At 39.7% G+C, this 57,671-nt stretch carries 61 protein-coding genes (2 of these 61 running past the window's edge); 44 read left to right on the plus strand and 17 right to left on the minus strand.

Features of this window, described 5'->3' with window-relative positions; all coding sequences use genetic code 11:
• The 7 genes from V7108_RS15115 to V7108_RS15145 form a co-directional block, all read left to right on the plus strand.
• Window positions 1-173, plus strand: partial view of an ATP-binding cassette domain-containing protein gene (locus V7108_RS15115; protein ID WP_335568686.1) — the end only. The gene continues 667 nt to the left of window position 1, outside the view; the window shows 173 of its 840 coding nt (coding positions 668-840); the start codon falls outside the window, past its left edge; the stop codon is at window positions 171-173.
• Window positions 174-396: 223 nt separating this feature from the next.
• Window positions 397-1,575, plus strand: coding sequence for a phosphonate metabolism protein PhnM (phnM, locus tag V7108_RS15120; RefSeq protein ID WP_335568687.1), 1,179 nt, complete (start codon window positions 397-399; stop codon window positions 1,573-1,575).
• Between the two features lie 59 nt (window positions 1,576-1,634).
• Complete coding sequence (locus V7108_RS15125; protein WP_335509191.1) at window positions 1,635-2,354, plus strand: phosphonate C-P lyase system protein PhnL; 720 nt, start codon at window positions 1,635-1,637, stop codon at window positions 2,352-2,354.
• A gap of 90 nt (window positions 2,355-2,444) precedes the next feature.
• Window positions 2,445-3,476: a phosphate/phosphite/phosphonate ABC transporter substrate-binding protein gene (phnD, locus tag V7108_RS15130; RefSeq protein ID WP_335509189.1), complete on the plus strand. Its 1,032-nt coding sequence runs from the start codon at window positions 2,445-2,447 to the stop codon at window positions 3,474-3,476.
• Window positions 3,477-3,504: 28 nt separating this feature from the next.
• Entirely contained in the window at window positions 3,505-4,293 is a 789-nt protein-coding gene (gene phnC / locus V7108_RS15135; RefSeq protein ID WP_335568688.1) for a phosphonate ABC transporter ATP-binding protein, read from the plus strand.
• Window positions 4,283-5,068, plus strand: a complete 786-nt coding sequence (locus V7108_RS15140) for a PhnE/PtxC family ABC transporter permease (protein WP_335509185.1) — start codon at window positions 4,283-4,285, stop codon at window positions 5,066-5,068. The genes phnC and V7108_RS15140 overlap by 11 nt, the downstream gene beginning before the upstream one ends.
• On the plus strand, window positions 5,068-5,934 hold the full coding sequence (locus V7108_RS15145) for a PhnE/PtxC family ABC transporter permease (protein ID WP_335509183.1): 867 nt from the start codon (window positions 5,068-5,070) through the stop codon (window positions 5,932-5,934). Before V7108_RS15140 ends, V7108_RS15145 begins: the two co-directional genes overlap by 1 nt.
• Before the next feature lie 296 nt (window positions 5,935-6,230).
• Here V7108_RS15145 and V7108_RS15150 read toward each other — a convergent pair whose 3' ends face one another.
• Window positions 6,231-6,653 (minus strand): HIT family protein, encoded by a 423-nt coding sequence (locus tag V7108_RS15150; RefSeq protein WP_335509180.1) that lies wholly within the window; start codon window positions 6,651-6,653, stop codon window positions 6,231-6,233.
• A gap of 311 nt (window positions 6,654-6,964) precedes the next feature.
• Here V7108_RS15150 and V7108_RS15155 point away from each other — a divergent pair, with 311 nt between their 5' ends.
• The 9 genes from V7108_RS15155 to V7108_RS15195 all read left to right on the plus strand — a co-directional run bounded on the left by V7108_RS15155 (window position 6,965) and on the right by V7108_RS15195 (window position 12,954).
• A complete protein-coding gene (locus V7108_RS15155) occupies window positions 6,965-7,267 on the plus strand; it encodes an urease subunit gamma (protein ID WP_034675444.1) in 303 nt (100 codons plus the stop codon).
• A 22-nt stretch (window positions 7,268-7,289) separates the two neighbouring features.
• The gene (locus V7108_RS15160; protein ID WP_335517274.1) at window positions 7,290-7,619 is read left to right on the plus strand and encodes an urease subunit beta; all 330 of its coding nucleotides are present in this window, start codon (window positions 7,290-7,292) and stop codon (window positions 7,617-7,619) included.
• Window positions 7,616-9,328, plus strand: a complete 1,713-nt coding sequence (gene ureC / locus V7108_RS15165) for an urease subunit alpha (RefSeq protein WP_335517272.1) — start codon at window positions 7,616-7,618, stop codon at window positions 9,326-9,328. The genes V7108_RS15160 and ureC overlap by 4 nt, the downstream gene beginning before the upstream one ends.
• Window positions 9,329-9,339: 11 nt before the next feature.
• Window positions 9,340-9,795 carry an urease accessory protein UreE gene (gene ureE, locus V7108_RS15170; RefSeq protein WP_335517270.1) on the plus strand — a complete coding sequence of 152 codons (456 nt, stop codon included), beginning with the start codon at window positions 9,340-9,342 and terminating at the stop codon, window positions 9,793-9,795.
• Window positions 9,788-10,474 (plus strand): urease accessory protein UreF, encoded by a 687-nt coding sequence (locus tag V7108_RS15175; protein ID WP_335517267.1) that lies wholly within the window; start codon window positions 9,788-9,790, stop codon window positions 10,472-10,474. Before ureE ends, V7108_RS15175 begins: the two co-directional genes overlap by 8 nt.
• Window positions 10,475-10,489: 15 nt before the next feature.
• Window positions 10,490-11,101, plus strand: a complete 612-nt coding sequence (gene ureG, locus V7108_RS15180; RefSeq protein WP_034675468.1) for an urease accessory protein UreG — start codon at window positions 10,490-10,492, stop codon at window positions 11,099-11,101.
• Between the two features lies 1 nt (window position 11,102).
• Window positions 11,103-11,927 carry an urease accessory protein UreD gene (locus V7108_RS15185; protein WP_335568689.1) on the plus strand — a complete coding sequence of 275 codons (825 nt, stop codon included), beginning with the start codon at window positions 11,103-11,105 and terminating at the stop codon, window positions 11,925-11,927.
• Between the two features lie 70 nt (window positions 11,928-11,997).
• Window positions 11,998-12,672, plus strand: coding sequence for an urease accessory protein UreH domain-containing protein (locus V7108_RS15190; protein ID WP_335568690.1), 675 nt, complete (start codon window positions 11,998-12,000; stop codon window positions 12,670-12,672).
• Between the two features lie 63 nt (window positions 12,673-12,735).
• Complete coding sequence (locus tag V7108_RS15195) at window positions 12,736-12,954, plus strand: hypothetical protein (RefSeq protein ID WP_335519424.1); 219 nt, start codon at window positions 12,736-12,738, stop codon at window positions 12,952-12,954.
• A gap of 194 nt (window positions 12,955-13,148) precedes the next feature.
• Here V7108_RS15195 and V7108_RS15200 read toward each other — a convergent pair whose 3' ends face one another.
• From V7108_RS15200 to V7108_RS15220, 5 genes are all read right to left on the minus strand, one after another.
• Window positions 13,149-14,075, minus strand: coding sequence for an urea transporter (locus V7108_RS15200; protein ID WP_335519426.1), 927 nt, complete (start codon window positions 14,073-14,075; stop codon window positions 13,149-13,151).
• Window positions 14,076-14,273: 198 nt separating this feature from the next.
• On the minus strand, window positions 14,274-15,584 hold the full coding sequence (locus V7108_RS15205) for an alpha/beta hydrolase family protein (RefSeq protein WP_335568691.1): 1,311 nt from the start codon (window positions 15,582-15,584) through the stop codon (window positions 14,274-14,276).
• Between the two features lie 176 nt (window positions 15,585-15,760).
• Complete coding sequence (locus tag V7108_RS15210; protein ID WP_335511775.1) at window positions 15,761-16,189, minus strand: DUF3021 family protein; 429 nt, start codon at window positions 16,187-16,189, stop codon at window positions 15,761-15,763.
• 13 nt (window positions 16,190-16,202) lie between these two features.
• On the minus strand, window positions 16,203-16,640 hold the full coding sequence (locus V7108_RS15215) for a LytTR family DNA-binding domain-containing protein (RefSeq protein WP_335511773.1): 438 nt from the start codon (window positions 16,638-16,640) through the stop codon (window positions 16,203-16,205).
• Window positions 16,641-16,799: 159 nt separating this feature from the next.
• Window positions 16,800-17,171 carry a VOC family protein gene (locus tag V7108_RS15220; RefSeq protein WP_335568692.1) on the minus strand — a complete coding sequence of 124 codons (372 nt, stop codon included), beginning with the start codon at window positions 17,169-17,171 and terminating at the stop codon, window positions 16,800-16,802.
• A 313-nt stretch (window positions 17,172-17,484) separates the two neighbouring features.
• Here V7108_RS15220 and V7108_RS15225 point away from each other — a divergent pair, with 313 nt between their 5' ends.
• The 8 genes from V7108_RS15225 (at window position 17,485) to V7108_RS15260 (ending at window position 25,710) form a co-directional block, all read left to right on the plus strand.
• The gene (locus tag V7108_RS15225; RefSeq protein ID WP_335568693.1) at window positions 17,485-18,669 is read left to right on the plus strand and encodes a glycosyltransferase family 4 protein; all 1,185 of its coding nucleotides are present in this window, start codon (window positions 17,485-17,487) and stop codon (window positions 18,667-18,669) included.
• 316 nt (window positions 18,670-18,985) lie between these two features.
• Entirely contained in the window at window positions 18,986-20,053 is a 1,068-nt protein-coding gene (gene rfbG, locus V7108_RS15230) for a CDP-glucose 4,6-dehydratase (protein WP_335568694.1), read from the plus strand.
• Window positions 20,054-20,073: 20 nt separating this feature from the next.
• A complete protein-coding gene (locus V7108_RS15235; RefSeq protein WP_335568695.1) occupies window positions 20,074-20,844 on the plus strand; it encodes a sugar phosphate nucleotidyltransferase in 771 nt (256 codons plus the stop codon).
• Window positions 20,823-21,776, plus strand: coding sequence for a glycosyltransferase (locus V7108_RS15240; protein WP_335568696.1), 954 nt, complete (start codon window positions 20,823-20,825; stop codon window positions 21,774-21,776). The genes V7108_RS15235 and V7108_RS15240 overlap by 22 nt, the downstream gene beginning before the upstream one ends.
• Window positions 21,773-22,873 (plus strand): glycosyltransferase family 61 protein, encoded by a 1,101-nt coding sequence (locus V7108_RS15245; RefSeq protein ID WP_335511763.1) that lies wholly within the window; start codon window positions 21,773-21,775, stop codon window positions 22,871-22,873. Before V7108_RS15240 ends, V7108_RS15245 begins: the two co-directional genes overlap by 4 nt.
• 33 nt (window positions 22,874-22,906) lie before the next feature.
• Complete coding sequence (locus tag V7108_RS15250) at window positions 22,907-23,824, plus strand: putative nucleotide-diphospho-sugar transferase (protein WP_335568697.1); 918 nt, start codon at window positions 22,907-22,909, stop codon at window positions 23,822-23,824.
• Window positions 23,825-23,845: 21 nt separating this feature from the next.
• Window positions 23,846-24,769 carry a phosphotransferase enzyme family protein gene (locus tag V7108_RS15255; protein ID WP_335568698.1) on the plus strand — a complete coding sequence of 308 codons (924 nt, stop codon included), beginning with the start codon at window positions 23,846-23,848 and terminating at the stop codon, window positions 24,767-24,769.
• 5 nt (window positions 24,770-24,774) lie between these two features.
• A complete protein-coding gene (locus tag V7108_RS15260) occupies window positions 24,775-25,710 on the plus strand; it encodes an NAD-dependent epimerase/dehydratase family protein (protein ID WP_335568886.1) in 936 nt (311 codons plus the stop codon).
• Between the two features lie 206 nt (window positions 25,711-25,916).
• On the opposite strand, the gene V7108_RS15265 is transcribed toward V7108_RS15260, so the two are convergent.
• Window positions 25,917-27,104: a M20 family metallopeptidase gene (locus V7108_RS15265; protein ID WP_335568699.1), complete on the minus strand. Its 1,188-nt coding sequence runs from the start codon at window positions 27,102-27,104 to the stop codon at window positions 25,917-25,919.
• A gap of 20 nt (window positions 27,105-27,124) precedes the next feature.
• Complete coding sequence (locus V7108_RS15270; RefSeq protein WP_335568700.1) at window positions 27,125-28,528, minus strand: MFS transporter; 1,404 nt, start codon at window positions 28,526-28,528, stop codon at window positions 27,125-27,127.
• Between the two features lie 247 nt (window positions 28,529-28,775).
• Between V7108_RS15270 and V7108_RS15275 the strand changes: the two genes are divergently transcribed.
• On the plus strand, window positions 28,776-29,282 hold the full coding sequence (locus V7108_RS15275) for a DoxX family protein (RefSeq protein WP_335511753.1): 507 nt from the start codon (window positions 28,776-28,778) through the stop codon (window positions 29,280-29,282).
• A gap of 300 nt (window positions 29,283-29,582) precedes the next feature.
• Here the strand turns inward: V7108_RS15275 and V7108_RS15280 are convergent, their stop codons facing one another.
• From V7108_RS15280 to V7108_RS15290, 3 genes are all read right to left on the minus strand, one after another.
• Complete coding sequence (locus V7108_RS15280; RefSeq protein ID WP_335568701.1) at window positions 29,583-30,908, minus strand: (Fe-S)-binding protein; 1,326 nt, start codon at window positions 30,906-30,908, stop codon at window positions 29,583-29,585.
• On the minus strand, window positions 30,905-32,317 hold the full coding sequence (gene glcD / locus V7108_RS15285; RefSeq protein WP_335568702.1) for a glycolate oxidase subunit GlcD: 1,413 nt from the start codon (window positions 32,315-32,317) through the stop codon (window positions 30,905-30,907). The genes V7108_RS15280 and glcD overlap by 4 nt, the downstream gene beginning before the upstream one ends.
• An 87-nt stretch (window positions 32,318-32,404) precedes the next feature.
• The gene (locus V7108_RS15290) at window positions 32,405-33,520 is read right to left on the minus strand and encodes a CdaR family transcriptional regulator (RefSeq protein ID WP_335568703.1); all 1,116 of its coding nucleotides are present in this window, start codon (window positions 33,518-33,520) and stop codon (window positions 32,405-32,407) included.
• 84 nt (window positions 33,521-33,604) lie between these two features.
• On the opposite strand from V7108_RS15290, the gene V7108_RS15295 reads away from it, so the two are divergent.
• From V7108_RS15295 to V7108_RS15325, 7 genes are all read left to right on the plus strand, one after another.
• On the plus strand, window positions 33,605-34,468 hold the full coding sequence (locus V7108_RS15295; RefSeq protein WP_335568704.1) for a Cof-type HAD-IIB family hydrolase: 864 nt from the start codon (window positions 33,605-33,607) through the stop codon (window positions 34,466-34,468).
• Window positions 34,469-34,583: 115 nt separating this feature from the next.
• A complete protein-coding gene (gene murQ, locus V7108_RS15300) occupies window positions 34,584-35,495 on the plus strand; it encodes an N-acetylmuramic acid 6-phosphate etherase (RefSeq protein WP_335568705.1) in 912 nt (303 codons plus the stop codon).
• A 47-nt stretch (window positions 35,496-35,542) separates the two neighbouring features.
• Window positions 35,543-36,397: a MurR/RpiR family transcriptional regulator gene (locus tag V7108_RS15305; RefSeq protein WP_335568706.1), complete on the plus strand. Its 855-nt coding sequence runs from the start codon at window positions 35,543-35,545 to the stop codon at window positions 36,395-36,397.
• 93 nt (window positions 36,398-36,490) lie between these two features.
• Window positions 36,491-37,855: a PTS transporter subunit EIIC gene (locus V7108_RS15310; protein WP_335517957.1), complete on the plus strand. Its 1,365-nt coding sequence runs from the start codon at window positions 36,491-36,493 to the stop codon at window positions 37,853-37,855.
• Window positions 37,852-38,859, plus strand: coding sequence for a MupG family TIM beta-alpha barrel fold protein (locus V7108_RS15315; protein WP_335568707.1), 1,008 nt, complete (start codon window positions 37,852-37,854; stop codon window positions 38,857-38,859). Before V7108_RS15310 ends, V7108_RS15315 begins: the two co-directional genes overlap by 4 nt.
• Before the next feature lie 134 nt (window positions 38,860-38,993).
• The gene (locus V7108_RS15320) at window positions 38,994-39,134 is read left to right on the plus strand and encodes a hypothetical protein (protein WP_335568708.1); all 141 of its coding nucleotides are present in this window, start codon (window positions 38,994-38,996) and stop codon (window positions 39,132-39,134) included.
• Between the two features lie 176 nt (window positions 39,135-39,310).
• Window positions 39,311-39,757 carry a hypothetical protein gene (locus V7108_RS15325; RefSeq protein ID WP_335517947.1) on the plus strand — a complete coding sequence of 149 codons (447 nt, stop codon included), beginning with the start codon at window positions 39,311-39,313 and terminating at the stop codon, window positions 39,755-39,757.
• Window positions 39,758-39,838: 81 nt separating this feature from the next.
• Here the strand turns inward: V7108_RS15325 and V7108_RS15330 are convergent, their stop codons facing one another.
• Window positions 39,839-40,522 (minus strand): YdeI/OmpD-associated family protein, encoded by a 684-nt coding sequence (locus tag V7108_RS15330; protein WP_335568709.1) that lies wholly within the window; start codon window positions 40,520-40,522, stop codon window positions 39,839-39,841.
• 143 nt (window positions 40,523-40,665) lie between these two features.
• On the opposite strand from V7108_RS15330, the gene V7108_RS15335 reads away from it, so the two are divergent.
• Both V7108_RS15335 and V7108_RS15340 read left to right on the plus strand, forming a co-directional pair.
• Window positions 40,666-40,821, plus strand: a complete 156-nt coding sequence (locus V7108_RS15335) for a hypothetical protein (protein ID WP_335568710.1) — start codon at window positions 40,666-40,668, stop codon at window positions 40,819-40,821.
• 182 nt (window positions 40,822-41,003) lie between these two features.
• Window positions 41,004-41,957 carry an AEC family transporter gene (locus tag V7108_RS15340; RefSeq protein ID WP_335568711.1) on the plus strand — a complete coding sequence of 318 codons (954 nt, stop codon included), beginning with the start codon at window positions 41,004-41,006 and terminating at the stop codon, window positions 41,955-41,957.
• A gap of 112 nt (window positions 41,958-42,069) precedes the next feature.
• On the opposite strand, the gene V7108_RS15345 is transcribed toward V7108_RS15340, so the two are convergent.
• On the minus strand, window positions 42,070-42,270 hold the full coding sequence (locus V7108_RS15345) for a Fur-regulated basic protein FbpA (RefSeq protein WP_335517937.1): 201 nt from the start codon (window positions 42,268-42,270) through the stop codon (window positions 42,070-42,072).
• Between the two features lie 223 nt (window positions 42,271-42,493).
• On the minus strand, window positions 42,494-43,411 hold the full coding sequence (locus V7108_RS15350; protein WP_335568712.1) for an aldo/keto reductase: 918 nt from the start codon (window positions 43,409-43,411) through the stop codon (window positions 42,494-42,496).
• A gap of 389 nt (window positions 43,412-43,800) precedes the next feature.
• Between V7108_RS15350 and V7108_RS15355 the strand changes: the two genes are divergently transcribed.
• Complete coding sequence (locus tag V7108_RS15355; protein ID WP_335568713.1) at window positions 43,801-44,304, plus strand: DoxX family protein; 504 nt, start codon at window positions 43,801-43,803, stop codon at window positions 44,302-44,304.
• Between the two features lie 196 nt (window positions 44,305-44,500).
• Here the strand turns inward: V7108_RS15355 and V7108_RS15360 are convergent, their stop codons facing one another.
• Together V7108_RS15360 and V7108_RS15365 are read right to left on the minus strand one after the other, a co-directional pair.
• Window positions 44,501-45,622: an ABC transporter permease gene (locus tag V7108_RS15360; RefSeq protein WP_335568714.1), complete on the minus strand. Its 1,122-nt coding sequence runs from the start codon at window positions 45,620-45,622 to the stop codon at window positions 44,501-44,503.
• Between the two features lies 1 nt (window position 45,623).
• Window positions 45,624-46,553 (minus strand): ABC transporter ATP-binding protein, encoded by a 930-nt coding sequence (locus V7108_RS15365; RefSeq protein WP_335568715.1) that lies wholly within the window; start codon window positions 46,551-46,553, stop codon window positions 45,624-45,626.
• Window positions 46,554-46,789: 236 nt separating this feature from the next.
• On the opposite strand from V7108_RS15365, the gene V7108_RS15370 reads away from it, so the two are divergent.
• From V7108_RS15370 to V7108_RS15390, 5 genes are all read left to right on the plus strand, one after another.
• Entirely contained in the window at window positions 46,790-47,293 is a 504-nt protein-coding gene (locus tag V7108_RS15370) for a DoxX family membrane protein (RefSeq protein WP_335568716.1), read from the plus strand.
• Window positions 47,294-47,603: 310 nt separating this feature from the next.
• Window positions 47,604-48,497: an aminoglycoside phosphotransferase family protein gene (locus V7108_RS15375; protein ID WP_335568717.1), complete on the plus strand. Its 894-nt coding sequence runs from the start codon at window positions 47,604-47,606 to the stop codon at window positions 48,495-48,497.
• Window positions 48,498-48,622: 125 nt separating this feature from the next.
• Window positions 48,623-50,416 (plus strand): S9 family peptidase, encoded by a 1,794-nt coding sequence (locus V7108_RS15380; protein WP_335568718.1) that lies wholly within the window; start codon window positions 48,623-48,625, stop codon window positions 50,414-50,416.
• A 108-nt stretch (window positions 50,417-50,524) separates the two neighbouring features.
• Window positions 50,525-51,151 (plus strand): metal-dependent hydrolase, encoded by a 627-nt coding sequence (locus tag V7108_RS15385; protein WP_335568719.1) that lies wholly within the window; start codon window positions 50,525-50,527, stop codon window positions 51,149-51,151.
• A 203-nt stretch (window positions 51,152-51,354) separates the two neighbouring features.
• Window positions 51,355-51,615 (plus strand): hypothetical protein, encoded by a 261-nt coding sequence (locus V7108_RS15390; protein WP_335568720.1) that lies wholly within the window; start codon window positions 51,355-51,357, stop codon window positions 51,613-51,615.
• Between the two features lie 59 nt (window positions 51,616-51,674).
• Here V7108_RS15390 and V7108_RS15395 read toward each other — a convergent pair whose 3' ends face one another.
• Complete coding sequence (locus V7108_RS15395) at window positions 51,675-52,691, minus strand: LacI family DNA-binding transcriptional regulator (protein ID WP_335568721.1); 1,017 nt, start codon at window positions 52,689-52,691, stop codon at window positions 51,675-51,677.
• Window positions 52,692-52,888: 197 nt separating this feature from the next.
• Here V7108_RS15395 and V7108_RS15400 point away from each other — a divergent pair, with 197 nt between their 5' ends.
• The 4 genes from V7108_RS15400 to V7108_RS15415 form a co-directional block, all read left to right on the plus strand.
• Complete coding sequence (locus tag V7108_RS15400; protein WP_335568722.1) at window positions 52,889-54,127, plus strand: alpha-L-fucosidase; 1,239 nt, start codon at window positions 52,889-52,891, stop codon at window positions 54,125-54,127.
• A gap of 211 nt (window positions 54,128-54,338) precedes the next feature.
• Entirely contained in the window at window positions 54,339-54,962 is a 624-nt protein-coding gene (locus V7108_RS15405) for a hypothetical protein (protein WP_335568723.1), read from the plus strand.
• A 59-nt stretch (window positions 54,963-55,021) separates the two neighbouring features.
• The gene (locus tag V7108_RS15410) at window positions 55,022-57,316 is read left to right on the plus strand and encodes a helix-turn-helix domain-containing protein (RefSeq protein ID WP_335568724.1); all 2,295 of its coding nucleotides are present in this window, start codon (window positions 55,022-55,024) and stop codon (window positions 57,314-57,316) included.
• 255 nt (window positions 57,317-57,571) lie between these two features.
• Window positions 57,572-57,671: the 5' portion of an ABC transporter permease gene (locus tag V7108_RS15415; protein ID WP_335568887.1), read on the plus strand. 842 nt of this gene lie beyond the right edge of the window; the window shows 100 of its 942 coding nt (coding positions 1-100); the start codon lies at window positions 57,572-57,574; its stop codon lies off the right edge, out of view.

Here is a 57,671-nt window from a genome sequence, read left to right on the forward strand (position 1 = left end):
AATTAAATATAAGTATTGTTCTCGTTTCGCATGATCTAGGAGTCATTCGGATGCTAGCAGACAGAACCCTCGTCATGTTGGAGGGCAGGGTTATTGAGCAAGGGTTAACGGATCAAATCCTCGAGGACCCGCAGCATCGATATACACAGCAGCTTGTTCATTCATTGTTGTAGGCTGTTTTTGTAATGATGGTTGTTAAAATCCTTAAGCCGATTTTAACGTGGAATAAGCTATTTTGAGCTTTAGAATTAAGTTTGTAGTCTCTTTTCTCCTATGTTAAGGCTATTTCCAATGAAAATAATGCTCAAACAAGGGTATCTAATTTCCAAAAGCAACAACGTTTGAGAAAAGAGCCTTGCTGTGAGAGTTCCATTCTAAAATTTAGGGGGAAGTACTTTGTTTGTGATTACAAACGGAAGATTAATCACTGAAGAAGCCATATTGCATGGCTATGATCTATTAATTGAAGAGGACAGAATTAAGAAAATTGCACCTAAAGGTGAAATTAAATTTGAGGAACAGATAGAGGTCATTGATGCAGCAGGAGGATATATTTCTCCAGGTTTTATTGATATCCATTCGGACTACATTGAGCATATGGCAGCACCTAGACCGACCTCACTGATGAATTTTGATTTGGCTTTACTAGAAACAGAGAAACAGCTAATCGCACACGGTATTACGACGATGTTCCATTCTCTTTCCTTGTTCAAAGGAAGCGATTATGAATATAAGCCAATACGTGAGCCTGAAAATGTTAGGAAATTTATTGATTTAATTGACCGGACCCATAGTATGAAGCACCTTGTCCGCCATCGATTCCATGCAAGATTTGAGATTGATAATATTGAAGAAATAGAAAATCTCAAAAGTTATATAAAAGAGGACAAAGTCCATTTAGTTTCTTTTATGGACCATACACCTGGGCAGGGGCAGTATCGTCACTTAGAAATTTACCGCAATACTGTTAAAAGCTATAACAATCTCAGTGATTCATCCATTGATGTTCTGATTCATAATCACCAAACGAAGGAGAAGCTATCGATTGACGACATAAAGGAAATCGCTCAGCTTGCGCATGAGCATGGTATTGCCGTTGCCTCCCATGATGACGATAGTCTTGAAAAGCTCGAACTTGTTCATAGTTTTGGCACGACTATTAGCGAATTTCCTATCACTTTAAAGGTAGCGCGCCGTGCGAAGGAGCTTGGCATGTATACGATTGCCGGTGCTCCAAATGTCCTCCTTGGAGGTTCTCATAGTGGAAACTTGGGAGCAGCTGAAGCGATTCTAAACCAATCGATTGATATCTTGTGCAGTGATTACTATCCTGCAGCGATGCTTCATTCGATCTTTGAGCTGGTTGATAAATATAGCATGGATTTAGTGGATATGATGAAGCTTGTCACGATTAACCCTGCCAAAGCAGTAAAAATGGAAGCTGAAATAGGTTCTATCAGCGAAGGAAAAAAAGCTGATTTGCTTATTATTGAAAAGATTACTGATGATTTTCCAGTGATTACGGGAGTATTTGTTGACGGAAAGCTAATTCAAAAGACCAATTATCGTATCTAAGCCGAATGTGTTCAGATTAAAGGAGAAGAAAATTTCAACTTCAGAAAGCAGGTGAATGGGTGGAGACCCTTCTAGAGATTAAGAACTTATCCAAATCGTTTGACCTACATAATTTGGGCAAACATATCCGAGCAGTAAGCAGTGTGGATATAAAGGTAAAAGAAGGAGAATTTGTCGGAATTACGGGGAAAAGTGGAAGCGGCAAGTCTACGATTTTAAAATGCATTTATGGAACTTATCGTATCCAGCAAGGAAGTATTTGGTATCATTCAAAAAAATTTGGGCCAATTAATTTAGCAGAGGCAACCGAACGAGAATTGCTTTATTTAAGGAAGCGTGAAATCGGCTATGTGTCTCAATTTTTAAATGTCATGCCGCGAACGACGGCTAGGCAGCTTGTGAACCAAGCAATCCTTGAAATGGGGGAAAATCATGACTTGGCGGAAAAAGAAACAGAGAAGATTCTCGCGCATTTTGAATTGGATGAAGAATTATGGGACAGCTACCCAACCACTTTTTCCGGGGGTGAAAAACTGAGGCTTAATATCGCACGTGCGATGGTGAAAAAGCCGAGACTGCTGCTATTGGATGAACCGACAGCAAGTTTAGATCATGATTCTAAAATAAAGGTGAAGCTTCTCATTGAACAGCTCATGAAAGAAGGAACAACGATGCTTGGAATCTTTCATGACTTGGAGTTTATGAATCATTTATGTAATCAAGAGTACAACATGCAAAATGGAATTTTCTCTCATCCTACTAGTTTTACCAACTCTTAACAAATATTTATATAAGATTAATAGAAGCTTGACAATTCGTTGGTACAGTATGGAAGTGGCCAAATACTAAAAAAAGCGAGGAGTTTGAAGATGAAAAGGACGTTATTATTTTTACTTTCTATCGTTATGTTAGTCGTATTTGCAGGTTGTTCAGCTTCTGCGGGAGCTGGTGATAAAGATTCCCTCACCATTGCTTGGCTTCCAAATGAATCTGGGACAGATCTTACGGAAGCTCGTGATGAAATTGGAAAAATAATCGAAGAGAAAACAGGTAAAAGGGTCGAGCACAAAACAACGACAGATTATATTGTTGCCATTGAAGCAGTAGCCAATGGAAACGCAGATATGGCTTTTTTAGGAGCTCAAGGTTACATTGAAGCGCATAACAAAAATGAAAAAGTTCTTCCTTTGGTGGTCCCAACTGGTGCGTCAGGTACTTTAGATGATGCAGTTTATTATAGCTGGTTAGCCGTAAATAAAGACAATGTTGATGAATATAAGGATGGCAATGAGTTTGTAATCGACAGCATTCAAGGCAAGAAATTCTCCTTTGTATCGAATAGTTCCACTTCAGGATTTAAGGTTCCATCAACAGGAATCGTTGATTACTTCAGTAAAATGGGAGAGTTTAAAGACTTAACAGCAGAAGATTTGCTTGAAGGCGGCGAAGATAAATTCTTTAGCGAAGTTTTATACGGAGGTTCTCACCAGGGTTCTGCAGTTAATCTATTATCAGGAAAAGCGGATGTAGCGGCTTTCTGTGATACATGTGTGAACAATTATGTGGAACTGGCTGATGGTGAAGAAAATCGACCTGGTGCGGTTTATAAAGTAAAAGGTGATGCAGCGGAACCATTCAACACGGTTGTTGGAAAAGAATTTTCACTTATCTCCGTTACTCCAGTATTAAATGCACCATTTGTTTACAATTCAGAGACTATGAATGAAGAGCTTAAAGGTCAACTTCTTGAAATCATGACTTCAGATGAAATTGCGAACAACGAAAAAATATTCGTTCCAGAGGATTCTGAGTTTTCAGGATTATTTAAGAAATCAGCTGACGAGCGTTTAGTTGAAGTAGAGGATGCTTGGTTCAACCCAATTCGTGAGCTTTCAAAATAATTAACCAAATAGCAAGGAGAGTTAACCTATGACAGCCTTATTAGAAGTAAATCATGTGTCCAAACAATTTGGTAGTGATATGAGGGCGTTATCGGATGTTAACTTCTCTGTAAATGAAGGAGAGTTTGTTTCAATCATCGGTCCATCAGGAGCGGGGAAATCTACTCTCCTTCGTTGTATTAATCGAATGATTGGTGCAACGAGCGGAGAAATTATTTTTGATAACATGAACGTGATGAATCTGAAGAAAAAGGACTTAAAAATAATCCGAACGAAAATCGGAATGATCTTTCAGCATTATAATCTAGTTAATCGCTTAAGTGTCATTGAGAATACGCTTCATGGCAATTTGGGGAAAAAATCAACATTGGCTGGAGTCCTCGGCCTTTATAGTCAAGAAGAAAAGGAACAGGCATTTAACATTCTACATGTTCTTGGTTTAGAAGAACACATCTATAAACGGGCGGATCAATTGAGCGGCGGTCAAAAGCAGCGAGTTGGAATTGCTCGTGCTCTTATTCAAAATCCAATGATGCTTTTGTGTGACGAGCCCATTGCTTCACTTGACCCGAATTCGGCAAAGATCATTATGGATCACTTGAGAAACATTTCAAGGACCATGGGCATTACCGTTTTAGTAAATCTGCATCAAGTGGATGTGGCATTGAAGTACTCGGATAAAATCATTGGTATTAACAGTGGTCAAGTTGTTTATAATGGCGCGCCTAAAAACATTACAAAAGAAGATATTCAGCGTATTTACGGCTCTGAAGCTGAAGATCTTATTTTTGATGTAGGAGGCATCCATGCAGGCTAATTATTTTGTGAAAAAGAAACGCAATACGTTGGGATTTCTCGCCATCTTAAGTGCTGTCACGTTACTAGCCATTATCATCACCGAGTACAATATCGTTAAAGGATTTACCTCATTACCAAAAGCAGTTGAATGGGGAGTGGCAAACTTTTATCCAACGCAAGAATCATTAACGAAGCTTCCTGATATTCTGGATAAGTTAATCGAAACGCTGTTGGTTTCGATTGCGGCAACCACTACGGGAGCTGTTTTTGCCTTACTATTTGCGATTCTTGGTTCGAATACGACAAGAGTGAACGCCTTTTTTGGAGGTATTAGCAGAGGAATTGCGACTATTTTTCGAAATATCGATGTGGCAGCCTGGGCTATGATTCTACTATTTTCATTTGGTCAAAGTTCATTAACAGGTTATTTTGCCTTGTTTTTTGGTTCGTTTGGCTTTTTAACAAGAGCTTTTGTTGAAACCATTGATGAGGTAAGCAGTGGCTCTGTTGAAGCACTACAAGCAACTGGTGCAAGCTACTTTTCGATTATCTTTCAGTCTGTGATCCCATCAGGCCTTCCACAAATGATCAGCTGGATCTTATTCATGATAGAAACAAATATAAGAAGTGCCACCCTGATCGGGCTGCTTACCGGCTCAGGGATTGGGTTTACATTTAACTTGTATTATAAAAGTTTAAATTATGATGTTGCTTCTTTGGTTGTTGTCGTTATTATCGTTGCGATATTATTCATTGAATCGGTATCTAATTACGTCAGAAGGGCGGTTCTGTAATGGAAGCAAATGAACAATTAACCTCAGCCAAACAATTACTGGACCCGAATCACCGTCTGCAAAAGAAAATAAGAATTAAAACTTTGACTAAATCAACTGTGGTCATAAGAAGTACACTGAGCATTTTAGCACTTTTAACCTTTTACGCATTTTTTAGTTTTAACTACAAACAGCTTGATTTTGGAGAAGCAGTTTTAACTACTTTTGCGAATCTAAAAGCAATGTTTCTAGAACCTCATCTTGAACATTTTACCTTTACTCATGCACTTTATCAGGTGTTTGTCACGTTGGGTCTAGCTTTTTTAACCACATTGTTTGGAGCTATCATCGCTGTGTTTTTGGGATTACTGGCTGCTGAAAATTTGACGAATAAACGAGTTTCTTCTGTGATTAAGGGAGCAGTTGCTTTTATAAGAGCAGTTCCGACTGTTTTGTGGGTGTTAATTTTTGCGGTGGCGGCAGGCCTCGGAAGTGTAGCTGCTGTCATTGGAATGACGTTCCATTCGGTAAGCTATTTAGTAAAGGCATATTCTGAGTCCTTTGAGGAATTAGACAAGGGAGTCATCGAGGCCCTTCAAGCGAGTGGAGCAAACTGGTGGCAGATTATTTTTCAAGCGGTTATTCCATCCTCTCTCACTTATATGATTTCCTGGACGTTTCTTCGATTTGAAATCAACTTCGCGGTTGCCATCGCTATGGGAGCAGCAGCAGGTGCTGGCGGCATCGGATTTGACATGTTTATGGCGAGCAGTTTCTACTTAGACATTAGGGAAATTGGGGCCATAACCTATTTTATCTTAGCTATTGCCATCCTTCTGGAATTGGCAGCGATTCGATTTAAAAAGAAGCTCAAGGTGAATGGGTAAGCTGCCGATCGTGTTGCAATGCGCCATATGACTATTATGATGAGTGCAATTACGATGTTTACGGTCAGCTTTTTTATTGGATAGGCGGACAACACGTTTTATAGACACGCTGCGGGCACCGAGCCAATAATGGATGAGTCTGAATCAAAGAAATCTTAATGTAAAGCGATTTGATTAATTATGGGCTTTATAAAACCTTCATGAGGTCCATTTTCCTAATTTCAAAGTTTTTTGGGCTTCATAAACAAGGCATGATTCAACGATAGCTGAATCATGCCTTGTTATTTTTTATGGATTTATAAAGCTTCCTTAATTTTTCTAATCATATCCTGATATTCATTGTCAGTCAGATACGTTTTCCCAGGGTTCATTTCAAACGTTGATCCCCAGTTTTCTTTGCCTTCGTATTTAGGAACAATATGCATATGTAGGTGATGCATTGTATCGCCATAAGCACCATAATTAATTTTACCAGGTTCGAAAGCCTTGTTTACTGCAGCGGCAACCTTTTTTACATCGTTCATGAAAGCGGCTAATTCATCTTGATCAAGATCAAATAATTCTTTTACATGATTTTTATAAACGACGTTGCATCGACCAGTATACGTCTGTTCTTTAAAAAGGAAGACTGTAGAAACATCCAGCTTCGCAATTTCAATCATCAGGTTGTCACGTCTTTCATCTTCCATGCAATACATACATTCTTTGTTCAATTCCATCCTTTTTCATCCTCACTTATTTAGTTATCAGCCACAGGGACGGTTCTCCTGGTTCAAAAGTGCCAGGAGAACCGTCCCTGTGGCAACGAAAGACCAGAATCAATCTCATTATCAGTATATCACAATACCATTTGTAGTATCCGAAACCTATTCGGCTAAAAACAGGAGCTATATGACTATAAAAAGGGATTTCTTCCAATACAATTGAGAGTCAAAAATCAAGTAAAAATATTTGGTTTAAATTTCCTTTACTTGGCAATTATATGGAGGGTGTAGATTTTTAATAAAGATTTAATAAAGGAGGATGGATGATGTTACTAGTACCACGTGAGATAGACAAACTTATGATTGTTGTGGCAGCTGACCTCGCAAAAAGAAGATGGGATAGAGGATTAAAGCTAAATTACCCTGAGGCCGTCGCACTCATTACATACGAAGTATTAGAAGGTGCTAGGGATGGGAAAACCGTAGCAGAATTAATGGAATATGGAGCAACCATATTGACACGAGATGATGTAATGGAAGGTATTGCAGATATCATTGACGATATCCAGGTAGAAGCTACTTTTCCTGATGGAACAAAATTAGTAACTGTTCACGATCCAATACGTTAACTAGAGGCAGGAGGGCACCCGAATGGAATGGGAACCAGGTCAATTATTTTTAAAAGAGGAACCGATTATTTGCAATGAGGGAAAAGACCTTTTTCGAGTGAAGGTCACAAATACAGGTGACCGGCCAGTTCAAATCGGTTCACACTATCATTTTTTTGAAGTGAATGAATCCTTACAATTTAACAGAGAAGAAGGGTATGGAAAAAGGTTAAATATTCCTGCCGGTGCGGCAGTCCGTTTTGAACCGGGTGATGAAAAGGAAGTTGAGCTGGTTCAATATGGAGGAGAGCGCAGGGTTTACGGCTTTAACAATAAAACGGATGGGGCTTTAGAAGGGGGCAATCACAAATGAGTTTTGAAATGCAGAGGAAGCAATATGCCCAAATGTTCGGTCCCACTACTGGAGATTCGATTCGGTTAGCGGACACCGATATAATCATTCAAATTGAAAAAGATTATACCACTTATGGTGAAGAAGTCGTTTTTGGCGGCGGTAAAGTCATTCGTGATGGAATGGGACAACATCCTCTCGTCACTCGTGGTGATGGCATCCCTGACGTAGTTATTACCAATGCGGTCATTTTAGATTATACAGGAATTTACAAGGCTGATATTGCGATTCGTGACGGTAAAATAGCTGCCATGGGCAAAGCGGGAAATCCATTAGTACAGGATGGGGTCGATATTGTTATTGGGGCTTCAACTGAAATTATCGCTGGTGAAGGGATGATTGTAACCGCAGGGGGAATTGACACCCATGTTCATTTCATTAACCCGGCTCAAGTCGAAGTTGCCCTAACTGCAGGACTTACCACCTTAATTGGCGGCGGAACAGGGCCTTCTGCTGGTTCAAGAGCGACAACTGTTACTCCTGGAGAATGGAATATCCACCGCATGCTTGAAGCGGTCGAGGGTCTGCCAATCAATGTTGGCTTAACAGGAAAAGGGCAGGCTGCAACAGAGGAACCGTTGGCCGAACAAATTAGGGCTGGTGTCATCGGGTTAAAAGTTCATGAAGACTGGGGTGCAACACCTTCCGCACTAGATCATACATTGTCAGTTGCTGACAAATTTGATGTACAGGTGGCACTTCATGCAGATACCCTAAATGAATCAGGGTTTGTTGAAAATACAATGGCGGCTTTAAAAGACCGTGTTATTCATATGTACCATACAGAAGGTGCCGGCGGCGGTCATGCGCCCGATTTAATTAAATCGGCCAGCTATATGAATGTACTGCCTTCTTCAACAAATCCTACATTGCCATATACGATTAACACCGTTGATGAACATTTAGATATGCTTATGGTTTGTCACCATTTGAATCCATCCGTTCCTGAAGATCTTGCCTTCGCGGATTCACGGATTAGAAAGGAAACCATTGCGGCAGAAGATGTCCTGCAGGATATGGGCATTTTTAGCATGACGAGCTCCGATGCGCAGGCAATGGGGCGAATTGGTGAGGTAGTTCTAAGAACCTGGCAGGTAGCCGATAAAATGATAAAAGAAAGAGGTTATCTTCAAGGGGATAATAAGCTTTCTAATAATAATCGGGCAAAGCGTTATATTGCAAAATATACAATCAATCCTGCGATCACCCATGGAATTTCCGATTATGTCGGGTCGATTGAAGTAGGAAAAATTGCAGACTTAGTTATGTGGTCTCCAGCGTTTTTTGGTGTTAAGCCAGAGTTGGTCATCAAAAGTGGAATGATTGTTCATGGAATGATGGGAGACGCGAACGCATCGATTCCAACACCGCAGCCAATTATTAGCCGTCCTATGTATGCTACTACTGGGAAAGCATTGCAAAAAAGTTCGATTACATTCATATCGCAAGCAGCTTATGAAGATAAAGTCCATGAAAAGCTTGGGTTAGAAAAAATGATCATGCCGGTACATGGAATCAGAAAGTTAACGAAAAAAGACATGAAACTGAATTCAGAAACCCCTGAATTATCTGTTGACCCGCAAACATATGAGGTTAGAGTCAACGGAGAGCTGATTACCAGTGAGCCGGCAAAAGAACTACCGATGGCGCAACGTTATTTTCTATTTTGAGGTGAGAAAGTATGCTGATCGAAAGAGTCGAAACCAATATTGAACACATGGAAAAGGAAGAAATTATAAGAAGGCATATCGAAAAAGTATACCTTGAGAGTGATCACTTGGTAAAACGAATTCAAAGAGTGACATCTGACCACGGACGGGAAATCGGGATTCGGTTAAAAGGTCCACGTGATCTTGTTGCTGGAGATGTACTCTATATGGATGATAAAAATATGATTGTTATTGACGTGGTTGCAGACGATTTATTAGTCATCACTCCCCGGAGTATCAAAGAAATGGGGACAATTGCTCATCAGTTAGGGAATAGACATCTTCCAGCCCAATTTGAAGATGATAGCATGATGGTTCAATATGATTACCTTGTGGAGGAACTATTAAATGAACTGGAGATTCCCTACCAACGTGAAAAGCGAAAAGTAAAACAGGCTTTTCGACATATTGGACATAGCCATGGATGATAAAATTCTTGCACTCTTTCAGCTATGTGATTCCAATTTTCCTACAGGTGCCTTTAGTCATTCCTATGGACTAGAAAGTTATATCCAAGAGGAAACGGTACATAACGTAGAAACATTTTCGCAATGGCTGCAGGTGTTTATTCAAGAACAGCTCCTAAACTCCGATGGGCTGGCATGTCATCTTGTGTACCAAGCATTAGAGGATGAGGATTTCCAAAAGGTATGGAAATTAGACAGAATGTTGACCGTGCAAAATTTGCCTCGTGAAACGAGGGAGGGCAGCATGAGGATGGGGGAACGGATGTTAGAACTTGTCCAATCCTTATATGAAATACCTGCCCTCTTGCCTTATAGAAAACGAATTACAGAAAAGCAGTCATTTGGTCACCCAGCCATTGTTTTTACAATGGTTGCTCACAATCTTGGTGTCTCCAAATCGACAACCGTTTTATTTTATCTGTATTCTGTCGTTTCCAGTCTCGTTCAAAATGCAGTAAGAGGTATTCCTTTGGGCCAGACAGCTGGACAGAAAATCATTCGTGAGATTCAACCTGTTTTAGTGGATGCCGCTGCGGCTATCGGGCAGTTGGGTGAAGAAGATTTTGGTATCGTTTCACCTGGTATCGAGTTATCGCAAATGAGGCACGAACGTGTAAATATTCGAATTTTTATGTCATGAGAGGAAGTGTTTTTTATGGAACCAATTAAAGTTGGAGTAGGCGGACCAGTCGGAGCAGGAAAAACGATGTTGGTTGAAAAACTTACTCGGCGTTTAAATGAGGAAATCAGTATGGCAGTGGTGACAAACGATATCTATACAAAAGAAGATGCGAAATTTCTAATGCAAAACGGAGTCCTGCCAGCCGATCGTATTATTGGGGTGGAAACCGGCGGATGCCCGCATACTGCCATCCGTGAAGACGCATCAATGAATTTTGCCGCCATCAATGAACTTAAAGAAAAACATCCAGATGTACAATTGATTTTTGTGGAAAGCGGCGGGGACAATCTTGCTGCAACGTTCAGCCCTGAACTGGTTGATTTCTCCATTTATATTATTGATGTGGCCCAAGGGGAAAAAATCCCGAGAAAAGGCGGACAGGGAATGATTAAATCGGATTTATTTATCATTAATAAAACCGATTTGGCACCACATGTCGGTGCAAGTCTTGAAGTTATGGAATCCGACACGAAACAGTTCCGCGGGGACAAGCCGTTTGCCTTCACCAATTTAAAAGATGAAGCGGGGCTGGATAATGTCCTTGATTGGTTGAAGCAGAACGCTCTATTAAAAGGATTAGCGTAAAATGGAACAATGGACAGGTGTTTTGCATTTAAATGCGGAAGACAGAAAAGGGAAGACTGTTGCAAAAAATGTTTATTATCAGGGTGCATTTAAGGTAATGCGCCCTGTTTATCATGATGATTCCGGCAGGGCATGTTACTATTTATTAAATCCCGGAGGCGGCTATTTAGATGGGGACCGCTATCAAATGAAGATAGTGGTGGGGGAAAATGCAAAATTAACCTTAACCACCCAGGGAGCGACAAAGGTTTATAAGACGCCAAATCGTTTCGCCTACCAAGAATCAGAGATATCCTTGCAGGCTGGAAGTTACCTAGAGTATTTTCCTGATCCATTAATTGCCTATCAAAATGCACATTACAAACAAAAAAATGTATTCCGAATGGATCAATCAGCCACCTTACTTTATTCAGATATCATTACTCCGGGTTGGTCACCAGAAGGAGAGCGGTTTAGCTATAAAACTGTTCAGTTATTAAATGAAATCTATATGGATGATGAATTAGTGGTTTATGATCATTTACATTTGAAGCCTGCACTGCAAAATATCAGGGGACTTGGATTTATGGAAGGATTTACCCATTTAGGGTCAATGTTCGTCGTTTGTAAGCAAATGAATAGTTCTTTTCTTGACCAGTTATATTCCATTCTTGATATGAATACATTGGATTATAAAGTTGGACTGTCCTTACTGCCAGTATCCGGATTTACTGTTCGGGTATTCGCGAATACGACACAAGTGATTGAAAGGATCTTTTCGGAATTTCACAGGCATATTAGTCAGGAATGGTTTCAAACAAAACAATATTCACTTAGAAAATATTAATGCATGAACTGAGCAATTACAGAAAATTGCCGAAGAACTAGTAGAGATTGCTTTTGGGGAGGAAGAAATAATGGAAGTTACGTTATTTTCAGTTTTAGCGTTAGGCTTTATTTTGGGCATTAGGCATGCCATGGAACCTGATCATATGATTGCCGTTACTACCATTGCAAGCCAAAGTAAAAAATTATGGCAAGCCTCACTTGCCGGCGTTTTTTGGGGAATAGGCCATACAGTAACACTTTTTGTTATTGGTTTAATCTTTATTGTGATGAAAAATGATATTCCGGAAAAGTGGTCACTGACTTTAGAATTTTTGGTAGGAATTATGCTGGTGTACCTAGGTATTGCTGCGATGTTGTCCATCCGCAAAAAACAAAATCATTCTCATCATCACGATGAAAATATCATTAACCTGACAAAGGTAAAAAAAGGTACATATTATAAATCCCTTTTCATTGGATTTATTCACGGGATTGCCGGCAGCGGGGCCATGGTCCTTCTTACCATGAGCACGGTTGATACTGTATGGCAGGGTGCTATGTATATGATTGTGTTTGGATTAGGTACGGTAATCGGCATGTTGATTTTTACCACCATTATCGGAATTCCATTTATTTTGAGCATGAATCGAATGGCCGCAAGCAAAGGATTGATTTTAACCACAGGTACGATCAGTATTATTTTTGGTTTTTATTATATGTACAATCTAGGCGTCAACGATGGGTTGTTTAGTCTTTGGGTCTAGTCGCCGCATATTCGGTATTCAAATGGGAGAAACTCCAACCATCTGAAAAAAGGAGGAAAAGACATGTTTGAAGATTTTGAAATAAATCGTTTATTCGAGGGAACCGTTCATGAACATCCGCATTTTTCCTTAAATGTAGAAGGAAATGAATATAAAGGAATGATTGATGATAACAAAATACATTGGTATAATCCACATCCGAAACAAACACTTGATCAAGAACAGGTTAGTGCCATTGAATCAAAGATAGTTACTATATATGGTGACCAATTGGAAAAATAAAAAATGGCTGTCTCAATCCCTTTTGAGACAGCCATTTTTAATCCAGCTCCAGCGCCCTAGCGGCTAGTGTCCTTCGCTCTCCGCCCTACGATAAGTCAACATCGAATCGCCTCCGGCTCTTCGTGTTTCCTTTATCTCAGTTGGAGCGCTCCAGGCCATACGCCGCTGAACAGGGCGCTTGCGCTTTTTGTTCTTTATATGTTAGGCAGTACTTTCCTGGCTCCTAAGAAAATCCAAGTGCAAAGTACAAAAGGCATGGTTAGTGCCGGGAGTCCATATGGCAAAAGCAATGTTACAATACTAGCTGTAATTGGAACGGTTAAACAAGCGGCAATAATTCCAGTTATTTTTCCATACCGGGAGTCTCCCTTAAATACAACCGATACGGCAAGAATCGTTAAAATGGCATTATATCCATAAAGCCCGATAAAAATTAATGAGTGTTCTCCACCGAGGCTGTAGGATGTTAACAAAGCAGCAATATTGCCTATTACCGCATACACACCTAATCTCCATCCTGCCCAAAAAACAGCTATAAAAAGCAAAATACCGGAAAGGGTATGCTCAAGGAAGAAAATTTGCCCGATACCATTTACGGCTCCCTCAAGCCAATCGGTCTCTCCCTTAATATTTAACGTCCAACTCGATAACGATTGTGGCGTAAGCTCTGGACTGATCTTAAAAGAAACGAGTCTGTAAGTAGTGAGCAACAAAAGCCAAGTTAGAGCAATAAAAGGGAATGTCAAAATCGGTATACCGGATGGTCGAAAAACGTGCACCATTGCTGCTGTAAATAAAGCAGCAATCGCGGACCCAGCCAGGGCAATGAACCATCGTTCATCACCTTGTAAAAATAAATAAAGCGCCATTCCTGTAAGAACGGAATTATACCCAAATAATCCCCGATTAACCTGTTCCTCTTCTGCACCGCCTGCCTTACCAATTAATGTTCCAATTAAACTTGATAGAAATGTGATAATTCCTAAAGAATACGATGCAATGGTAATCGCCATCAAAATGATAAATCCCGAGATAGCATTCTCAATAAAAATGACTTGAGAAATTCCCTTTAGGGATGTTAAAAACAGCCAACTCCATTTGTTCTTATTTATGGATAACAACTCCTCTGCGGTCCTAAAGGGACTTGAAAATAATTGTTTCTGACTATTAGTGTTTCCGCCTTTTTCCTTTTTATTTGCTGAAATTTGGGGTTAGTCCTCGCTGCTAGAGGAAGCCGGAGGGAAGCCGGAGGGACGGTTCTCCTGGCTCAAAAGAGCCAGGAGAACCGTCCCTCTGGTCACCCCTCCGGTCACCACAAATCAATATGCTTCTTTAGGACTGAACTTGCCTATGCCCTTTAATTCTTTGTCGAAAAATTTTAGAATGAGATCATTTTCAGTTTCTAGCGCGTAATAATTGTCAATGTCGGCTTTTCCGCCTTGCATAATCGTTGCAAGTATTGGAGAGAAAAGTGATAAATCGGTAAAGCTTAAATGTTTTGCCCCATGGAAATGAGTCGTATATGCCTCTTTAAATGATTCATTATTGGTTTTGTTTGCTGCATAAAGGGAGTTGCTTTCGAGCTGGCCCCAAACATCGTCAGAATAAATGTTAAAAAGTGGAGTTACATAAGGTTCACTGCTAGCCACAAAATCCTTGATTTCTTTCTTATAAACAAGATCACTAAAGAAAGGGGCGTCAATATTTACAACTGCACTTATATCATTCCGTTCCCTGCCTAGCCAAACACTTGCTGCACCGCCCATTGAGTGCCCAAACACACCAATCTTCTCAGTATTGATATGATGGTAAACCGGTTTTTTATCAGTTTTGGCTTTTTCAAGTATTGTATCTATGACAAAATTCATATCGTCTGTTCGCAGTTTCATCCATTTTTGAATGAGTCCATAAAGTTCTTCATTCGTGTAAATACTTTCTTCTTTATTGAGATTGCTGATTTCAAGGTTATAATCTGAATTAATCACAGCCCTCGTTCCATCCTCTGAAACGGTATAAAAAGAATGATAAGGATGATCGATTGAGACGACTACATAGCCGTGGCTTGCAAGCTCCGTATAGGTAGAGGTATTGCTTGATTTAATACCCGTCGCTCCATGGGAGAACACCAATAGAGGAAATGTTCCATCTGCCTTTTGCGGATACCAAAATTCCACATTCACAAATCTTTTGTCCCCTTTATCGGTAAATTCCTCGATCCGATTTTTATCAATATAGGTGTAAGTAGCTGTTGCGACTTCATACTCACCTGTCACTTTTGGTGATTTATGCTGCGGAAAAACAATGGATGGTGCAAATGCAAAAACCAATGCCAAAATTGTAATTATGGATTTCCACACAATAGAAGTAGTTTTGTATTTTATGATCGTTGTTTTATTGCGGATAAGAGAGACCGCACCCTTTGCCGCCATTACGAAAAGCAGAATAGCAGGCAGGAACCAGCGGAAACTCCATACAATCACGGATAACAGGGTAAGAATGACAAATGCTGCAAATACAGCAACCCTCATCCAGTTCTTTACTTTTTTATGGTTTTGCTTCGTTACCATACAATAGATTACAAAACCAACCTCACAAATCAATGCAATCAAAAATAGTACCGTTCCCATCATATTACCCCTTCTTTTTGAAAAATATTTATGAACTCATCATAAAAAAATTGTGGGAGGAAATATATAGAAAAACGGTAAGTTGTATCCACAGGCCAATAAGATGCAAAAAATACGATAAGCTATAAGCCTACCGCATTATATTCGGCTGCAAATGCTGCAGCTGTTTGTTCTTATCGTTAAGCATCTTGCTTAAATGCCTTTAGTTTTTCATTGATTTGCTGCGCTTCTTTTTTATCATTTTTCCATGACAGCAGGCGAACTAGAATATAGATAACAGCAATTTGCAGTGCAAGAATGATTCCGTCTGATACACTATTCACAAAATCAAAAACACTGCCAAGGGCAATCAATAGAATTTCCAAAGTGAAAAAATGAATGGTCCTTCTTATCCGCAATTCCTTCTCACTTACATCAGTAGGAGAATACAAAATAAAACCCAGTAATGCACTAATTAATGAAAAGGCCATTATAATATAAATCGAGTTCAAATCAAAGGTCAGATGGGGATAATAGATTTGTCTTAAAATCGTAATGATAATAATGATGGATGCAAAGATTATTAAGAAATCCTTGATAATTTTTTGTGCAAATTCGGACATCTTCATATGTATCCCTCCTTCATAAGCCAAGCATGTTTTTAAGGACAGGCACATACTGCCTTGAAACAACCGCACGTTCCCCGTTATCAAGCACCGCTTCGAAACGACCGCTAATGGACGGATAAATAGATGAAATTTTAGCTATGTTCAAAATGGTTGATTTGGAGGCACGAAAACAGTTCTTTTCTTTGCATAATTCCTCTAACTCATAAAGCTTTTGTTTTACCTCAAAAACGTTGTCCTTGCAATAACAAAAAACCTTTCCGTCTACTGCCTCAAAATAATAGATATCCTTAAGATTAATACGATGAACCCTATCTTCTTGATATCCAACTAAAGTGAGGTCTTCTGTTTTCAGCTTGTTTACGATTTCGTATATTTCTTCATCTACCTCATGACACCTAATGAGAATTTCTTCTCTCAGTTCCTTGCTTATTTCTTCAATTGAAATTTTCATCTTATCACCCGCGAAAATTCAAATTATTTTGCATTCTTAGGCCAACTTCATTATAACACCGGTACCATTGTGCCAGGAGAACCGTCCCTGCGGACTAAGTAAGGGGAAATTTTAATAAACAAGGCATGATTCAACGTTCGATTGATTCATGCCTTGTTTTTAATTCACTTGAAATTCACTCATTAACGCATGTGTATTGCCTTCGTCATCTTTAAAAAACGCCATCCAGGTTTCAGTTTGTCCCATTTTTGCGATCAGATGAGGTTCGTCGATAAAGGTAACTTCCTTCGAACTTAATTCCTCATAGCTTGCATAAATGTCTTCTACTTGGAAATAAAGAATCGAGCTGGCTTTGGCAAATTCCTCATTTTCAGGAAGACTTAGAAGGAGACGTGTCCCATTGCTTTCAAAGAAGGCTAAATTTCCTGCAGTAAATAAAAGTGGAAGACCTAGTTTTTCCTTATAGAATTGAATCGCTCGTTCTAAATCTTTTACCGGTACCCCGATTTGTCCGATTTTTTGAATTTCCATCGACAATTTCCCCCTCTTACATTCGTTCTCCATTATCATAATCGAAAATTTGTGGCAAATCTATAGCATTTAATGTGACTAGATTTGGAATTTTTAACAAGGAACGATTCCTTTTCTCGACAATAAATTTTCTAGAAAATAGACTGAAGTTTGTTTATCAAAAGGGTTCTTGACGTTTGAATCAATCATTTGGTTGGGGGTGTTTCCCGGGAAATTTATCGTATTTTGTCAGCGGCATTGTAACTTGTCTACACGCTCCTACCACGTTATGAATAAACTAATGTAATAGGCAGTTACTGAAAGGGGTGGCATTGTGGGCAGAAAATTAAAGGTTGCAATGATTTCACCAGGCACTTTTCCGATTGCCGGAAGAAAGGCAAGTTCCATTGAGATGTTGATGGTGAAGCTGGCGGAGCTTTTTCAAAAGAAAGCAGATGTGTTTATGTTTGGTAAGAAATTCAGCAGGCAGCCTCACTTAGAGAAAAAGGGGTCCATTACGTACTATCGTTTTCTTATCTTTCAAAGTAACCCTTATATGAAGCAAACCATTGAACAGCTGCAGACAATAAAGCCTGATATCATCCATATTGAAAATCGCCCAAGGTTTGTTAAGGCAGTCCGTTTGGCAATGCCTAGGTCAAAAATTATTTTAGTGATGCAGTCAACTCTGTTTATGTCGCGACCCCATATTAGCAAAGAGGAATTAATGAGGTGTTTGGAGGGAGCTGACGCAATAGTCGTCAATAGCCACTATTTAAAGAATCATATGGTAACAGAAAATCTATGCGCTTCATCAAAGATTATCGTGAATCATTTAGGCGTAGATGTGGATCAATTCCAGCCGAAATGGCACCAGGAACCGAAAGCTAGGGTGACGCAGTTGAAAGCGAAATGGGGCGTTACGGATAGGAAGATTCTTCTTTATGTTGGCCGGTTGGTTGAAATAAAAGGGGTTCACCATATTCTTGAGGCGATGCCGACACTCATTAAGGTCGACCCTTCGATTATCCTCTTTATTGCTGGCAGCTCCCTCGCGCCTTCTGCCGAAACCAGAGCATACGAAGCGCGGTTGCAGAAAATGGCTGAGAAAGTAAAGGATCATGTGATCTTTAACTCTATTATCACACACGATGAGATCCACACATGGTTTCAAATGGCGGATTTGCTGTTGGTTCCTTCGGCAGCAGAACCGTTCGGGCTGGTAAATGTCGAGGCGATGGCAGTAGGTACGCCTGTGATTGCGACAAATTCTGGAGGAATTCCGGAAATCATGGAACATGGAAAAACGGGAATTCTCATTCAACCAGAACGGGTGGTTAACGAATTAACCTGGCAGGTTATCAAACTGTTTGCAAATCCCAAAAAAATAATGAGGATGGGTGTGGAAAGCGCCTTACACGTTAGAAATCAGTTCACCTGGGCGCTTACAGCACAAAGGTATTTAGCATTATATCGGAAATTAGTAAAGTCATCCCGTATGAAGGACAAATCGCCATAGGAAATCCGAGGAAATGTCCATCATCCAGCGCATGAAGGACAAATCGTCATAGGAAATCGAGGAAATGTCCATCATCCAGTGCATGAAGGACAAATAGTCATAGGAAATATGAAGAAATGTCCATCATCCAGTGCATGAAGGACAAATCGCCATAAGAAATCAGAAGAAATGTCCTTCATCACATCTGTCCTCATATGAGCAAATTCACAAATTTCACCTAAACAGGTCATTTCGTCCAAACTATTTATTCCGCTGAATCATAGTATGTTGAAGGATTCTAAGGGGATGTCCACCAAGAGAAGAGAGGAACGAGAAGATGGTAAATCCGGATTTTTGGAAAAATAAAAATGTCTTTATAACAGGTCATACAGGATTTAAAGGTTCGTGGTTATGCCTATGGCTGCATTCCTTAGGTGCAAACGTAACCGGCTACAGCTTAAAGCCGCCCACCTCCCCGAGTTTATTTGAGTTATGCGAGCTGGAAGCACTCATCCCTACTTACTACGGAGATATTCGTGGCAAAGAAACGCTGGAAAAAGCAATCTTCGAAACAAATCCGGATATTGTCATTCATATGGCCGCCCAGCCATTGGTCCGCGCTTCTTACCTCCACCCGGTTGAAACATACGCTACCAATGTAATGGGAACCGTTCATCTACTAGAATCGGTAAGACTGTCAGTCCAAAAGGGCGTAAATTTAAAGGCAGTCATCAATGTTACAACAGATAAATGCTATAGCAATCAAGAATGGCCATGGGGCTATCGAGAAATCGATGTGCTTGGCGGCTACGACCCTTATTCCAATAGCAAGGCCTGCTCCGAACTGGTAACGGAAGCGTATAGGAATTCATTTTTTCAAAGCAGTGGGATTGGTCTTGCTAGCGCACGTGCGGGAAATGTGATTGGTGGAGGCGATTGGGCACTCGACCGTTTGCTGCCGGATTGCTTTCGGACCCTAGCCCAAAATGGGAAAATAAAAATCCGAAACCCGCATGCGATTCGGCCGTGGCAGCATGTGTTGGATCCCTTAAGTGGGTATTTGACATTAGCAGAATATTTATACACACATGGAACACGTTTTGCAGAGGGATGGAATTTTGGTCCTGATGATGGCGATGGAAAAACGGTGGAATGGGTTGTAAACCAAATTTGTGCGAAATGGGGCAACAGTGCTTCCTATGAAGTTGTTCGTGGACCACACCCGCATGAAGCACACTATTTACGACTAGATTGCTCAAAGGCGAAATCTAAATTAGGCTGGTTCCCAAAATGGAATGTAGAGCAAGCCATCGATAAGAGTGTGGAATGGACAAAGGCATATTTAGCCCAAGAGGATGTTAAAGCTGTCTGCTTACAGCAAATCGATGAGTATTCAAAAAGCTAACAAACAAAGGGAGGAGAATCATGAAAGTCGTTATACTTTGTGGAGGAAAAGGAACGAGAATGAATGAAATCACCAATGAGCTTCCAAAGCCTCTTACATTAATAGGGGAGAAGCCGATTCTTTGGCACATCATGAAAATTTATCAGAACTATGGATTCAATGAGTTTATTTTATTGCTCGGGTATAAGGGTGAGAAGATCAAAGAATATTTTATGGACTACGAATGGAAGAATAATAGTTTTACGATGGATTCCTCTACCGGAGAGATTAAAATCTTAGGTCAAAAAGAGAAATGGAAGATTACTTTCCTTGAAACCGGTCTTAATACGATGACGGGTGGAAGAATCAAAATGGCGCAGGAGTTTATCGGCGACGAAAGCTTCCTATTAACCTATGGTGATGGCCTATCTGATGTTAATTTATACGAGTTGGTCGAATTCCACGAGACAAAAGGAACGGTTGCAACGGTAACAGGAATTAAGAAAAAAAGTCAATTTGGCACCCTAACCGTTCATCAGGGTCTTGCAGAATCCTTCGAAGAAAAAACACAGACAGATGAAATCATCAGTGGCGGCTACTTTGTGTTAAAACCGGAGGTCTTCAACTATTTAAAGGATGATGTCAATTGCATATTTGAAGAAGAACCTTTGAAAAAATTAACACAGGACCGTCAATTATCTGTCTATCTTCATGATGGATTTTGGACAGCTATCGATACGTATAAGAATGTATTAGATGTCAATGAAATGTGGGAGCAAGGGAACGTCGCATGGAATCCGGAACTAAAATGAGAAACTATTTTTGCGCGATCCTATCGAAAACGAGGCTTTATCAAGGCCTAGCTTTACTTACTTCGCTAAAAAAAGTAATGGGTAACGATTTTTACATCTTTATTCATTGTATAGACGAAGAGACGTTTACCCTTTTGAAAAAAATGAAATGGGAAAATTCAAAGCTCATCCCCGAAAAAAAATTAGCGAAGAGTATTGTCTTACTAAAAAACGAACGGAAAGTTCATGAGTACTGTTGGACATTGAAACCGGTCATCTGCGAATATGTATTGAGAAATTATCCGTCTGTCAAACGGATTACCTATCTGGACTCAGATTTGTATTTTTGGGGAGACCCAAGAACGATTTTTAAAAAACAGCCAGACTGTTCGGTGCTGCTTTCTATCGAAGAAAAATATAGTTCTAGAGCCAACCAAGCCATTCAACGGGGAAGCAAGATAACGGGTTTATACAATTCGGGATTTATCACTTTTAAACAGGATGAAATAGGTCTACAAGCAGTTACGTGGTGGAAGAAAAAATGCTTGGAAAACTGTAGGATTTCCCCTAAAGAAGGACTCTTTGGGGACCAAAAATATTTAGACGAGCTGCCTGAACGATTCGGAAATGTTTGTACTATTACAACACCTGGCGTAAATGTCGGACCATGGAATGAATTAAAGTACAAATTTTTAAAAGTTAATGAATCCATTTTGATTGATCATCACTTGCTTATTTTTTTTCATTTTAGTGGTTTACGAGTAATCTCCAAAAACAATATTCAGTCGGTTAATACAGTGAGTAAGAAGAGAAGTCCATTTATTTATCAACTTTATCGTGAAGCTATTGATGAGGCAATTGAGCTTGTTGAGAACATAGATCGAACTTTTAATGGATATGCTGGCGAGCTGGATTTGCAAAGATATTGGAATAAAGGCGGTGAAAGAAAATGATAGATCCTCCAATAGGTTACTACAGTCGTACAGTCGATTTTTTATCCACTTACAAGGATGAGACCACTCCTGCTCTGTATAAAAGACTTCCCATCCAACGGACCGTGATGAACACTAAGCCAAAGGGAGTCGAAACCATTAACTGGCATTATCATCCCCGAATTCCTAGGCAATTTGTAGCAAGTATTCCTTGGGGACGTGTCTGGGGAAGTAACGGAAGTGTCATCACACCTGATAATAAGCTGCTGTGGGATGTTTCGTTTGAGTATAATCTAACTCCAAAGACACATTCCATTTTCAAACAAAAGGAACTTTCCCCCATTACCTATACCCTTGAAACCTTGGCGGTTATCACCTTTCAAGTTAGTTTCAATTACTTCCATTGGATGTTTGATGTTTTGCCGCGGTTGGAATTACTACGCAAAAGTGGAATTGCGTACGATCGAATCGTTATCAATCGCGGTAAATATTATCATAAGGAGTATTGTGAATTTCAGGATGAAAGCTTGAAATTGCTTGGCATTTCAAAAGAAATGATCATTGAATGTCAACCAGATACGCATATTCTTGCCAAGCAATTAATTGTTTCTTCCATGGCGGGCTACTCCGCCCATGTACCGAAAAATGTTTGTCAGTTTCTAAGAAATGAATTTTTAGCAAAGGTCAAGGTTCGAAATGAAAGTAAGAACAAACGAATTTTTATCAGCCGCGAAGATGCCCTGCATCGTAAGGTATTGAATGAAAAAGAGGTATTTGCTGTTTTAGAAAAATACGGATTTAAGATGGTTAAATTATCTACCCTGTCATTTGTTGAAAAAATTGAGCTTTTTAACCAAGCTGAAGTCATTGTCTCTCCGCATGGGGCTGGGCTTACAAACCTTATCTTTTGTAACCCAGGAACCAAAGTAGTGGAATTATTTACACCCACTTATTTGCTGCCATGCTTTCATATCATAAGTAATCATATGGAACTTGATTATTACGGTTTGATAGGGGAAGTGGTACCACGGGATGCCCACCGCAGTAACCATAAAGATCCGATTGTCATTGATATCGATAAGCTGAAAAAAACAATTAAATTAGCAGAATTAAAGTAGAAAAAAGTTTTTAAGAAATGAGGTGTATAAGGTATGGAAAGTGTCTACTGCACGATAATGACAAAAAGCAGGTTGTATCAGTTTCTTGCACTCATTTCCTCTTTGAATAAAGTCAGAGCTGGAGAATTTCGTTTTCATGTCCTCTGTGTCGATAAAGAAACCTACAATCTCCTGAAAAAGTTGAATTGGGATCATGTCATCGCAACCCGTGATAAAGAGCTGGGTGAGGATATTTTAGCTTTAAAAAAGGAGAGGAGAATCCATGAATATTGCTGGTCATTAAAAGCGCTATGGCTGGAAACGATTTTTCAGAAAAACCCTGAAGTGATGCGGGTAACCTTTATGGATTCCGATTTATATTTTTGGGACGACCCAGAATTGATTTTTAATGTGCAGCCAGATTGTTCTGTTTTATTATCAAGAGAAGAAAAATACCATCCTGATTGGAAAGGTAATTTCGTCAAAAGGTTGAAAAGACTAACAGGAGAATACAACTCGGGATTTATCAGCTTTAAGCGTGATAAGATGGGGACGGCATGTTTAGCCTGGTGGAGGGAAAAGACCTTGGAAGCATGTAGAATCGACCCGCGAAAGGGAATCTTTGGTGATCAACGGTATTTAAATGAGATGCCGAAGTTATTCTCAAACATCTGTGATATTACAACCGCTGGCGTGAATGTTGGGATCTGGAATTATCGAAAATATACTTTTTTTGAAAAAAATGGCCAAGTATTCATCGACCGAACTCCTCTTATCTTTTATCACTTTAGTGGTGTTAGAGTCATAAATCAAGATAATAAGGTGGAAATTGTCCACGGGACACACGAAAATACACCGTTTGTTTTCACGATTTATCAAAATATCCTTACACAGCTTGTGACGAAGGTTAGGGAAGTGGAGCCTCTTTTTGACGGATTTGCAACAAAGGAGGATTTACAAAAGTATTGGTAATTTTGAAAGGGAGGGGGGAAAGTGAAAGACCTTAAACGACTTTGCAGGGAATATAAAATTGGCCGTTTGTTAGAGGTTGAGGACCTTCTTGGGGGCGGTTATATTAATGCGAATCTAAAGATTCGTACCAGCAAGGGTAAATATGTAGTTCGTATCTTCCTTAAGGAGGTAGAAGAAGATCAGCTGCAGTATGCTTATTCGATTGTTTCCGAGCTTTCTAAGGCCGGGGCACCTGCCTTACTGCCACTCTTGAATCAGAACGGCTTACCATATGCAAGGTATAAGGAGTTTATCGTGCAGATTACTCCCTTTGTAGAAGCCAATCGTTTTCTATCGGTCCCTGAACAAGCCTATCATAGTGGTAAAATGCTCCGCCGGATACACGGAACTCTTGCTAGCATTAAGGAAAGTCCAAAATCAACCGGTGTTTACCATTATTACCAGCTTGATCCTACTTCCATCATGAAAAGCTTGCAAGAAGAAGGGCATACCTTGCCCAGTCATAAGGGGACGGCCATCGATAATTTATTTCGTATGCTGCACCCTCATGTCATCGACACTAGTAATCTCCCGAAGACAATCATTCATGGAGATTGGAACCCATCGAATCAATTGTATAGGGAGAATAACGAGGTTCATTGTTTTTTGGATTTTGATACCTTGCAGCGGGGTGAACGGATCTTTGACGTTGCCTATGCCCTTTACTTTTTTCTCATACAGAAACGTAATAAAGTGTTGTGTCAGGCATTTCTGAAAGGCTATGGCGGGTTGACAAAACAGGAAATCAGCGTGCTGCCAAATCTTATCGTCAGGATTGGTTTGTACTTTGCAATCCTTGTGGACCAAGGAGACTTTAAGTTTGCTAGAAATAAGGTACAAATGGAGTGGCTAATCTCGGACAAAGGCAGGAAAACTGTTCAGGGATTCTGCATAAGAGGGGCATGATGGCAGTGCTTAACTGGAAAAATAAAAACGTATTTGTGACAGGATGCACCGGGTTTGTCGGTAGACATTTGGTCGAGGAATTGCTTCGCTTAGGCGCAAATGTTACGGGCTTGGTCAGAACACCCTCTTCTTTTAAAGGAATAAATCTGGCTTATGGGAGCTTGGCTGATTTCGATGTGATAAAAAAGGCGCTTGAAGATTATAAGATTGATACTGTTTTTCATATGGCAGCACAGGCAGTTGTAGGAGAAGCTCAAACGAACCCTGTCGGAGCCTTTGAAACCAATATTCGCGGAACCTGGAATATACTGGAGGCTTGCCGGCAAACATCAGTTGCACGGGTGATTGTCACTTCCAGTGAAAAAGTGTATGGTGATTTGGCTGTCCCGCCTTATGTGGAATCCATGCTTTTAAACGGAAGGCATCCCTATGATGTTTCGAAAAGCTGTGCCGATTTAATTGCCAACAGTTATTATCATACGTATCAACTGCCGGTATGTATCGTTCGCTGTGGAAATTTATATGGGGGCGGAGATTACCATTTTACAAGACTCATTCCACAAACCATTCGGGCAGTTCTACAAAATGAAGCACCCGTGATTCGCAGTAATGGAGGCTTGGTACGGGACTTTTTTTATATCGAGGATGCGGTAAGAGCTCATTTATTTATAGCTGGAAAAATGGAAGAAGGTCAGGCAGAAGGCGAAGCGTTTCATTTTGGCTACGAAATGCCGCTAACGATCCAAGAAGTAGTAAAGCGGGTTTTAGAGATGATGAAGAGCGATTTACAGCCTATCATGCAAAATCAAACTCGTTACGAAAATAAACAAAATTACTTATCTGCAAAAAAAGCTAGGGATCTCTTAGGCTGGAAACCAGTTTATGACTTTGATTCTGGATTAAGCAAAACCATTGAATGGTATCGTAGGTATTTTAACTAGCAAAGGCTGTTTCCGTAATGATTGTTGTTAAAATCTTAAAGCCGATTTTAACATGGAAATAGTTATTTTGTGCTCTAGAATCTAGTTTGCAGGCTCTTTTCTTATAAAATTTAATCTATTTTCTGCAAAAAACAACAAAGTTTAAGAAAAGAGCCTTAGCAAAAAAGACCATATAGATAAATAACATGGTCTTTTTTATGTCTATCTTATTCTAAATTGTAATACCCGCAAACGACTGTTCCGACTGCTTTTGCTGCGACTAAGAGGGCATCTTCGTCGATATCAAATTTAGGATGGTGGTTGAAGTATGGTTTTTCCACCCCTTTTGGTGTACAGCAAATATAGAAGAAGCATGCTGGGAATTTTTTTGCATAATGCGCAAAGTCTTCTGATGGAGACATTGGCGGGAATTCTTGAACGTCCACAATGTCTTTGTCGTTTGCCTTTTTCAAAGAAGAGGCAACCAATTCTGTCAATTCGGGATCGTTGTATAGCGGCGGATAGTCGGGTGTATAGGTTAACTCGCATGTCACACCGAATTCTTCTCCAATGCCTTTTGCAATCCTGCTAATTTCTTTTTCAATTTTTGCTCGCGTTTCTTCCGTCATTCCACGAACATCGCCTTCGATTTCAATGCTATCCTTTATGACATTGAAGGTTCCTTTTCCATCAAATGAACCTATGGTAACGACACCGACTTCAAATGGATTCAACCGGCGGCTCACCACTGTTTGAACCGCTGTGACAAAGTGTGCACCTGCGACGATGGCGTCATTTGCCAAATGTGGGGAGGAGCCATGTCCGCCGACACCTTGGACTTTCAACTTAAAGTACGCACGACCTGGGAATACATACCCACTGTTATACCCTACTTTACCAGCTGGTCCAAGTGGTAATAAGTGAATACCGAAAATATTATCCAAATCATCTAATAAACCAGATTCGATCATGCCGATGGCTCCACCTGGTGGAACTTCCTCTGCTGGTTGATGGACAATTTTAATCGTACCAGGGATTTCAGCTTTTAATTGAATCAAACAATCTGCTAGAACTAGCAGGTATGCTGTATGCCCATCATGTGCGCAGGCATGCATAACACCAGGATTTTTCGATTTGAACGGTAAGTCTGTTTCTTCTTCTATTGGGAGTGCGTCGAAATCAGCTCTGAGACCAATTGTTTTTCCTGGTTTCCCTCCTTTAATGGTGACAATAATTCCATAGCCTCCGCCTACCTTTGTATCAACCTGTACATCCTTGCCTTTATAAAACTCCTCAATATATTTACTTGTTTTTTCTTCTTTAAAAGAAAGTTCAGGATTTTCATGAAGATGACGGCGAATCTGAATGATTTCATCCTTACGTTCTTCGAGCATTTGCATTAAGTTATTTTTCATTGTTAATTCCTCCATTGAAATTATGCGGCCTTCTTACTAATTGCTTCAGGATCTTCTTTCCCTGCATTTTTAGGAACCATAAAGATGATAGAAAGCAGTGCTAATACTCCAAAGAGAACATTTGTAATAATCCCCCATGTTGCACCAACATCGACGTTATTGGCAGATATGACGTTATAAACAGTAGCAGAAATCGCCACTCCAAAAGCGCCTCCTAATGAACTTGCCATTTTATAAATCCCAGCTGCTTCTCCCACTTTATTAGATGGAGCATTTGTTACGGAAGTATCAGTAGATGGTGTGGCATAAATCCCTAAACCTAGTCCGAATAATGCGTACCCAATAAATACAACAACGGTATATGGTAAATCTGGTAAAAACGTTAAGCCCATAATGGCCACGCCAATGGTCGTGATAATCGTTCCCCAGATCATCGGTTTTTTAGCACCAATTTTTTGTAGAATTTTCTCCCCAACACGAATCATCGCTAAAACGGCGACTAAGTATCCAAGTGATAACATCCCGGCTTGGAAGGAAGTAAATCCCCGGCCTACTTGTACATACGTATTGGCAACAACCATTGTACCTGCAATGGCATTAAGCAGGAAGTTTGAGAAAGTTGCACCTGAGTATGGCTTATTTTTAAATAAAGAGAAATCGATCAGCACCACTTTTTTACTTTTCTCTACCTTGACGAAGATGAATGCCCCAACCACTGTCACGGCTGCTAAAATGATGGAAATGGGGCTTGTCCACCCTAAATCAGACCCATAGTTAATTAAAACGTTTAATGCCAGCATGACAACAATAAAGATACCTAATCCAGTATAGTCGAATTTGAATTTGCCTGACGTTTCTGCTTTACTCTCTGGAGTATCTTTAATTAAATACAAACCAAGAATGGCAAAAATAATCGAGAAAATAAAGATCCATCGCCAGCCTAAGTAGGTTGCAATTAATCCACCTGCAAATGAACAAACACCGGATCCACCCCAAGAACCGATCGACCAGTAACTAAGTGCCCGCTGGCGATCTGCGCCTTCGTAATAAGTTTTTACTAAAGCAATCGTTGCTGGCATAATACATGCTGCTGAGAAACCTTGGATAATCCGACCAATAATGAGAAGAACGGCTCCATTTGCTAAAACTAAACATAGAGAACCAATGATACTTAAAATCAGCCCAATATTGGTAATCTTTTTTCGGCCTATTTTGTCAGCTAAACCACCCATTGCTACAATAAATATACCTGAGAATAATGCTGATAAACTGATACCTATATTTAAAGTCCCTAGGGAAATTCCTAAATCTTTTTGAACGGCAGGTACCACATTGACTAAAGATTGAGCAAATAACCAAAACGTGATAACACCGAAAACAATCCCTATGATCAATTTATTTGTTCCTTTATAACTGTTTTCCATGGTTCTACCTCCTTAGTTATTTTATCTTTCCATATCGGAGGAGATATTAGAACATGAAGATTAAGGGAACTACTGGTGTTTTTTCCTCTTTGAATAAATTCAGATTGAATAAGAATTGACTGTTCAAATTTTTGTCAAAACATTTTTAACATATTGTGAACATATTCACATTGTGATGTTTGAAACGGTATAAACGAGTATAGTGTAAGTATAGAGAGCAAGATAAATTTGAAAGAAGGAATGAAAAATGTTCAATCATTTTTTAAGAGAAAATAAGGTTTCAGCAGCTATTTTAACAATTATTCGTTTATATCTTGGTTACGCTTGGTTCTCTGCAGGACTTGGGAAATTACAGAGCGGTGCATTCGACGCTTCTGGGTTCCTAGGAAATGCAGTAGCAAATCCAGTAAAAGGTCCTGACGGCAGCGTGGTTTACAGCTGGTATGTTCACTTCTTAGAAAGCTTTGCCTTACCAAACATTGATGTTTTTAACTTCATCGTTCCTTGGGGCGAAACACTAATCGGATTAGGTCTTATGCTTGGATGTTTAACAACAGCAGCAATGTTCTTTGGTTTAGTAATGAACTTCAGCTTCTTCTTAGCAGGAACTGTTTCTCATAACCCAACGGATATCTTCTTAGGCTTCATCATCTTGACAGCAGGTTACAACGCAGGCCGTTACGGTTTAGACCACTGGGTGGTACCATTCATCCGCAAAACAGTAGGAAAAGACAAAGTAAAAGCAACTGCATAACGGATAGCGAGGAATACTGGCGGATAGCCGGAAATACTGGCGGATAGCTAGAAATACTGGCGGATAGCGAGAAATACTGGCGGATAGCCGGAAATACTAGCGGATAGCGAGAAATACTAACCGATTCGTCCCCCTCGAATCGCAGATATATAGTATAAAAAAGACGATTCGTTCCCCCGCGAATCGTCTTTCTTTTAGGTTAGAGTATGAGTAACGCAGATATAATCTGTTTATCGCAGATATAATTGAATTAACGCAGATATAACTGAATTATCGCAGATATATCGTCTTTTCTATCTTCTATTGCCTAACTGCTTCCGCCAACAAATCCACGATATGAACGGCACGCATTTTATCAGATAACCCTTCGCGCTCGATTCCCAGCTGCATTTGCAGCAGGCAGCCTGGATTCGCTGTAACAATCGTCGTCGCGTGGGTTGCTTTTGCCTGGACCATTTTGTAGTCGAGCATAACCATCGACATTTCGGACTCGACGATGTTGTAGATGCCGGCGGAGCCACAGCAGCGATCGGCGTCTTTCATTTCCTGATACTTCACCCCTTGAATGGACTGCATCAAAATCCTTGGAGCAGAAGCTGTTTTCATCACATTTCGTAAATGGCAGGAATCCTGATAAGTAATGACCTGAGCTGAGAGCTCTAATTTCACTTTTTTATGAAAAGAGACCGCAACAAGTATTTCTGAAATATCCTTTATTTTCTCCTTGAAGGCCACTGCCCGTTTGCTCCAATCAGGATCATCTTTCAGCAGGTGATCATAATCAATGAGGAATGCACCGCAGCCTCCAGCATTGGTAATAATAAAGTCGGCACCCAGGTCTTCAAATGCCGCAATGTTTCTCTTGGCAAGCTCTTTCGCTGCATCCTTTTCACCGCTGTGACCGTGCAAGGCACCACAGCAGGTTTGCTGCTTCGGAATCACGATTTCGCAACCAGCAAGCTGCAATAATTTCATGGTAGCGTCATTTGTTTTCATGAACATTGTATCCATTAAACAACCGCTAAAAAATGCAACACGATGGACTTTTTCCGTCAATGCTGGCAGCTGTTCCGGTCTGTTTTTCATTTCTTTCATCGTTGGAACTTTAGGAAGCACCTTTTCCATGGTAGCTAAATTGTCAGGTAAAAGCCCTAAATAACCTGTTTTGCGTGCTAGGGTTTGTATCCCTGAACGTTGATAAAACCCAAGCAGGCCAACCATCGTCCGCATGCGATTCTGGTGTGGGAATAACCCATCAAAAACCGTTTTTCTCACCGCTCGCACTGGCAGCGAGTGTTTTTTGTTTTGATTGATGATATCCCTTGCTTCTTCTAGTAGGTGGCCATAATTGACACCTGAAGGGCAGACCGGCTCGCATGCCCGGCAGCCGAGACAAAGGTCGAGTGAACGTTCAAAATCCTCATCCGGTTCCACGATTCCGTCAACAACCGCTTTCATCATTGCAATGCGGCCGCGAGGAGAATGGGATTCTTTATAACCTGATTCAATGTAGGTTGGACAGGTTGGCAGACAAAAACCGCAGCGCATGCAGTTCAGTAATTCATCTTCGTTCATCCGCTCTTTAAATTGTTCTTGAATCTTTTCTTGTTCAAGTAATGTTGTCATCTAGTAATCACCACACGTTTCTTGCTGTCTTTCGCGAATACCTTGCCTGGATTCATGATGTTATTTGGATCGAAGGCCTGTTTAATTCCCATCATGGCAGCGATCCCTTCTTTTTTCAGTTTCCATTCAAGATACGGTGCCTTCATCGCTCCAACACCGTGTTCTCCGGTAATGGTTCCGCCTAATTCAATCGCCTTTTCAAAAATTTCCGCGAATGCCTTTTCCACGCGTTCCATTTCCTCATGGTCTCGTGCATCCGTTGCACAGGTTGGATGAAGATTACCGTCACCCGCATGACCAAAGGTACAAATGGTTAACTGATATTTTTCGGTGATATCATTGATGGCCTTTACCATATTGGCAATTTCTGAACGCGGGACAGTTGCATCCTCTAATATGGTTGTCGGCTTTAACCGTGCTACCGCTGAAAGTGCTGCACGTCTTGCTGTTGTAAGCGCCATGGCTTCCTCTTCAGTTGCAGCAATTTGAATCGATACCGCATGTTCCTGCCTGCATACTTCTGCGATCTTTTGAATATCACGTTCAACCACTTCAGGTGGACCATCCTGCTCGATTAGCAGTACCGCTTGGACGTCTGTCGGCAGCCCAATTTGAGCATAATCTTCCACTACCTTTAATGTTGCTTGATCAAGGAACTCAAGAGTGGTTGGAATGATTTTATTGGCAATAATCTTTGAAACGGAACGAGCGGCAGCACCTAGGTCTTGATAAAGAGCCAGCATCGTTTTCCGGGTTTCCGGCATAGGAACGAGTTTCAAGATCGCTTCGGTAATGACGCCAAGCGTTCCTTCTGAGCCGACAAATAGACGCGTCAAATCATATCCGGCCACATCCTTTGCCAGCTTTCCACCGGTTCTGATGATATCGCCATTTGCTAAAACTGCTTCAAGCCCAATTACATAATCTCTGGTAACGCCATATTTGAGACCACGCAAACCGCCTGAGTTTTCATTGATGTTACCGCCGATGGTAGAGATTGTCATTGAACTTGGATCGGGTGGATAGAATAAACCTTTTTCTTCAATGGCATTAATCATATCCAAGGTAACGACCCCGGGCTGAACGGTAACGGTTAAATTTTCTTCATCAATTTCAAGAATTTTGTTCATATGTTTAAAAAGAAGAACAATCCCGCCCTCTGTTGGGCAGGTTCCAGCGCAAAGATTGGTACCAGAACCGCGCGGGACAATCGGAATTTTGTATTGATTGCAGATTTTCAAAATCTTCGATACCTCTTCAGCGTTTCGAGGACTGACAATGGCATCTGGCATTGACTGATAGTTCGGAGTGGCATCGTAGCTATAGGCTAAACGTTCAATTTTAGAATCATCAAAGTTATTTTTAGTGACAATCGTAATTAACTTTTCTTTTATTTCATTCGAGAGCATGCTATTTCCCCCATTTACCCACTATTTTCATACTACTTAAAGTATAAAAAAGCAGGCCTCTGCCCGCTATGGATAATCATCTAAAAATTATCTGTAATCTTTAAGAATTTTTGGTTGTTCATCTAAAAAGAGAGTAGCCAGATACAGAGAGAACAAATCATGAATGCTCGTTGGATTTAACCTGGTCAGATCCTCGATTTTTTTCAAACGGTAATGAAGTGTATTGATATGGATGTGCAACGACTGAGCTGTCTTTTTTAGAGAATGATTTTGTCTAAATAATTCAGCTAACGTTTCCAAAAGGTCCTTTTCCTTTAAAATCGGTCCAATGGTACGGTGAACGTATTCAGTCTTTGTTTCTTCCGTCAGTTCCCCCGTCACCATTTCAAGGGTTAATTCCTCATCTAAAACAATACTTTTTTTTCTTCTTGCCAGTTTCAATGCTCGTTCAGCCTGTGCATAGGAATCATGAAGCTTAGAGGGGACCGCACATTGACCGACACCGGCATAAGCACAAATCCCAAAACTTGACTGGATGAAATTGAAAAAGCTCTCCAGCCGATTTTTTATGGTTATAGCATGTGAACAATCGATTAAGACGATAATCCGTACATTTCCTGACCGGGTTAAGACATCATTTTTATTTTGCGAAAAGGACTTCAAAATCGAAGACCACACCACTCTAGATAAAGGACTTTGTTCAAACTCGATGATGACGGCTGTTCGATTGAGTTCAAGATCAATACCCAGCGCTCTAGCTCGCTCAAGCAAGTCAGGGCTGTGTTCCTTTGCCTGCAGCCATTCCAGGACAAAGGTTTCCATCGCTCGGGAATGATAATCAAACTGTTCACCATAATAATTTTCACGAATTAACAACTCGGTCATTTTGCGGATGATTTCACCAAAAGGGGTGACGGTTTCAGGGACACCGGTAATCCCAATGACACCAATTACTTCTTTTTGAAAAAATATCGGGAGATTGATTCCAGCTTTAACCCCTTTTAATTTAAAGGTTTCTTTTTCGGTGATAATCAGCTTTTTCTGCTGTTGTGATGTGATTAAGGCTCCTTCATGAAAGGTACCAATTCTTTTCCGGTTTGTACTGGCCATGATGATGCCGTTTGTGTTCACGACAATGATTTCTTCTGACATTAATCTTTGAACTTCGGTGACGATTTTTTCTGCGAGTTCAGGTTGAAGCATGCTCAGCACCATCCTTTATGTTGAAAAATTATTTTAAACATATCTATAATCATAATGAAATAATAATACAAAGGGGAGAGTAAATTGAAATATAAATTGTTAGCGACTGATTTGGATGGAACATTATTAAATGAGCAAAAAGAAATTGATGTGGAAAATATCGAAGCCATTCATGAGTTCCGCCAAAAAGGTGGAAGAGTGGTTATCTGCAGCGGGCGTTCGCCCAGTTCCACACGCTGGATTGCCGATACGATTGGCTTAAAAGGGGAACCAACCATTGCCTATAATGGGGCATTTACGCTTAATGAACATGGTGAAATCGTCGAGCAATCTGTGTTTCAGCATGACCATTTGCTGAGTTTCTGGGAATTATGTCAAGGGGAAAAGATTTATGCTCATTTTTACGAAGGGGAAACACTCCTCGTTCCAGCCGTAACCAAATGGAATGAAAGATGGATTGAGAATAATATTCTACCCCTGGAAAAAACAGGCGGACGGGTAGAAGAACTTGTGCGGGTACGGGGCAAATGCCAGGTAAAGACGGTAGAGGATTTAAATACGTATTTTACGACCACTCAACCGAAGATTACGAAAATTGCAGTATTTGATGAAGAAGATAGGCTTTTTGATTTTTCAAAGGTGATTGCTAAGCAAGTGGGGGGAATGGAAGTTAGCAGTAGCCTTAATTTTCTTAATCTCGAAATCTCGCCGGCAGGGGTAAGCAAGGCTTCCTCGTTGATTAAACTAACACAGCAGCTTGATATCCCGATGTCACAGGTGGCAGCGATTGGGGATAATTACAATGATTCCTTGATGCTTACTGCAGCAGGGCTTGGGATTGCGATGGAAAATGCTCCAAAAGAAGTGAAGGAAGCTGCCGACGTGGTGACGGGCAGTAATGATGAAGCGGGTGTTGCACAGGCAATCCGTCGCTATTTACTAAAATAGTTTTGAAATTAAATTTTACTTTTTGAGTAAAAGTATTGAAATACCATTTCAAACAAGTTATACTATGAGTACAGTAATCGCTTACATCTAGAAAACCCCACAGGAGGAGAAGGCAATGATTGAAGAAAATCTCGGATTATTAACAACCGAATCCCGAAATGAAAATTCCATGCAGATAGATACGGCTAAGGCCGTCGATATATTACGAATCATGAATGAACAAGATCAATTGGTAGCACTTGCAGTCAAAGAGGTATTACCAGAAGTAGAGGCTGCAGTTCAGTTCGTATTTGAATCCTTTAAAAAGGGAGGCCGCCTGATTTATTTAGGCGCTGGTACGAGCGGAAGATTAGGCGTGCTTGACGCCGTTGAATGTCCGCCAACTTTCAGCACTGAACCTGAAATGGTCCAAGGATTGATGGCTGGTGGAGAAGGCGCCTTTTTGAAAGCGGTTGAAGGAGCTGAAGATGATCCAGAACTCGGTGTCAGTGATTTGAAGAATTTAGGACTTACGGAAAACGATACAGTAATTGGAATTGCTGCCAGCGGACGGACTCCCTATGTTATTGGCGCCCTTCGCTATGCACGAAGCATTGGTGCTAAAACGGTCGCCCTTTCTTGTAATAAAAATGCAGCGATTAGTAAAGAGGCCGACCAAGCGATTGAGGTTATTGTCGGTCCAGAGGTCCTGACAGGTTCCACCCGTTTGAAGTCTGGAACCGCTCATAAAATGATTTTGAACATGATTTCTACCTCATCAATGATTCTTTTAGGGAAAGCGTATGAGAACTTAATGGTGGATGTGAAGGTAAGTAATCTAAAGTTGAAGGAACGTGCGATTGGGATTATCCGAAAAATTACCGGTGTTTCCTATGAAGTTGCACTAGAAACCCTTGAAAAGGCTGATCTTCAAGTAAAAACAGCGATTGTCATGATTAAATCAAATACAACCAAAGAGCAAGCAGAAAAGTTGTTGGATGAAGCAAATGGTTATGTAAAGGTCGCAATCCAAAATGTTGAAAAATAAAGCTGTTTTCTTTAGAAAAACAGCCCAAAGAAAAGGTGGGAATCTATGTGGCAGCAGGCGGATTAAAAATGCTCCAAAATATGCTTGAACAGCTTCCAGCTTCTGAACGGAAAATTGCACAATACATCCTTGACCACCCTCAAAGTATATTAAACAGTACTGTCAATGATATCGGTGTTCAAGCAAAAACAAGCGGGGCAGCGGTTATCCGCTTGTGTAAGTCACTTGGATTAAATGGGTTTCAGGATTTAAAGGTTCGAATTGCTGGGGATTTAGTAAAACCAGCAGAACAAGGGTATCGTGACATTGAACCTGGTGAAACCTATTTTTCCATCGCTCAGAAGACGACGAGTAATAGTATTCAAAGCATTCGTGATACGGAGGAAATCATCAATTTTGAAGAATTGGAACGTGCGGTCACGACCTTGCTTTCTGCTCAAAATGTCCACTTTTTCGGAATCGGTGCCTCGAATATTATTGCAAAGGATGCTCAGCAGAAATTCCTGCGGATTCAAAAAAATGCGACGTCTTTTACGGATACCCATCTTGTTGCTACCATTATTGCCAATGCAGGGAAAGATGATGTCGTGTTTGGTATCTCGCATTCAGGAGAAACAGCTGAGGTCATTAAAGTAATGGCATTGGCAAAGGAGCGCGGTGTGAAAACGATTAGTCTAACAAAATACGGACAATCCGCCGTCTCTTCGTTAGCTGATATCAAACTTTTCACCTCTTATTCAGGGGAAGCGCCTTTCCGAAGCGGGGCGACGTCATCACGTTTAGCTCAGTTATATTTGATTGATATTTTGTTTTTATCAATGGCAACCGTTCAATATGAGCACAGTATTCAAGCGATTGACCAGACAAGAGAAGCAATTCGCTTTATTAAAGAAGGGAATTAGCTTTGCAGGGGGTGATGTGAACACCGTGTTGACTGGGGAAATTGATCACTACCATCAAAATATTACATTACAACAGAGAGTAGGGGAAATGAAATGGCTGGAGAAAATAATAAAGTTTTAGCGGAAAAGATTCTCGAACAATTAGGCGGCTCCACAAATATTGGCAACTACACGCATTGTATGACCAGACTTCGAGTAACACCGAATGATGAGTCTGTTGTCAATAAGGCAGCTTTAAAGAAAATAGATGGAGTTCTTGGTGTGGTAGAAGAAGAAACCCTGCAAATCATTCTTGGACCTGGAAAAGTAAATAAGGTAACAGAAGAGTTTGGTAAGTTGATAGATGCTTCAGGCGGAATCAATTTAAAAGAGAGAGCCGCAAGCACGAAGTCTGAAATTAATAAAAAGAATGCCACACCATTTAAGTTGTTTTTACGAAAAATCGCTGGTATCTTTATTCCGTTAATCCCAGCCCTTGTGGCATCAGGATTAATTACGGGGATCACAAAAGCGATTGTCCAAGCCGGCTGGTTAGCAGGTGATTCACAGCTTGCAACGATTTTATCTGTAATTGGCGGCGGATTATTCGGCTATCTTGGTATTTTAGTAGGTACGAATGCAGCGAAGGAATTTGGCGGTTCACCAGCGCTTGGTGCGATTGCCGGTATCTTAATTATTAACCCAGCGGTTGCAGGCATCCATTTGTTTGGCACCGATTTACTTCCTGGCCGCGGTGGTTTAATTGGAGTCCTGTTTGCAGCAATCTTTATCGCTTTAGTTGAGAAACGAGTACGTAAGTTTGTTCCAACTTCTCTTGATCTATTCGTTACACCAACTGTGGCTTTATTGGTTACTGGTATTGTTACCTATCTTGTCTTTATGCCAATTGGTGGTTTTGTTTCAGACGTCATTACAAAAGGTTTAACTTCATTACTTGATATGGGCGGTGCAGTCGCCGGATTTGTTCTTGGTGCTACCTTCCTGCCGCTTGTTGTGACTGGATTACATCAAGGTTTAACTCCAATACACTTAGAGTTAATTAATACAATTGGTGATGACCCACTTCTGCCAATCCTAGCAATGGGTGGAGCAGGGCAAGTCGGTGCTGCGTTTGCCATTTATGTTAAAACAAAGAAGAAACGTTTAAAACAAGCAATTGGCGGTGGTCTGCCAGCAGGTATTCTTGGAATCGGCGAGCCGTTAATCTTCGGTGTTACGCTCCCATTAGGCCGTCCGTTCTTAACAGCATGTTTAGGTGCCGGTGTCGGCGGTGCGTTCCAAGCAGCATTTGGTATTGCAACAATTGCAATCGGGGTATCTGGTCTGCCACTTGCTTTCATTGTGGTAACAGGTCAAGTTCTACTTTATTTAGTTGGGGTATTAATTGCCTATGCAGCAGGATTTGTGTTTACGTATCTCTTCGGTTTCAAAGATGAGATGGCTGGTGAATTCGATTGATCGGTATTTCCTTCTATCTCAATGATCCTTTAGCAGAAGAACGAATTACAATGGCTGGAAAAATGGGTGTGAAGCGGGCATTTACCTCGCTCCACATTCCAGAAGAATCGGGGGATTTAGCCCATCGTGCAATGACGCTGCTTCAAAAAGCGAAGGAATGCGGCATAGAGGTTTATGCGGATGTGTCGCTGCGAACACCATCGCATTTGGGATTAGCAAGCTTATTCGATTTGAAAAATTTAGGTGTAATCGGGCTACGGCTGGATGACTTTTTTGATAATCAAACGATATTGAACCTTGCAAAAGAGTTCAAGCTTGCATTGAACGCGAGTATTTTGTTTGAGGCTGAAGTCCGTGCTCTTTTGGATGGCGGTTTAAAAGCAGACCAGCTGCTGGCATGGCATAATTTTTATCCAAGACGGGACACCGGTTTATCTGATTCGTTTTTTCAAAAACAAAATGAACTTTTTAAAAAGCTGGATATTCCTGTTTGTGCGTATATTCCAGGTGACGGGGAAAAGCGCGGTCCATTATTTGAAGGGCTGCCAACCTTAGAAGAGCACCGTGATTTGGATTCATTTATGTCTGCATTGGAATTGTTCGCTTACGGTATCGAGGATGTTTATATCGGTGATCCCGAGGCAAGTGAGGATCTCCTTCGGAAATTAATCGATTTTGATCAACATGATTGTGTCGAGGTCCGAATTAAAGGGTTTCAAGAAGGGGAGTTCAAGCTCCGTCCTGATTTTTCCCGAGATGTTCTAAGGTTCATGGATACGAGAAGTGCGGATCCTGTTGTCCCTGAGAACACAACCCACCGCGGAATTGGTTCGATTACGATGGATAATGACACTTATGGACGATACCGCGGCGAGGTACAAATCACCCTTTGTGACCTCCCTGCGGATGAGCGTGTCAATGTAGTGGGAAGTGTGATAGAAGACGATTGGCTGCTTCTATCTTATCTAAAGCCGGGTCAAAAAGTAAAATTCATACAGGTTTAAACAGAACTGCCTCTTTGGGGCAGTTTTTTACATATTGACCTGCGATTCTTATTTTCATATAATATGACAGTTGTTTTTTACGTTTAATACCTTGTTAAAGTAGTTCAGCTTTTGATTGAAAAGGAGCAGTAATAGTGGCAAAAAGTATGTGGATGACACCGGAAGAATCTATCCGTAAGAAAAAGATGAAGAAAACCATACTTTATATTAATATTGCAATTGGTACGATTTTACTTAGTGCATTAGTAACGATCCTAGCAAATAAAGTATCATAATATGAAACCTAATCCTTTTTGAGATTAGGTTTTTTTGTGGCTACATTGCAGGATACAAGATTAGATTGTACACGAAAATTGTGCTGTGCAGGAATACAGTAACAAAAGGCATAAGGGATAATTCAAGTGTCGGAAATTTCCTTTTTTGGGCAACTATATAGGTAGGGGTGATTTTTATGGAAGAGTTGAAATATCTAAACCCGACCGAGCTGCTGGAGAAGATCTATGATACGCTTTGCTCCGAGTATGAGGATGAAGCCCATTACGACAAAGATCAGGACAAACAGGATATAGAGGTTACGAAAAAACGTTTAACCAAAAAGGTGTTTAACGAATTTGTCGTCGACGATGAATATTTTTTAACCATGGATTCGAAAACCTTTAAAGAGCGGTATCATCTATTTGAAAAAGACTTCTTTAAGTTAATTACCGAATGCAGCAAAAATGGTGTTCCCTATGAAAAATTCGCGGTAATCATTGACGACCTTCTAGCATGTGCCCACTACCGGCTAAACGCATTCGAACAGCTCAATGAAGCAATTTCAAGAATACAAGCAGAGAAGGAACTAGAAGAAGAAGCCCCCGAAGGAGAAATCGAAGAAGAGATAGAGGAAGAAGCATGAAATATACAGTCATGTATAAATGGTGCCTGTCACCGCCCGTGGACACTGTCCACGGGCGGTGACAGGCACCGTTTCAACTGCTTATTTCTTTGCTCTACGGTATAGGTCCATTGTTTTGTAGCCTGCTGCTAGGATGGTTTCCATTTCGAGCTGGCGTTTTTCTTGGGTTTCTTTTCTTTTGGCGCTGTAGATATAGCGGGCCCAGTCTTTTTGGTAACCCGGTGTTAGTTCGTTGTATATGTTTAATAAGGTTTCATTCTTTTGTAAGTAGTGTTTGATATCTTCTACATTTTCAATGTAGTCATCCACACATTGGCTGTTTTTGGTCTTAGGGGCGTTTTTCTTTTTCGCAGCTATTGCCTTCAGGCCGATTACGGTAAAGACTTCATTGAAACTTACCATTCTTGAAAACTTAAGGTTACTGCCACGATAAAAGCCTTCCTCATCATAATGTTGTTCTGTATAAATACTGTCGCGCTCTATGTATTCCTTATATTTTGGATTGTTTTTCTTCGGGTATGCAAAGTAGATATACCCGTTATCCTTTAATAATTGTTTTTCAACAACTTTCTGCAGATTGATAAGGAAATCCTCTAATTTAAAAATAAAAATAAAGATGAGATCGTATTGTTCTTTTTTTATAGAAGTGTCGTACTCAAGCGCCCTAAAATCCTCAATGTCTTCAGGGGTATTTTGAATAAGCTTTGCTGGATATTTACTGAAATTCAATTTTTCAATTACACTTTTCGTTGAATTTTCTTTCATTTTTATATTCCTCCCATTTGTCCTACTTTTCATTTTATCCTCGGAGTATCAGCTTATCAATTGTCTTTTGTTTAGGTTATTTATGTGTTTAACATAATGCCTGATAAACTGGAAAACCTAGATGAAAAGGAGGTTTAATTGAGATGAAGTTAAAAAAGTTATTATTCATGTTCCTCATGAGTTTTTCTCTTTTCTCTTTAACAGGTTGTGGTCGTGATGAAGAGCCTGAAGAAGGGGAAAAGATTGAAGATGTGGAAGAAGAAGATGAAATCGGCGATGACGAGGTAGATGATGAATAAAGGGTAGGGTTTCAACCTGACGTAATTTAGAAGACCAAATCACATACGATTTGGTCTTTATTTATTCGTATCCCATCCAAAGTAGAATGGGTAGTTATTTGTCATTTTATGATAAAATAGGTTGAAGATTGTGAAAAAATGTAACTTCATACTAGACAAAAATAAATCTTGGAGAACAATAAATGGATGTTTTACTACTAGCGATTGAAAGTGTCTTAACCATGCTTCTGTTAATGGGGACGGGGTATTATTTATCAGCACGAAAATGGTTTACGACCGAGAATTCAGGTCTGATTGCAAAATTAGTTACGAATTTTGCATTACCGGCAAATATGCTTTTCTTCATAATGACGGATTTTTCAAAAAGCAAGTTAATTCATTTAGCTCCTGGATTAATTATACCGATTGCTTCTATCTTAATTACGATGTGTATATCTTTCGGGGCTGTTCGTCTTTTAAAGGTAAAGGAAGGCCGGAAAGGTACTTTTTCTTCAATGTTTTTTAATTCAAACAGTATCTTTATTGGAGTTCCATTAAATTTTGCCTTGTTCGGACCAGAAAGCTTACCATTTGTTCTCCTCTACTATTTTGCCAATACCTTTTTCTTTTGGACATTAGGGGTACAAATGATTAGTAAAGATGGTTTGGATTATGACGCAAGTCAAAATTCTTTTTCCTCGGGTCTAAAAAAGATTTTAAATCCGCCGCTGATTGGATTTTTGCTCGCACTAATTTTATTATTACTTAATGTTAAATTACCAGGCTTTTTAATGTCTTACTTTGAATATTCAGGGAGTTTAGTAACGCCGCTGTCCATGCTTTTTATTGGAATTTCCATTTTCTTCACAGGAATTACTTCAATAAAGTTTTCAAAAGACATGGCCGGAATTTTAATAGGGCGCTTTGTAATTGCACCAGGAATCATGGCGTTGTTGGTTTGGTTTTTACCGATTCCTTTACTTATGAAACAAGTATTTATCATGCAGGCGGCCATGCCTGTTATGACCAATGCACCCGTGGTAGCAAAAGTGTATAAAGCGGACTCAAAATATGCAGCTCTGATGGTGACAATTTCTACGATTGCTTCGTTATTTATTGCACCCATTTGGATGCTGATTATTCAACTGATCGATTAGTAAAAAGCGCTCTTTTGATTCTTTGAGCGTTATTTCCCACAAGTGCTAAAAAAGAATCCAAGGGAAATTTCCTTGGATTCTTTTTGTTTATGAAATAGGTAATCTATTGAAATTATTTTCTATTGATAAATCGTAAACCCGATGTACAATGCGGATGAACATCTACCTGTAACTTTTTGTATTCCTTTTCTAATTGTGCAAGAGATAATTGAAAAAGACTTGTTTTGTCAACTCTATAGACACCATACGTAATAAGTTTGTTAATTAATTCTTTACGTCTTTTCTCTTCATCGTACTTAACAATTTTACCCATTCAATTTCTCCCCTTTTCATTCTGGTTTATTGAAAAAAGCCTTACGATATAGTTAATAAATTTGTCTCTAATTGACCAGTAAGTTGTGTAACGTTCTATATTAATACTATAAACTCATTAATCCGATTAGTCAACTAGGAATTATAGGTGTATTAAAAAAAGCTGTTTTTTTACAGCTAAAATAATAAAGGAAATGGCTATAAAAGCCATTTCCCTATTAACGTTACGGCAGGATATTCCCTGCAGCACGATAAATGCTATACCACTCTTCGCGAGTTAGATGAACTTCGCTAGCTTTTATACAATCCCTCAACCTGTCCACATTCATCGTTCCGATGACTGGCTGCATTTTAGCAGGATGACGGAGCAGCCATGCGATGGCGATGGTGGTATTGCTCACTTCATATTTTGTTGCGATTTCATCTATTTTCTGATTTAATTCAGGGAATTTTTCACTGCCAAGGAAGACACCTTCAAAAAATCCGTATTGGAACGGAGACCAAGGCTGAATAGTAATATCGTTTAGTCTGCAGAAATCAAGCACGCTGCCATCGCGATCAACCGCTGATTCATTCTCCATGTTTACATTAATCCCATTGGAAATCATGTTGGCGTTCGTAATACTTAATTGCAGCTGGTTGGCAACAATGGGCTGCTTCACGAATCTCTGCAGCAGCTGGATTTGCATTGGTTTTTGGTTGGATACTCCAAAATGACGTACCTTTCCGGAGCTTTCAAGGATATCAAACGCCTCTGCTACTTCCTCAGGCTCTACCAAAGCATCTGGACGGTGCAGGAGCAAAACATCAAGATATTCTGTGTTTAAACGTTTTAAGATCCCATCGACGGAATTCAAAATATGTTCTTTAGAAAAATCAAACATACCCTTGCGAATGCCGCATTTTGATTGCAGAATGATGTTCTCGCGTATTTCAGAATTCATATGTATAGCGTCTGCGAAAATTTCCTCACTTGTACCTTCGCCATAGATGTCAGCGTGGTCAAAGAAGTTAGCACCTTCTTCTAAAGCTGATTGAATAAAGATTTCGGCTTCTTTCTTTTCAAGTGATTTCATGCGCATACAGCCAACTGCAACTACTGGTACTTCTAATTTAGTCCTGCCTAGTTTAATCGTCCTCATCCACTATTCCTCCATTTTGGAAAACTTTTCTACCTCTATTTTGTCACATTTTCAGGGCAGTATCAAAAATTATGAATGTGGATTTAGGACAAATCCAAGAAGAGCCCACATAGGATTAATCTTCAAGTTCCTGATTTTTTTCGAATTAGCAGGTCCTAGTTTTTTTAGAACTCAAATACTGTAATTCATGTATCTACTTTCATATGTCTGATCATGGCATAACCGATTTAAAATAGGGGGAAAATATTGAGGAAATAAGCTGTTCAAATTTTTGACAAATCATTTCAAACAAATTGTGAATTTAACACTATACCTATGTTACTAATGTTCGTAACTCATTATAGTGTAAGTATAGAGAACAAGTTAAATTTTGAAAGGTGGAATGACTTATGTTCAATCATTTTTTAAGAGAAAATAAGATCTCTGCAGCTATATTAACTATTATCCGTTTATACCTTGGTTATGCTTGGTTTACAGCTGGTTTTGGAAAAATCACTGGCGGCTTTGACGCTTCTGGATTCCTGAAAAATGCAATTGCAAATCCAGTAAAAGGGCCTGATGGCAATATGGTGTACGGCTGGTACGTAAACTTTTTAGAAAGCTTCGCATTACCGAATATTGATGTTTTCAACTTCATTGTTCCTTGGGGTGAAACACTAATCGGGTTAGGGCTTATGCTTGGATGTTTAACAACTGCCGCAATGTTCTTTGGATTAGTGATGAACTTTAGCTTCTTCTTAGCCGGAACTGTATCTCATAACCCAACTGACATTTTCTTAGGCTTCATCATTTTAACAGCTGGTTACAACGCTGGCCGTATTGGTTTAGACCGCTGGGTGGTACCATTTATCCGCAAAACATTTGGAAAAAGCAATGCGAAAGCAATGGCATAACAAGTAGTAAGATGATTCGTCCCCCTCGAATCACAGATAATATATAAAGCAAAAAGACGATTCGCTCCCCCGCGAATCGTCTTTTTTAATGAAAGAAAAATAGCATCGCCGATATATTCAGATTAACGCCGATATATTTCAATTACCGCTGATAAAATCGATTTATCGCCGATATAATGTTCTTAACACTGACCTATTATCGTACAGCGACAATAAACTTTCGTTTATACAACCAAGATCCCACCATAAAGGACAGTGCGCCCCAAATAACTAATACGCCAATTCCAAACCAGAGTGTACTTGAGAACAATCCTGTTTCATATACCATACTATCTCTCAAGCCCTCGGCAAAATAGGTGAGAGGCAGGAGATTGGATATCGGTTGGATCCAATCCGGCATCGTTTCAATCGGAAAGAAAACGCCGCTCAAAAACATCATGACAAAGCTGACAATGTTGGCAACTCCCATATAAGCATTTTGTGTCGTGCTGAAAGATGAAAATAAGTAACCTAAAGCATTGAAGGAAAGCGCTCCTATTAAAAAGACGATGATCAGGCTTGGGAAATTAATAAAGAGATTTGCACCAAAGAAGAAAACTCCGATTAGTGATAATAGAAGGATTTGAATAATACTGAATAACAGCCTCATGACCATATCGCTTAGGCCAAATATCCCCATTTTTGCAGGTGTCATTCGAAGTCTTTTGATTAAGCCTTTGCGGCGCATTTCGACTAAATCCACCATACCGAACATCCCGCCCTGCGCAATCGATAAGGCAATCATTCCAGTTAATAGGAAGTCTGTATAGTTTAATTCATTCGTTCCAGATGTAAGTGATTCAAATTGAATATCAAAGGTAGGTGCTGCCCCTACAACGGATAAATTAGCCTGTTGAACCATTTTATCAAGAATGGCAGATAACGCTTGAGTGGTCGCCCCGCGCTCATCTTCCTTGTTTACCAAAAGTACAAACGAGGTGTCATCTGCTGACGCTGGCAAGACAATCGCCGCATCCACTTCCTTGTCCTTTACCCATTGCTCAGCGGTATCACGACTAACCGGTTTATCTGTTTTTACCTCAAGAATGGGCAGTTGAGTGATTTGTGTTACTAGCATTTCGGAGGTCGGATTAGGGCTTTCGGCTACGATTGCAATTTCGGATTGAAATTCGTCATCTGAACTTCCGCTAAAAATAACCATAAAGATGACCATTAAGATAACAGGGAAGAAGATTCCCCAAAACCAAGCTTGTTTTTCACGAAGGGTCAATTTTAAATGTGCTCCGAACATCTTTTTAAATTGGTTAAAATTGTTCAATCTAATCCCTCCATTCCTTACCAGTAAAGGCAATAAAGACATCCTCTAAGCTCATTTCGCGGATGGAGACTTGTTCCACTTGATAATTCCTTTCCTTTGTAAATTTAAATAAATCCAGGAGGGTATCCTCCGGTTTAATCGTCCAAAGCTTTAATACAACACCTTCAAGCTGGGTTCGGGATACAGAATTTAGATGGTTTGCGAAAGCGACAGCCTCGTTCGCAGCTTCTTCACTGTCAAGAAAGGCCAATCGTACTTCTCGTTCTTTTGTTAATTTTTCAATTAGTGCAGCCGGGGTATCGATTGTTACAATGTTTCCTTGGTCAACAATACATACCCGATCGCTTAATTTTTCTGCTTCTTCCATATAATGTGTCGTTAGAATGGTGGTTTTTCCTAGCTTTTTGAGCTCGAGAATGATATCCCAAATATGCCGGCGAGCCTGAGGATCAAGGCCAGTAGTCGGTTCATCAAGGAAAATAATATCGGGATCGCTGATCATCGCCAGTCCAATCGCAAGCCTTTGGCGCTGACCGCCTGATAGTTTTTTTACTTGATTTTTCCGGTGTTCCGTAAGATTTATTAGTTCTAAAATCTCGTCAGTGGGACGCGCCTTTTCATAGAATGTGGCAAAAAGATCTAAATTTTCTTCAGGGGTTAATAAGTCAAACATGGCACTAGCTTGGGGCTGAACACCAATCTTCATCTTTATGGCAACACCATGATGGCTCCAGTTCATTTCGCCAAAATGGATTTCGCCGTGGTCAGGTGTTACCAATCCTTCAATCATTTCAAGCGTGGTCGTTTTTCCTGCACCATTTGGTCCAATGATGGTGAACACTTCTCCAGCTTGGACGGAGAAACTAATATCCTTCACAGCGATAATATTTCCAAATGATTTTTGAAGATTTTTTACTTCTAAAACGTTCATGTTCTCTCCTGCCTTTCCCTTGGGACCTCAGACTATTGCCCTGTTTTTCTATATGTTCCATTTAAGAAAATCATTCGAACTTTATGTATAATTCATATGAATGATAGCTGTTCAAACTTCCGTCAAATCATTTCAAACAAACTGTGAACTTAACACTATACCCATGTTACTAACCGGCAAAATCCAATATAGTGTAAGTATAAAGAGTAAGTTAATTTTGAAAGGCGGAATGACTTATGTTTAACAACTTTTTAAGAGAAAATAAAATCTCAGCAGCTATTTTAACAATCATTCGTTTATACCTTGGATACGCTTGGTTCACAGCAGGATATGGGAAACTCACAGGCGGATTTGACGCTTCAGGATATTTAAAAAATGCGGTAGCAAATCCAGTAAAAGGTCCAGATGGCAGCATGGTGTACAGCTGGTATGTAAACTTTTTAGAAAGCTTTGCGTTACCAAACATTGATATCTTCAACTTCATCGTTCCTTGGGGTGAACTATTAATCGGTTTAGGTCTTATGCTTGGATGTTTAACAACTGCAGCGATGTTCTTCGGATTAGTCATGAACTTCAGCTTCTTCTTAGCCGGAACTGTATCTCATAACCCAACAGATATCTTCTTAGGGTTCATCATCTTAACAGCAGGTTACAACGCAGGAAGATACGGTTTAGACTGCTGGGTCGTACCATTCATCCGCAAAACAGTTGGAAATAGCAAGGCAAAAGCAGCAGCATAACTGATAGTAGAAAATCAATGATTCGATTCCTCCTCGAATCAACGATATAGCAGCAAAAAGACGATTCGTTCCCCCGCGAATCGTCTTTTTATCGGCTTAAATTATCTTTGCAGATAAATCCCGTTTAACGCAGATATAAATCGATTTACGCAGATATAATCCCATTAACGCAGATATATCACTATCAAGGAAATTTCAATAAGGAGAGCAGACAAAATTCATCACAAGCTCCCTAAAAAAAAGGAATTCAGAAGTGTCTTGTTGAAATAATAACGCCTAACCCTGCAAAAATGAAGGAGATTACATAAATATGATAATTGCACAATCCTTTCAGGTAAAAATCGTCAACGCCTTTGGCCCCGATGGAAAGTCCTGGTTAGAGTCTTTAGAACAAACCGTCAATACCTATTTGAAAAAATGGAATCTTACCAATGAAGGTCCTGTTGAGAATCTTTCCTATAATTATGTCATAAAAGTAACCGATCCTAAGGGAACACCGTTAATCCTAAAGCTCGGTGTCCCGAATTTTGATACGCGAAATGAGATGATAACATTAAAGGCGTATGATGGAAACGGCTGTGCCAAGCTGTTGAAGTCTGATGCGGAAAATGGGGTTATGTTGTTAGAGCGCCTCGTCCCTGGAAGGATGCTGTCTGTGGAAAAAGATGAAAGGTTTGTTACGGAAACTTTTATCAAGGTGTGGAAAGCGATTCGCAGACCTGTCCCAAACGAAACGTCTACCCCATCCCTGACACATTGGTTTGAGGGGCTTCCTCGGTATCAGAAAAATTTCCCTAAAGGTCCAATACCTCAAGAACATATTCAGTTAGCAGAGGACTTTTTCCAACAGGTGATGGATTCATCTGGTGGTCCTGAACTGCTCCATGGCGATCTGCACCATGAAAACATACTGTATTCCGAGAAGCAAGGCTGGATGGCGATTGATCCAAAAGGAGTTGCAGGGGATCCATACTTTGATGTTGTTTCCTTTTTGGTGAATCAATTAGAGTCAAAGGCTGATCCCAAAGGCCTCCTGAAGCTTCGAGTCGATATAATTTGTGAACAGCTGGGTCTTGACCGGCAACGCTTGTTAAAAGCTGCAGTGGCTTTAGGGACACTTTATGCTTGTTGGGGGATTGAGGACCAAGCTGATTGGGAAACCTCTTATCAATGTGTGAATTGGTTTAAAGAATTTCTCGAATAGTGGTTCTAAAAAGGCGATTCGACTTACGAAACGCCTTTTTGCACTTCCGCCATCTAAATAAAGAATGATATAAGCCATTATTAAATAGAGTAATAGTAACTCAATCTATGAATGGTGGTAATGTAATGGAGGAAGTAACCATTGACCCTTTTATCCATGTGCGTATGGTGAAAAGTTTTGAATATGATCCCACAGGTAAAAGGATAAGCTTCATTTCTGATTTTACGGGATTACCGCAGATATGGGAGCTCGACCGAGGTGACAGGTGGCCAGCCCAAACTTCTTTCTCGATGAAAGGGATTACCTTTATCAAATATATTGCGAATACATCGGACCTTATTATTGGGATGGATAGTGATGGCGATGAAAAGGAGCAATTGTATTTATTAAAGGAGGGTAGCGAAAAAATCGCGCTGACAAACTCTCCTGAGCATCTTCATTTGTTTGGCGACAGCTCACCCGATGGAAAATGGATTGCCTGGTCGAGCAACCGACGTAACCAGGAATTTTTAGATATCTATATTCAAAATTTAGAGACATTGGAAATCCGGCTTGTTTTCGCCGCCAATGGAACGTATTTAGTTGAAAAATGGTTTCCAGATGGAAATTCCTTATTGGTTAAAAAGGCAAACTCGCCCCTTGATCATGATTTAGGGGTATTTTCACTTTTAACGGGCGAAATGGACTGGATTACTGGGCATAAGGGGGAAGCAAGCTATAAAGATTTTCATTTTAATAAAACTGGCGATCATATTTATCTATTAACCAATCAGGACAGCGAATTCTATGGACTCGCATTCATTCAGATAGCCAGTAAACAATTGACTTGGCTTGAGCAGGGAGAATGGGATTTTGAAAACCTCGTCATGAATAAGGATAAAAACAAGTTAGCGTTTTCGATGAACGAAGGGGGGATTTCAAAAGGATATTTAGTGGACTTGGACCGTACTCGCCTTTATACGTGGGCAACGCCATTGGGCGTGATCATGAATCTCAGATTTTCCCCTGACCAGCAAAAGGTCGGATTTGTACTGAATGGGCCTGCACTTCCTTCGGATATATGGGAGGTTGAAATCAGTACCATGCAAGCAAAGCGGCTAACGTACATTTCCCGTACACCAATTTTGAAGGAAAAATTAGTGGAGCCCGAACTCATCGCCTACCCATCTTTTGATCACCTTGAAATACCTACCTTTTACTACAAACCCAAGCAGCCGAAGGAGAAATCTCCGGTTGTTGTCTATATTCACGGTGGTCCTGAAAGTCAAACCCGTGCCGTATACAGCCCTTTTTTACAATATTTCTTAAACGAGGGATATGCAGTGGCAGCACCAAATATCCGCGGCAGTACAGGTTATGGAAAAACATACACCCATCTTGATGATGGCCGAAAACGAATGGACGCCGTCAAGGATATCATCTTTTTAGTACAATGGCTAAAACAAACAGGGGAGATTCATCCAGAGAAGATAGCTATTGTCGGGGGGAGCTACGGGGGCTTTATGGTTCTTGCTGCCATTAGTCATTATCCGCATTTGTGGGCAGCTGCGATTGATATTGTTGGTATGTCGAGCCTGAGGACGTTTTTAAAAACAACTAGCCCATGGCGGAAAAAGCTGAGAGAGGCTGAATATGGAACGATTGAACAAGATGGGGAGTTTTTTGATCAAATTGATCCCCTGAATCATGCCGATAAAATTAAAGCCCCATTACTGGTTATACATGGAGTGAATGACCCGCGTGTTTCGGTCCAGGAATCCGAGCAGATTGTCGAGAAACTAAAGGCGCGAAATCACCCTGTTACCTTTATTCGTATCGAAGAGGAAGGACATACGATGGTGAAATTAAAAAATAAAGTAGATTCCTATGCGAAGATGGCTGAATTTCTTCAACAATACTTAGGAAATGATTCTGTTTAGGGATGATTTCATAGGATAATAGTAGGGTTTTGAAATTTATTTCTAAACAGAACAAATGTTTTGTTGTAAGATAAGGAGAGTGATATTTGAATTGGGGTGTAATCAACAATGAATGGTACAGCACACGCAGCAATTGGCGCTGCAACAGGATTTATCGCAGCCAACACGTTTCAAACCTCTCCTTCTGAGACCCTTTTGTTTGTCGGATTAGGAGCCGTTTCGGGATTAATGCCCGATCTTGATATTGATGGAAAGCTTCGCGGCAAAATTACCTTATCCCATAAAGTCATTCGGATGGCAGCACAGTTGATAGGGATCTTGATGATTTTTTATAGTTTTTATGAAGGCAGTGCGACAGAGAAATGGCTTGGCTTGGGGATTGGACTAGGGATTATGGCGATTTCAGGATTTATTAAACAAAAGCATATGTTAACGATCACGGGAATTGGAGTTCTGATGGGAGGCTTCTCTTTATCGGAAACATGGCTAATCCTGCTTGGGGTTTATATCATCATCGCATCCTTGTCCTCGCACCGGAGCTATACCCATTCGATCTTGGGCGTCATATTCTTTGGGTTTATCGCGTCGAAGCTAGAAGTATCTATCGGGATTGATGGTGTCTTCTACACTTGTCTAGCTGGATACATCAGTCATTTAATAGCAGATCTAAAAATACTGCCATTTAATAAACGGGGGATTAAGCTGTTATTACCTGTTTCTTCGGTAGAGTTATAGAAACGGTGCCGGGGTTCGAGTGACCGTAGGTAACGGTCACTCGAAGCAATTTATAGCAACCGATATTTAGAAGTAGGAATCCCTCCCTGCCCCCTGCCATGATCGCCTAACTGTTTACTTCTGGGAAAATAATTAAAATATAGCAGAATTTTCTGGTATAATGTTAATGAAAATACCCGGATACATAGTTAGGAGAGAGAAGATTGGAAGCTTTTTTTGGATTCGCAATCAATATTATCATTACGATTTATTTGGTGATTGATGCTAAAAAGTATGGCAAAAGCCCTGTTCTTTGGGGGATTTTAGGTTTCGTTTTTGGAGCCATTGCGTTAGGAATCTATTTAATTAAGACGGATCGCAAAGTGATTGGCTGGATTGTTACCATTTTAAGTATTATTGGATATTTAGCTTTTATCCTGCTCGTAGGCTTAGCAATTTTAGTTGCAATAGCAGGATTTTCTTGATTTCAAAAAAGGAAGGGGATTCCCCTTCCTTTTTACATTCTTGATATATTCCTCTTGCCCTACTTTTTATAAAGGGAAGACGCTCGTATATGGAATTCTGCAGGAAGTACAATTTTCCTTGGAGTTTCTGGACTTGTTTTTTCAATCCGTTCAATGAGCATTTGAGCTCCCATATATCCAAAATTATAGGAAGGCTGTTCGGCAGCTGTTAGAAAAAGCTCATTCTCCGTATAATTGGGTACCCCATCATAACAAACGACAGCCATCTCTTCAGGGATTTTTATGTTAAATTTTTTTAGAGCTTTTACTGTATTTAAACCTAAAAAGTTACTTGTCGCAAAAATAGCAGTCGGACGCTCACTTACAGGCAACTGAATAAGCTTTTTAATCGTACTGGAAACATCGGTATCCTGGAATAATGGACTTTGGTGAATCCAATTTTGGTTAAGCGGCAGCCCGTGTAATTGAAGAGTATCACAATACGCTTGATGACGTTCCCTTGATGTGGCAACATCTAGTGGACCATTGATGATGGCAATTCTTTTATGCCCTTGCTCAATTAGATGTTCTATTAACTTTCGAGTGGTTGTTTCATTATCACTTAGAACTTGATCACATCTTAGGTCATGGATGAAGCGATCGATTAAAACAAAGGGGATATTGTGTTTGGTCAGCTTTCGGATGTTTTTTTTCGAAGAGTCGCTCGCAGGAGCAATCAGAACACCATCTGACCCAGTTGAAATAAGCATGTCAATATACTTTGATTCTTTTTCAATATTTTCATCACTATTGCAAAGCAACAGTTGATAACCCATTTGCAGGGCTTTGTCTTCTGCACCACGAGCGACACTAGTAAAAAACGGGTTAGATATATCGGTAATCATTAACGATAAAATTTTCGTTTTCTTGGAGACTAAGCTTCTCGCTGAACTGTTTGGTATAAAATTCAATTCTTTAATAACCGCCTCAACCTTTTTCCTCGTTTGTTCACTGATTTTATCTGAATGGTTAATCACTCGAGAGACGGTCATAGCAGAGACATTGGCTTTTTTTGCTATATCATAAATCGTTACCAATTGAAATCCCCCTAATTAGATGAAACTTACTTTCATTGTAATTATCTCGTTACCATTTATCAAGGAAATAATGTTAACGATAACATTAAGTAAAGCATTTTAATAAAAATGCAGAAGTGGTAGACAAATGAATTCTTAAAAGTTATATTTATGTTATCGGTAACACTGCGAATCCATCTAAAAAAGGAGAGGCTAGAATGGAAAAGGTTAAACTTACGCTGCCAACAGAAGATCAAATCGCCTGGCAGAATTTAGACTTAGGAGTATTTTGTCATTTTGGAATAAATACCTTTTGCGATCAAGAATGGGGAGAAGGCAAAGATTCCCCACAATTATTTAATCCTAAAGAATTAGTTGCAGGACAATGGGTCAAGCTTGCAAAGGATGCAGGATTCAAATACTTTATATTAACGGCGAAACACCATGATGGTTTTTGCCTTTGGCCGACTGCGACTACGGATTATTCAGTAAAATCTAGTCCTTGGAAAGACGGTAAGGGTGATATCGTCCGTGAATGTGCAGATGCCTGTCAAAAGGAAGGATTGCACTTTGGCATCTACCTATCACCATGGGACCGACATGAACCTTGTTATTCAGATATTGAAGCCTATGATGATTTTTATAGTCAGCAACTGACAGAGTTGATGACACAATATGGCCCATTAATCGAGGTTTGGTTTGATGGAGCAGGGTCAGAAGGCAGAAAATATAATTGGGAAAGAATCGTCGGGATTGTTAAACAATATCAACCAAATGCGATGATCTTTAATATGGGGCAGCCAACCATTAGATGGGTGGGTAACGAAGACGGAGTAGCACCATATCCTTGCTGGAATACAGAAAGTGCAGCGAAAATCAGTATGTTTTCCAATGAAAAAGTGGCATGGCTTCCAGGGACACCTGATTGGTTACCGGCAGAATGCGATGTTCCAATTCGAAAAAACCATTGGTTTTGGCATCCTAACGATGAAGACAGTTTGCTGTCAATGGATGAATTAATGCATATCTACTATCATTCGGTGGGACATGGGACCAATTTATTGTTGAATATTTCCCCTGATGACCGGGGATTGGTTCCTGAAGTGGATGCAAAAAGACTATTGGAATTTGGCGCTGAAATAAAAAGAAGATTTTCAAATCCACTAGGTAAGATCTCAGGGAGTGGAAATGAAGTAGTCTTAGAATTAGAAAAAGAAACTTCTATCGATCATATCCTAATAATGGAAGATATTGCATTTGGCGAACGTGTCAGGAAATTTGAAATAGAGGCTAATGTGGATGGAAAGTGGGCCTCCATTGCAGCAGGTACCGCCATTGGTCATAAGTTCATTAAACAAGTAACGCCAGTAAAAGCGAGAGAATTAAAACTGAGAATACTAGAGACGGTAGAAAATCCAATCATAAGAGAGTTTTCCTGTTTTAATTCTGAAGAGTAGAATAGATTCAGGCTTCTATCATTTTAAAAATTCATTTATTGACATACTTATATTTGTTTGCTAGATTCGTGTTATCGATAACACGAATCTTTTTCATTAAGTAAACTTGTATCCTGCTATTTTTTAATAGAAAATCAAAGGTCCAAAAAATGGTACCTCTGTCAGGTGCATAATTCATATGCTAAAATAGTAACAAAGGGGTGACAGTATATTGAAAAAATTAAGAGAACGACTAAAACCTTTAACGACCAAAGGAAAAATTGAATATTTAATTGAATATTATTCCTTTCACTTTATTGCTGTGATAGTTGTCATTTTCTTTCTCATCTTGGGATTTAATACGTTAGGTAATCAACCGAAAGAGATTCTAGCTGTACGGGTGGTTGGAGCCAACTTTAATGATGGACAAGCAATAGAATTACAAAAAGAGTTAGAGGGATTTAAAATTGAGAGTAAACGCTCCCAAAAAGAGCAATTGTCTATCAATGCGATTAATACAAGCGAGGCAGCGAGAGATTCTGAGAAAATAGGGGAATTTCAAAAATTGGCTGCGGAAATGGCAGCAAAAGAGGTTGATGTACTGCTTGTAGATGAAGAGACCTTTCACTTATTTAATAAAGAGGGTAATTTATATGATTTGAGCAGTTTAAAAGGCATTAAGGATTGGAAAGAAACAAAATATTCTTCGAGTCAGGACAATATAACAGGTATAGATGTTACTAATGTTTCTCAGTTTTCTTCACTAGCTGGAAGTAACCAACCGCTTATTCTTGCTGTAATGGCGAATACGGAACGAATTGATGAAGTCAATAAATTTATCGATTATCTAAATTAAAACTCTATTTTAAAGGGAGATTTATCTGATTTAATTTTTGCGGAAGGATGGTGATCATCATGTTTGATAGACTTGAAAAAATAAAGATCTTTAGAAAGTTTTTATTATCCTATCTATTGATTCTCACTATTCCACTATTCACGAGTTTTGTCGTATATCAAGTAAGTGTTCATAAAATAAAAGAAAATGCTACTGAAAACAGTCAAAACTTGCTAAATCAGACGAAAGAGATTATTGACAAAAGAAATGATGAGATTGAGAATTTTGTCTATCAGCTGTCTTTGAATCCGGAAATTAATCAATTGATGTATCGAAAGTCAAATACGGATATAAATATCCCTTATGATATCTATAAAGTTCAAAATAGTATTAATCCGTATTGGTATACGAACAAATTGTTTAGGAATTTTTATATCTATTTTAACCAGATTGAAACCATCGTATCACCTAATTCATCGTACATGCGTACAAAGGACTATTATAATAGCCATGTCTATGAAGGACTAAGTTATGAGGATTGGAAAAAAAGCATCAATGAAACGTATCTTTCCCGTCATTATTTACCCGCTGCGAATGTGAAGATGGGGGAAAAGACAGAATCGATTATTACTTATGTACAATCGCTCCCATTTAATAGTAAAAATCCGAAAGCCAATATCGTGGTAATGATTGACGAAACAGAAATCACAACATTATTGAATAGAATTTCTTCTCAATACGACGGTTCAACCTTTATTCTTGACGACAAAGGAAATGTAATTGTAGGCGATAACATGGATAAAAACATGGTTTCTTTTGACAAGTCTGCTGGTAAATTCTCCATCAAAGGTCAAGACAAGAAATATATGTATATTGAAACGAAGTCTAAGAATAATAAGTGGACGTATGTTGCCGTCATTTCAAAAGAGAAATTATCAGAGGATGTTAGTTATATTCAAACGATCAGTTCGGTCCTTGCATTTCTGACCATTATGGTTGGACTATTTACTGCACTCCTTTTTTCATATAAAAGTAGTATTCCTCTAAATCGGCTTCTGGGGGTTATGAAAATTACTGAAATCGGAAAAGCTGCCAATCCATATGATTTTATCCACAGCAATGTAGAAGATATCATTGCGAATAATGACCGACTAAAGGTCAAGATCCAAGACCAGTTACCTATTTTGCAAGATTCGGTGATTCGAAAATTAGCTGCTGGAGAGTTTACTTCTTCAAAAGAGGCTCGTGCTTTAATGGAACAAGCGAACCTACCGTTAAAGGGGTCCTTTGGTTATGTTGGTATCGTACAAATTATACATATGCTGGATGAACTAGATAAAGAAATGTTAGATGAAATGAATGTGGCACAGCTCTTTATTCAAAATGAATTAACGGAATATTTTAATGGAGAGGCACTGCTCTCCAATATTGATAAGGATCAAGTTCTTTTCCTATTATCCTCTGATAAAAAAATATCCATTGAGGAAATGAAAAAATTGGAAAATACTCTTCATTTGTTTATTAAACAAATGGAAGATAAATTTAGAATGAAAGTGAATATTGGTATCGGCAGTCCATTTGAACTGTTAACAGATATTCATCAATCTTTTGAGGAGGCAAAGTTAAGTTTACCATTTATTCAAACCATTCAAGGTCAAGGCTCTCTATATAAACATGAGCATCAATATCAAGAAGACGCCATTGATTATTACTACCCTATTGAGGTAGAACTTCGTCTGATTAATGCAGTAAAGAACGGAGAAATCAATGAGGTAAATGAGCTGATTGAGAAAATCCTTGTTGAAAATGTGGAAACAAGGGTGTTAACGCATCAGAACGGAACCCAATTATTAGCTGCATTAAATGGGACAATGGTGAGAATTCTTTCAAAAAATACACAATTGAACAGTGCAAAGGCAGATGAAATACGGGAACGCCTAGAAGAACTGTTGTTGAAAAAGGGCAGCTTTCATCATAATATCGAGCAGATAAAGGAAATGATGATGGAAATTGCTCAGTGTATTTATGAAAATAAGTTCGTAGGCAGGCAGCAAGTGATTCATAGGATGAAGGAATGGATTAAACACCATTTTAGTGATCCCGATTTAACAATGCATAAAATTTCGGAAGCTGTTGATCTTCCTGAAAAAATGGTTCCATTGATTTTTAAAGAACATGTTGGAGTAAATATTTCTGATTTTATTGAGGACGTACGGATTAACTTTGCAAAAACAAAATTGATGCACTCCGATGACACGATTGATGAAATCGCTGTGCTTTCCGGTTATAACAGCGCACATTCCTTTAGGCGTGCCTTTAAACGCAATACGGGAACTTCGCCATCAGAATTTCGAAAAATGATGAAAAGTGCGTAAGAAAAGGGAAAAATATAGGTTTTTAAAAAAATGTACCCTATAAATTAATTGTACGGTTTCATATCCAATTGCTGAAAAAACCCTTGATACTAAAGGGTTTTTTTATTGTACGTTATGAAATTAATCGTATCTTTCCTATTTTTCAAATTTAAATTATGATAGCGGTAACATTTGGAAGATTAAGATTTTTACAGCAATGCAACCGATTATAAATGGGGGGGTTTTATGAAAGCAGAAGTATTGGATCAAAAGGAAATGAAGCATGTTGGTATTAAAAAGGAATTTGTGTCAAAACGTTCGAGGTGGAAGAAAGTAAGGAAACACTGGCAATTATATTTTCTTGTTGCGGTCCCGC

The sequence above is a fragment of the Neobacillus vireti genome, assembly GCF_036962345.1.
GTDB lineage: Bacteria > Bacillota > Bacilli > Bacillales > Cytobacillaceae > Neobacillus > Neobacillus vireti_A.

What these genes read in the sequence shown, in the direction of transcription:
- phnD (WP_335509189.1), top strand. Translation starts at nt 2,445, where the DNA reads ATGAAAAGGACGTTATTATTTTTACTTTCTATCGTTATGTTAGTCGTA.
- phnC (WP_335568688.1), top strand. Translation starts at nt 3,505, where the DNA reads ATGACAGCCTTATTAGAAGTAAATCATGTGTCCAAACAATTTGGTAGT.
- V7108_RS15140 (WP_335509185.1), top strand. Translation starts at nt 4,283, where the DNA reads ATGCAGGCTAATTATTTTGTGAAAAAGAAACGCAATACGTTGGGATTT.
- V7108_RS15145 (WP_335509183.1), top strand. Translation starts at nt 5,068, where the DNA reads ATGGAAGCAAATGAACAATTAACCTCAGCCAAACAATTACTGGACCCG.
- V7108_RS15150 (WP_335509180.1), bottom strand. Translation starts at nt 6,653, where the DNA reads ATGGAATTGAACAAAGAATGTATGTATTGCATGGAAGATGAAAGACGT.
- V7108_RS15155 (WP_034675444.1), top strand. Translation starts at nt 6,965, where the DNA reads ATGTTACTAGTACCACGTGAGATAGACAAACTTATGATTGTTGTGGCA.
- V7108_RS15160 (WP_335517274.1), top strand. Translation starts at nt 7,290, where the DNA reads ATGGAATGGGAACCAGGTCAATTATTTTTAAAAGAGGAACCGATTATT.
- ureC (WP_335517272.1), top strand. Translation starts at nt 7,616, where the DNA reads ATGAGTTTTGAAATGCAGAGGAAGCAATATGCCCAAATGTTCGGTCCC.
- ureE (WP_335517270.1), top strand. Translation starts at nt 9,340, where the DNA reads ATGCTGATCGAAAGAGTCGAAACCAATATTGAACACATGGAAAAGGAA.
- V7108_RS15175 (WP_335517267.1), top strand. Translation starts at nt 9,788, where the DNA reads ATGGATGATAAAATTCTTGCACTCTTTCAGCTATGTGATTCCAATTTT.
- ureG (WP_034675468.1), top strand. Translation starts at nt 10,490, where the DNA reads ATGGAACCAATTAAAGTTGGAGTAGGCGGACCAGTCGGAGCAGGAAAA.
- V7108_RS15185 (WP_335568689.1), top strand. Translation starts at nt 11,103, where the DNA reads ATGGAACAATGGACAGGTGTTTTGCATTTAAATGCGGAAGACAGAAAA.
- V7108_RS15190 (WP_335568690.1), top strand. Translation starts at nt 11,998, where the DNA reads ATGGAAGTTACGTTATTTTCAGTTTTAGCGTTAGGCTTTATTTTGGGC.
- V7108_RS15195 (WP_335519424.1), top strand. Translation starts at nt 12,736, where the DNA reads ATGTTTGAAGATTTTGAAATAAATCGTTTATTCGAGGGAACCGTTCAT.
- V7108_RS15205 (WP_335568691.1), bottom strand. Translation starts at nt 15,584, where the DNA reads ATGATGGGAACGGTACTATTTTTGATTGCATTGATTTGTGAGGTTGGT.
- V7108_RS15210 (WP_335511775.1), bottom strand. Translation starts at nt 16,189, where the DNA reads ATGAAGATGTCCGAATTTGCACAAAAAATTATCAAGGATTTCTTAATA.
- V7108_RS15215 (WP_335511773.1), bottom strand. Translation starts at nt 16,640, where the DNA reads ATGAAAATTTCAATTGAAGAAATAAGCAAGGAACTGAGAGAAGAAATT.
- V7108_RS15220 (WP_335568692.1), bottom strand. Translation starts at nt 17,171, where the DNA reads ATGGAAATTCAAAAAATCGGACAAATCGGGGTACCGGTAAAAGATTTA.
- rfbG (WP_335568694.1), top strand. Translation starts at nt 18,986, where the DNA reads ATGGTAAATCCGGATTTTTGGAAAAATAAAAATGTCTTTATAACAGGT.
- V7108_RS15235 (WP_335568695.1), top strand. Translation starts at nt 20,074, where the DNA reads ATGAAAGTCGTTATACTTTGTGGAGGAAAAGGAACGAGAATGAATGAA.
- V7108_RS15240 (WP_335568696.1), top strand. Translation starts at nt 20,823, where the DNA reads ATGGAATCCGGAACTAAAATGAGAAACTATTTTTGCGCGATCCTATCG.
- V7108_RS15245 (WP_335511763.1), top strand. Translation starts at nt 21,773, where the DNA reads ATGATAGATCCTCCAATAGGTTACTACAGTCGTACAGTCGATTTTTTA.
- V7108_RS15250 (WP_335568697.1), top strand. Translation starts at nt 22,907, where the DNA reads ATGGAAAGTGTCTACTGCACGATAATGACAAAAAGCAGGTTGTATCAG.
- V7108_RS15265 (WP_335568699.1), bottom strand. Translation starts at nt 27,104, where the DNA reads ATGAAAAATAACTTAATGCAAATGCTCGAAGAACGTAAGGATGAAATC.
- V7108_RS15270 (WP_335568700.1), bottom strand. Translation starts at nt 28,528, where the DNA reads ATGGAAAACAGTTATAAAGGAACAAATAAATTGATCATAGGGATTGTT.
- V7108_RS15275 (WP_335511753.1), top strand. Translation starts at nt 28,776, where the DNA reads ATGTTCAATCATTTTTTAAGAGAAAATAAGGTTTCAGCAGCTATTTTA.
- V7108_RS15280 (WP_335568701.1), bottom strand. Translation starts at nt 30,908, where the DNA reads ATGACAACATTACTTGAACAAGAAAAGATTCAAGAACAATTTAAAGAG.
- glcD (WP_335568702.1), bottom strand. Translation starts at nt 32,317, where the DNA reads ATGCTCTCGAATGAAATAAAAGAAAAGTTAATTACGATTGTCACTAAA.
- V7108_RS15290 (WP_335568703.1), bottom strand. Translation starts at nt 33,520, where the DNA reads ATGCTTCAACCTGAACTCGCAGAAAAAATCGTCACCGAAGTTCAAAGA.
- murQ (WP_335568705.1), top strand. Translation starts at nt 34,584, where the DNA reads ATGATTGAAGAAAATCTCGGATTATTAACAACCGAATCCCGAAATGAA.
- V7108_RS15310 (WP_335517957.1), top strand. Translation starts at nt 36,491, where the DNA reads ATGGCTGGAGAAAATAATAAAGTTTTAGCGGAAAAGATTCTCGAACAA.
- V7108_RS15325 (WP_335517947.1), top strand. Translation starts at nt 39,311, where the DNA reads ATGGAAGAGTTGAAATATCTAAACCCGACCGAGCTGCTGGAGAAGATC.
- V7108_RS15330 (WP_335568709.1), bottom strand. Translation starts at nt 40,522, where the DNA reads ATGAAAGAAAATTCAACGAAAAGTGTAATTGAAAAATTGAATTTCAGT.
- V7108_RS15335 (WP_335568710.1), top strand. Translation starts at nt 40,666, where the DNA reads ATGAAGTTAAAAAAGTTATTATTCATGTTCCTCATGAGTTTTTCTCTT.
- V7108_RS15340 (WP_335568711.1), top strand. Translation starts at nt 41,004, where the DNA reads ATGGATGTTTTACTACTAGCGATTGAAAGTGTCTTAACCATGCTTCTG.
- V7108_RS15345 (WP_335517937.1), bottom strand. Translation starts at nt 42,270, where the DNA reads ATGGGTAAAATTGTTAAGTACGATGAAGAGAAAAGACGTAAAGAATTA.
- V7108_RS15350 (WP_335568712.1), bottom strand. Translation starts at nt 43,411, where the DNA reads ATGAGGACGATTAAACTAGGCAGGACTAAATTAGAAGTACCAGTAGTT.
- V7108_RS15355 (WP_335568713.1), top strand. Translation starts at nt 43,801, where the DNA reads ATGTTCAATCATTTTTTAAGAGAAAATAAGATCTCTGCAGCTATATTA.
- V7108_RS15365 (WP_335568715.1), bottom strand. Translation starts at nt 46,553, where the DNA reads ATGAACGTTTTAGAAGTAAAAAATCTTCAAAAATCATTTGGAAATATT.
- V7108_RS15370 (WP_335568716.1), top strand. Translation starts at nt 46,790, where the DNA reads ATGTTTAACAACTTTTTAAGAGAAAATAAAATCTCAGCAGCTATTTTA.
- V7108_RS15375 (WP_335568717.1), top strand. Translation starts at nt 47,604, where the DNA reads ATGATAATTGCACAATCCTTTCAGGTAAAAATCGTCAACGCCTTTGGC.
- V7108_RS15380 (WP_335568718.1), top strand. Translation starts at nt 48,623, where the DNA reads ATGGAGGAAGTAACCATTGACCCTTTTATCCATGTGCGTATGGTGAAA.
- V7108_RS15385 (WP_335568719.1), top strand. Translation starts at nt 50,525, where the DNA reads ATGAATGGTACAGCACACGCAGCAATTGGCGCTGCAACAGGATTTATC.
- V7108_RS15400 (WP_335568722.1), top strand. Translation starts at nt 52,889, where the DNA reads ATGGAAAAGGTTAAACTTACGCTGCCAACAGAAGATCAAATCGCCTGG.
- V7108_RS15410 (WP_335568724.1), top strand. Translation starts at nt 55,022, where the DNA reads ATGTTTGATAGACTTGAAAAAATAAAGATCTTTAGAAAGTTTTTATTA.